This is a genomic window from Bradyrhizobium sp. CAR08, assembly GCF_052871955.1.
Window position 1 is genome coordinate 1 of the sequence record NZ_JBIXJX010000017.1, and the last position, 55,301, is coordinate 55,301.

57 protein-coding genes and 1 pseudogene (1 of these 58 running past the window's edge) are annotated in these 55,301 nt (G+C 62.6%); 38 read left to right on the forward strand and 20 right to left on the reverse strand.

Annotation, left to right across the window (positions count from 1 at the left end):
- A partial coding sequence (locus ACIPUD_RS29900; protein WP_446482166.1) for a hypothetical protein occupies positions 1-372 on the reverse strand: 372 nt, incomplete at its 3' end.
- Positions 373-771: 399 nt separating this feature from the next.
- A complete protein-coding gene (locus ACIPUD_RS29905) occupies positions 772-1,059 on the reverse strand; it encodes a hypothetical protein (protein ID WP_377791814.1) in 288 nt (95 codons plus the stop codon).
- 646 nt (positions 1,060-1,705) lie between these two features.
- Between ACIPUD_RS29905 and ACIPUD_RS29910 the strand changes: the two genes are divergently transcribed.
- The 5 genes from ACIPUD_RS29910 to ACIPUD_RS29930 all read left to right on the forward strand — a co-directional run bounded on the left by ACIPUD_RS29910 (position 1,706) and on the right by ACIPUD_RS29930 (position 6,113).
- Positions 1,706-1,894, forward strand: coding sequence for a hypothetical protein (locus tag ACIPUD_RS29910; protein ID WP_377791815.1), 189 nt, complete (start codon positions 1,706-1,708; stop codon positions 1,892-1,894).
- Positions 1,895-2,144: 250 nt separating this feature from the next.
- Positions 2,145-2,348, forward strand: coding sequence for a hypothetical protein (locus tag ACIPUD_RS29915; protein WP_377791816.1), 204 nt, complete (start codon positions 2,145-2,147; stop codon positions 2,346-2,348).
- A 189-nt stretch (positions 2,349-2,537) separates the two neighbouring features.
- Positions 2,538-2,864, forward strand: a complete 327-nt coding sequence (locus tag ACIPUD_RS29920; RefSeq protein ID WP_377791817.1) for a hypothetical protein — start codon at positions 2,538-2,540, stop codon at positions 2,862-2,864.
- 736 nt (positions 2,865-3,600) lie between these two features.
- The gene (locus ACIPUD_RS29925) at positions 3,601-4,404 is read left to right on the forward strand and encodes an IS110 family transposase (RefSeq protein ID WP_446482064.1); all 804 of its coding nucleotides are present in this window, start codon (positions 3,601-3,603) and stop codon (positions 4,402-4,404) included.
- A gap of 200 nt (positions 4,405-4,604) precedes the next feature.
- Complete coding sequence (locus ACIPUD_RS29930) at positions 4,605-6,113, forward strand: tetratricopeptide repeat protein (protein WP_446482065.1); 1,509 nt, start codon at positions 4,605-4,607, stop codon at positions 6,111-6,113.
- A 173-nt stretch (positions 6,114-6,286) separates the two neighbouring features.
- Here ACIPUD_RS29930 and ACIPUD_RS29935 read toward each other — a convergent pair whose 3' ends face one another.
- Entirely contained in the window at positions 6,287-7,210 is a 924-nt protein-coding gene (locus tag ACIPUD_RS29935; protein WP_446482066.1) for a class I SAM-dependent methyltransferase, read from the reverse strand.
- A gap of 390 nt (positions 7,211-7,600) precedes the next feature.
- On the opposite strand from ACIPUD_RS29935, the gene ACIPUD_RS29940 reads away from it, so the two are divergent.
- The 12 genes from ACIPUD_RS29940 (at position 7,601) to ACIPUD_RS29995 (ending at position 18,724) form a co-directional block, all read left to right on the forward strand.
- On the forward strand, positions 7,601-8,929 hold the full coding sequence (locus ACIPUD_RS29940; RefSeq protein WP_446482067.1) for an MFS transporter: 1,329 nt from the start codon (positions 7,601-7,603) through the stop codon (positions 8,927-8,929).
- 257 nt (positions 8,930-9,186) lie between these two features.
- Positions 9,187-10,101, forward strand: coding sequence for a P-type conjugative transfer ATPase TrbB (trbB, locus tag ACIPUD_RS29945; protein ID WP_317246408.1), 915 nt, complete (start codon positions 9,187-9,189; stop codon positions 10,099-10,101).
- Between the two features lies 1 nt (position 10,102).
- Positions 10,103-10,429: a TrbC/VirB2 family protein gene (locus tag ACIPUD_RS29950; protein ID WP_085394394.1), complete on the forward strand. Its 327-nt coding sequence runs from the start codon at positions 10,103-10,105 to the stop codon at positions 10,427-10,429.
- On the forward strand, positions 10,429-10,692 hold the full coding sequence (locus tag ACIPUD_RS29955) for a VirB3 family type IV secretion system protein (protein WP_085394395.1): 264 nt from the start codon (positions 10,429-10,431) through the stop codon (positions 10,690-10,692). Before ACIPUD_RS29950 ends, ACIPUD_RS29955 begins: the two co-directional genes overlap by 1 nt.
- Before the next feature lie 10 nt (positions 10,693-10,702).
- On the forward strand, positions 10,703-13,144 hold the full coding sequence (trbE, locus tag ACIPUD_RS29960; RefSeq protein WP_446482068.1) for a conjugal transfer protein TrbE: 2,442 nt from the start codon (positions 10,703-10,705) through the stop codon (positions 13,142-13,144).
- Positions 13,141-13,872, forward strand: coding sequence for a P-type conjugative transfer protein TrbJ (gene trbJ, locus ACIPUD_RS29965; protein WP_446482069.1), 732 nt, complete (start codon positions 13,141-13,143; stop codon positions 13,870-13,872). The genes trbE and trbJ overlap by 4 nt, the downstream gene beginning before the upstream one ends.
- Positions 13,872-14,228: a putative entry exclusion protein TrbK-alt gene (trbK-alt, locus tag ACIPUD_RS29970; protein WP_446482070.1), complete on the forward strand. Its 357-nt coding sequence runs from the start codon at positions 13,872-13,874 to the stop codon at positions 14,226-14,228. The genes trbJ and trbK-alt overlap by 1 nt, the downstream gene beginning before the upstream one ends.
- Positions 14,225-15,454 (forward strand): P-type conjugative transfer protein TrbL, encoded by a 1,230-nt coding sequence (gene trbL / locus ACIPUD_RS29975; protein WP_446482071.1) that lies wholly within the window; start codon positions 14,225-14,227, stop codon positions 15,452-15,454. The genes trbK-alt and trbL overlap by 4 nt, the downstream gene beginning before the upstream one ends.
- Positions 15,455-15,552: 98 nt before the next feature.
- On the forward strand, positions 15,553-16,236 hold the full coding sequence (gene trbF, locus ACIPUD_RS29980; RefSeq protein WP_446482072.1) for a conjugal transfer protein TrbF: 684 nt from the start codon (positions 15,553-15,555) through the stop codon (positions 16,234-16,236).
- Positions 16,233-17,267 (forward strand): P-type conjugative transfer protein TrbG, encoded by a 1,035-nt coding sequence (gene trbG / locus ACIPUD_RS29985; protein ID WP_446482073.1) that lies wholly within the window; start codon positions 16,233-16,235, stop codon positions 17,265-17,267. Before trbF ends, trbG begins: the two co-directional genes overlap by 4 nt.
- Positions 17,264-18,475 (forward strand): TrbI/VirB10 family protein, encoded by a 1,212-nt coding sequence (locus ACIPUD_RS29990; RefSeq protein ID WP_446482074.1) that lies wholly within the window; start codon positions 17,264-17,266, stop codon positions 18,473-18,475. The genes trbG and ACIPUD_RS29990 overlap by 4 nt, the downstream gene beginning before the upstream one ends.
- Before the next feature lie 3 nt (positions 18,476-18,478).
- Positions 18,479-18,724: a DUF2274 domain-containing protein gene (locus ACIPUD_RS29995; RefSeq protein ID WP_446482075.1), complete on the forward strand. Its 246-nt coding sequence runs from the start codon at positions 18,479-18,481 to the stop codon at positions 18,722-18,724.
- On the opposite strand, the gene ACIPUD_RS30000 is transcribed toward ACIPUD_RS29995, so the two are convergent.
- From ACIPUD_RS30000 to ACIPUD_RS30045, 10 genes and pseudogenes are all read right to left on the reverse strand, one after another.
- Positions 18,691-19,650 carry a LysR family transcriptional regulator gene (locus ACIPUD_RS30000; RefSeq protein WP_446482076.1) on the reverse strand — a complete coding sequence of 320 codons (960 nt, stop codon included), beginning with the start codon at positions 19,648-19,650 and terminating at the stop codon, positions 18,691-18,693. The two genes, ACIPUD_RS29995 and ACIPUD_RS30000, sit on opposite strands and share 34 nt — an antisense overlap.
- Before the next feature lie 90 nt (positions 19,651-19,740).
- Positions 19,741-20,373, reverse strand: a complete 633-nt coding sequence (locus ACIPUD_RS30005) for an acyl-homoserine-lactone synthase (protein ID WP_446482077.1) — start codon at positions 20,371-20,373, stop codon at positions 19,741-19,743.
- A gap of 79 nt (positions 20,374-20,452) precedes the next feature.
- The gene (locus tag ACIPUD_RS30010) at positions 20,453-21,181 is read right to left on the reverse strand and encodes a LuxR family transcriptional regulator (protein ID WP_446482078.1); all 729 of its coding nucleotides are present in this window, start codon (positions 21,179-21,181) and stop codon (positions 20,453-20,455) included.
- A 97-nt stretch (positions 21,182-21,278) separates the two neighbouring features.
- Positions 21,279-21,416: pseudogene (locus ACIPUD_RS30015) on the reverse strand (epoxide hydrolase); the annotation flags it as partial.
- Between the two features lie 206 nt (positions 21,417-21,622).
- On the reverse strand, positions 21,623-22,267 hold the full coding sequence (locus ACIPUD_RS30020; protein WP_446482079.1) for a flavin reductase family protein: 645 nt from the start codon (positions 22,265-22,267) through the stop codon (positions 21,623-21,625).
- 3 nt (positions 22,268-22,270) lie between these two features.
- Positions 22,271-23,032 carry an enoyl-CoA hydratase/isomerase family protein gene (locus ACIPUD_RS30025; protein ID WP_446482080.1) on the reverse strand — a complete coding sequence of 254 codons (762 nt, stop codon included), beginning with the start codon at positions 23,030-23,032 and terminating at the stop codon, positions 22,271-22,273.
- Positions 23,033-23,045: 13 nt separating this feature from the next.
- Positions 23,046-23,492, reverse strand: coding sequence for an acyl-CoA thioesterase (locus ACIPUD_RS30030; RefSeq protein WP_446482081.1), 447 nt, complete (start codon positions 23,490-23,492; stop codon positions 23,046-23,048).
- 11 nt (positions 23,493-23,503) lie between these two features.
- Entirely contained in the window at positions 23,504-24,283 is a 780-nt protein-coding gene (locus tag ACIPUD_RS30035) for a citryl-CoA lyase (protein ID WP_446482082.1), read from the reverse strand.
- Between the two features lie 10 nt (positions 24,284-24,293).
- Positions 24,294-25,829, reverse strand: coding sequence for an AMP-binding protein (locus ACIPUD_RS30040; protein ID WP_446482083.1), 1,536 nt, complete (start codon positions 25,827-25,829; stop codon positions 24,294-24,296).
- A gap of 14 nt (positions 25,830-25,843) precedes the next feature.
- On the reverse strand, positions 25,844-26,989 hold the full coding sequence (locus ACIPUD_RS30045) for an acyl-CoA dehydrogenase family protein (RefSeq protein ID WP_446482084.1): 1,146 nt from the start codon (positions 26,987-26,989) through the stop codon (positions 25,844-25,846).
- 80 nt (positions 26,990-27,069) lie between these two features.
- Between ACIPUD_RS30045 and ACIPUD_RS30050 the strand changes: the two genes are divergently transcribed.
- The 9 genes from ACIPUD_RS30050 (at position 27,070) to ACIPUD_RS30090 (ending at position 35,697) form a co-directional block, all read left to right on the forward strand.
- The gene (locus ACIPUD_RS30050) at positions 27,070-28,110 is read left to right on the forward strand and encodes a LacI family DNA-binding transcriptional regulator (RefSeq protein WP_446482085.1); all 1,041 of its coding nucleotides are present in this window, start codon (positions 27,070-27,072) and stop codon (positions 28,108-28,110) included.
- Between the two features lie 79 nt (positions 28,111-28,189).
- A complete protein-coding gene (locus ACIPUD_RS30055) occupies positions 28,190-29,317 on the forward strand; it encodes an ABC transporter substrate-binding protein (RefSeq protein ID WP_446482086.1) in 1,128 nt (375 codons plus the stop codon).
- A gap of 23 nt (positions 29,318-29,340) precedes the next feature.
- Entirely contained in the window at positions 29,341-30,213 is an 873-nt protein-coding gene (locus ACIPUD_RS30060; RefSeq protein ID WP_446482087.1) for a branched-chain amino acid ABC transporter permease, read from the forward strand.
- Positions 30,214-30,224: 11 nt separating this feature from the next.
- On the forward strand, positions 30,225-31,103 hold the full coding sequence (locus ACIPUD_RS30065) for a branched-chain amino acid ABC transporter permease (protein ID WP_446482088.1): 879 nt from the start codon (positions 30,225-30,227) through the stop codon (positions 31,101-31,103).
- Position 31,104: 1 nt separating this feature from the next.
- Entirely contained in the window at positions 31,105-31,878 is a 774-nt protein-coding gene (locus ACIPUD_RS30070; protein WP_446482089.1) for an ABC transporter ATP-binding protein, read from the forward strand.
- On the forward strand, positions 31,875-32,588 hold the full coding sequence (locus ACIPUD_RS30075) for an ABC transporter ATP-binding protein (RefSeq protein ID WP_446482090.1): 714 nt from the start codon (positions 31,875-31,877) through the stop codon (positions 32,586-32,588). Before ACIPUD_RS30070 ends, ACIPUD_RS30075 begins: the two co-directional genes overlap by 4 nt.
- A 28-nt stretch (positions 32,589-32,616) precedes the next feature.
- Entirely contained in the window at positions 32,617-33,009 is a 393-nt protein-coding gene (locus tag ACIPUD_RS30080; RefSeq protein ID WP_446482091.1) for a RidA family protein, read from the forward strand.
- 37 nt (positions 33,010-33,046) lie between these two features.
- Positions 33,047-33,511: a (2Fe-2S)-binding protein gene (locus tag ACIPUD_RS30085; RefSeq protein WP_446482092.1), complete on the forward strand. Its 465-nt coding sequence runs from the start codon at positions 33,047-33,049 to the stop codon at positions 33,509-33,511.
- Complete coding sequence (locus ACIPUD_RS30090) at positions 33,508-35,697, forward strand: molybdopterin cofactor-binding domain-containing protein (protein WP_446482093.1); 2,190 nt, start codon at positions 33,508-33,510, stop codon at positions 35,695-35,697. The genes ACIPUD_RS30085 and ACIPUD_RS30090 overlap by 4 nt, the downstream gene beginning before the upstream one ends.
- Before the next feature lie 47 nt (positions 35,698-35,744).
- Here ACIPUD_RS30090 and ACIPUD_RS30095 read toward each other — a convergent pair whose 3' ends face one another.
- Complete coding sequence (locus ACIPUD_RS30095) at positions 35,745-36,524, reverse strand: MarR family winged helix-turn-helix transcriptional regulator (protein ID WP_446482094.1); 780 nt, start codon at positions 36,522-36,524, stop codon at positions 35,745-35,747.
- Between ACIPUD_RS30095 and ACIPUD_RS30100 the strand changes: the two genes are divergently transcribed.
- The 6 genes from ACIPUD_RS30100 to ACIPUD_RS30125 are packed head-to-tail and all read left to right on the forward strand — an operon-like array spanning position 36,502 to position 41,050.
- The gene (locus tag ACIPUD_RS30100; protein WP_446482095.1) at positions 36,502-37,443 is read left to right on the forward strand and encodes an ABC transporter substrate-binding protein; all 942 of its coding nucleotides are present in this window, start codon (positions 36,502-36,504) and stop codon (positions 37,441-37,443) included. The genes ACIPUD_RS30095 and ACIPUD_RS30100 overlap by 23 nt on opposite strands.
- 22 nt (positions 37,444-37,465) lie before the next feature.
- Entirely contained in the window at positions 37,466-38,245 is a 780-nt protein-coding gene (locus ACIPUD_RS30105; RefSeq protein ID WP_446482096.1) for an ABC transporter ATP-binding protein, read from the forward strand.
- Positions 38,238-39,014, forward strand: coding sequence for an ABC transporter permease (locus ACIPUD_RS30110; protein WP_446482097.1), 777 nt, complete (start codon positions 38,238-38,240; stop codon positions 39,012-39,014). Before ACIPUD_RS30105 ends, ACIPUD_RS30110 begins: the two co-directional genes overlap by 8 nt.
- Positions 39,011-39,829, forward strand: a complete 819-nt coding sequence (locus tag ACIPUD_RS30115) for an ABC transporter permease (RefSeq protein WP_446482098.1) — start codon at positions 39,011-39,013, stop codon at positions 39,827-39,829. The genes ACIPUD_RS30110 and ACIPUD_RS30115 overlap by 4 nt, the downstream gene beginning before the upstream one ends.
- 12 nt (positions 39,830-39,841) lie before the next feature.
- Positions 39,842-40,642: an enoyl-CoA hydratase/isomerase family protein gene (locus ACIPUD_RS30120; RefSeq protein ID WP_446482099.1), complete on the forward strand. Its 801-nt coding sequence runs from the start codon at positions 39,842-39,844 to the stop codon at positions 40,640-40,642.
- A gap of 27 nt (positions 40,643-40,669) precedes the next feature.
- Entirely contained in the window at positions 40,670-41,050 is a 381-nt protein-coding gene (locus ACIPUD_RS30125; RefSeq protein WP_446482100.1) for a RidA family protein, read from the forward strand.
- Positions 41,051-41,184: 134 nt separating this feature from the next.
- Here ACIPUD_RS30125 and ACIPUD_RS30130 read toward each other — a convergent pair whose 3' ends face one another.
- Both ACIPUD_RS30130 and ACIPUD_RS30135 read right to left on the reverse strand, forming a co-directional pair.
- Positions 41,185-42,645 (reverse strand): catalase, encoded by a 1,461-nt coding sequence (locus ACIPUD_RS30130; RefSeq protein WP_446482101.1) that lies wholly within the window; start codon positions 42,643-42,645, stop codon positions 41,185-41,187.
- A gap of 66 nt (positions 42,646-42,711) precedes the next feature.
- Positions 42,712-43,353 carry an HD domain-containing protein gene (locus ACIPUD_RS30135; RefSeq protein WP_446482102.1) on the reverse strand — a complete coding sequence of 214 codons (642 nt, stop codon included), beginning with the start codon at positions 43,351-43,353 and terminating at the stop codon, positions 42,712-42,714.
- A 117-nt stretch (positions 43,354-43,470) separates the two neighbouring features.
- On the opposite strand from ACIPUD_RS30135, the gene ACIPUD_RS30140 reads away from it, so the two are divergent.
- The gene (locus ACIPUD_RS30140) at positions 43,471-44,463 is read left to right on the forward strand and encodes a GlxA family transcriptional regulator (protein ID WP_446482103.1); all 993 of its coding nucleotides are present in this window, start codon (positions 43,471-43,473) and stop codon (positions 44,461-44,463) included.
- Positions 44,464-45,068: 605 nt separating this feature from the next.
- Here the strand turns inward: ACIPUD_RS30140 and ACIPUD_RS30145 are convergent.
- Both ACIPUD_RS30145 and ACIPUD_RS30150 read right to left on the reverse strand, forming a co-directional pair.
- On the reverse strand, positions 45,069-45,497 hold the full coding sequence (locus ACIPUD_RS30145) for a GlcG/HbpS family heme-binding protein (protein WP_446482104.1): 429 nt from the start codon (positions 45,495-45,497) through the stop codon (positions 45,069-45,071).
- Positions 45,490-48,501, reverse strand: a complete 3,012-nt coding sequence (locus ACIPUD_RS30150) for an FAD-binding and (Fe-S)-binding domain-containing protein (RefSeq protein ID WP_446482105.1) — start codon at positions 48,499-48,501, stop codon at positions 45,490-45,492. The genes ACIPUD_RS30145 and ACIPUD_RS30150 overlap by 8 nt, the downstream gene beginning before the upstream one ends.
- Before the next feature lie 220 nt (positions 48,502-48,721).
- On the opposite strand from ACIPUD_RS30150, the gene ACIPUD_RS30155 reads away from it, so the two are divergent.
- From ACIPUD_RS30155 to ACIPUD_RS30175, 5 genes are all read left to right on the forward strand, one after another.
- Positions 48,722-49,921, forward strand: coding sequence for a pyridoxal-phosphate-dependent aminotransferase family protein (locus ACIPUD_RS30155; RefSeq protein WP_446482106.1), 1,200 nt, complete (start codon positions 48,722-48,724; stop codon positions 49,919-49,921).
- A gap of 61 nt (positions 49,922-49,982) precedes the next feature.
- Complete coding sequence (locus ACIPUD_RS30160) at positions 49,983-50,780, forward strand: enoyl-CoA hydratase/isomerase family protein (protein WP_204511855.1); 798 nt, start codon at positions 49,983-49,985, stop codon at positions 50,778-50,780.
- A 127-nt stretch (positions 50,781-50,907) separates the two neighbouring features.
- Positions 50,908-51,894 (forward strand): tripartite tricarboxylate transporter substrate binding protein, encoded by a 987-nt coding sequence (locus tag ACIPUD_RS30165; RefSeq protein ID WP_446482107.1) that lies wholly within the window; start codon positions 50,908-50,910, stop codon positions 51,892-51,894.
- Positions 51,895-52,080: 186 nt separating this feature from the next.
- Positions 52,081-52,623: a tripartite tricarboxylate transporter TctB family protein gene (locus ACIPUD_RS30170; protein ID WP_162496499.1), complete on the forward strand. Its 543-nt coding sequence runs from the start codon at positions 52,081-52,083 to the stop codon at positions 52,621-52,623.
- Between the two features lie 12 nt (positions 52,624-52,635).
- A complete protein-coding gene (locus ACIPUD_RS30175) occupies positions 52,636-54,135 on the forward strand; it encodes a tripartite tricarboxylate transporter permease (RefSeq protein ID WP_446482108.1) in 1,500 nt (499 codons plus the stop codon).
- A 51-nt stretch (positions 54,136-54,186) separates the two neighbouring features.
- Here the strand turns inward: ACIPUD_RS30175 and ACIPUD_RS30180 are convergent, their stop codons facing one another.
- Together ACIPUD_RS30180 and ACIPUD_RS30185 are read right to left on the reverse strand one after the other, a co-directional pair.
- The gene (locus tag ACIPUD_RS30180; protein WP_247531687.1) at positions 54,187-54,576 is read right to left on the reverse strand and encodes a hypothetical protein; all 390 of its coding nucleotides are present in this window, start codon (positions 54,574-54,576) and stop codon (positions 54,187-54,189) included.
- A 387-nt stretch (positions 54,577-54,963) separates the two neighbouring features.
- Positions 54,964-55,301, reverse strand: the final stretch of a protein-coding gene (locus tag ACIPUD_RS30185) for a CaiB/BaiF CoA transferase family protein (RefSeq protein WP_446482109.1). 856 nt of this gene lie beyond the right edge of the window; 338 of the gene's 1,194 nt are visible here — the last part of the coding sequence; the start codon falls outside the window, past its right edge; the stop codon is at positions 54,964-54,966.

Genomic DNA, 55,301 nt, shown 5'->3' on the forward strand with positions numbered 1-55,301 from the left:
GGCGCGGTGCACGCGGCTATCACGCAACCATGGTCCAATGGCCAAGTGGAAGCTCAGATCACCAAGCTCAAGCTGGTCAAACGGCAAATGTACGGGCGCGCTAAGCTCGATCTCCTTCAGGCTAGGCGATTGGCGCGCCATAAAAACAATCACGATCATCGAATATGCGTCAGAGCCAATATTGCAGGCCGAATGACAGGCAACACCGGCAGCCGAACGGTCGGCGTTCACGAGGTCGTCCAGAGATTTGCCGGGCCGGACTGCATCGGCGTCTGTATCGAAGAACCTTTCTCCGGACAGTTCTCCAGCGTCAAAGCTCTCTTCCCCATGCTCGGAGCTGCCGTACTCGCCTGCGAGCTGGCGGGCTCCCATGGTCGGCGATCCACCTCAGCAAACTGAAAATCCCCGCCACCGGCAAAGGCAACGCGAAGAAGCGGGACATGCAAGCGGCTGCGAAAACTCGTTGGGGCAAAGACCTTGGCGAAGATGAAGCCGACGCTGCCGGGGCCGGGGCATAAGCGCTGGACTGTGACCTGTTCACAGCAGCCCGTTTGAGACATTGCGATGGGCACTTAAGATGTCCGCTCATCGGGGCCGACGGGAAATCGTCGCGGGAGCACTAACCGACGCCATTGAGCAAGGAGCGGCTCATTGGTTCCCACTTGTGGCCCTAAGCCGAAGATCGTTTCAGCCGCCGTGATGTCCGCTGTAGTCGGTTAGCTCGACGCCGAGCTACGCTTGTCTCGCCAGCCGCTTTCGAGCCGTTGCGCGTTAAGCGCGGTCCAAATCGACAAGATATGCTAGAACCAAGTTTTCGGTCTGGGCTTGGATAGCGGCGTTGCGATAGATGACAATCTCGGCTTCGTCAGCTCTGCGAACTGTCAACTTCGCCGTGGAGGAGCAAAGCGGCACGCCGTTCGATGTCATCGTAATCAGGTCTTCACGAACCCAACCCTCTTTGCATAGCTCGAGTGCCTCTGGGAAGTTCTTCGCCTCGAAGGCGAACGTAGCTTTGCTGTCAACGTCCATTACGAACACCGAGCCTAAGAAAACAGTCATTGGCACTCGCTTTTCATCGGCATCGGGCGGCCGGAGCCATATGGTCACACACATTAGTTTAAGGCGCAATGATACGAACCGGACGATTAAGTCGAGTCAGCGGCGGGTTCGCGGCGGGCCTAAGATTGCTTAGCCGATGGTCGCTCGAACCCGTGTCATGTCGGCTGTCAGAGGCAAACCCGACGACAATCCAGCATCGCGGCTACCGCTGCTGTTGACCCGAAGCGGACTCCAGGACATCGCGCTGCCCCTGAGAGAGCAAAATAGGATCGACGGGCGAGGTCGACAGTTGGCATCCGCGCGCAATTGACACGGAGAGTTCGAGATGCCCCTTACCCCAGACCCATCCGGCGACTTCGAGGAGGCGCCGCCTGAAGCCGTTCTATTCGCGATGTTCAGCGGCGGTGACCGTATCACTTGCCGGGTCGAATGGACCACCTTACGCGAACGTGCCGCCGCCGACGGCGCCGATCCGAATGACATCGCCGGACGTTCAAAAACCATCGGTCTACCATCGAGCAGATCGCCAGCGACCTGTACGACGGCGGCAAGAAATCCCAGTGGTTCGCACTGAGCAGCTTGTGCCGGCCCGCGGACCGGGCGCGCCTTGCGATTTTTGAGGATCAGAGAGAAGCCGGGGGCGGCGATGAAACTGTTGACTGAATACCTAGAGCGCGCCGTGAGCCTGGAAAAATTGGCGGCGGGCGAGCAGGATTCGACCTTCAAAACCCAACTGTTGAACCAGGCGGCGGCCTATCGAAAGCTGGCGGCAAAGCGCGCCATGGAATATGGACTGCCGCCACCCAGTCCGCCAGAAGAGCCGCCGCATCGCTGAGGGAGTAGACCGCAAAGGGCGTTGTGGCTATTTTCGGCTCATGAGCCAAGAGGATGCAAACGGTTCCGCGAGCAGGCGGATGAGTGCCGCCAACAGGCGGCGACAGCGGTCAGCCTAGACGCCGCCGAAGTATGGTTGCGGCTCGCGGGCGACTGGATGAAGCTCGCCGAAGCCGCCGAGAAACGCGGAAGCCAATTTTGACAGAGATCCCGGCGGCACCGGGTTGGACGGAGAGAGCAAGAATTTCACGATGCCATCAGCGAAGGTCGCCAAGTACCTGGAGCGGGCCGACTTCTATCGCCGGCTCAAAGAGCAGATGTCACATCCGCCCACCCGCCACCTCTACGAGCAGATGGAAAGCAGCTACCGTTTGCTCGCCCAGAGCCAAGAACAGCTGGAACGGTCAGAGCAGCCCGTCGAAAATCTGGACCGTCGTAAAACTCCGCGCCCCTGAGGCGAGCGGCCGCTGCCGTGAAGGGGGCGGACGGATGGTCCGCTATTGAACCGAAGCGGAATGCGCATCCAAATGGCTCCCGTGCTTAGGCGAGCTAGGCAAATGCGAAAATTAACGGGCGGCTGTATCAATTGATACGACTAGGGAGATCGACGCCTGTACAACTAGCCTCAAGTCGGAGCGCGGCTTATGGACAGCCGAAGCGATCCCGGCGAATGGCGACTCAACGGTCCATTCGAGGGCTTGGCCATGGGTATCGAACGAATGCACACAGCGAAGTACTGGCGGATGCGCGCCGAGGAATTTCGCACCAAAGCCGACTGCTGCGAATTCCCGCAGACCAGAAATACGCTCCGCCAAGTTGCGAATAACTATGAGCAGCTGGCCCGGAGCGTCGAACAGATAGTCACCGTCACTGAGCTGGATGAGCGCACTTCAGAAGCTCGCCGAGTGGCGCGGGAATACGCTGACGACCCGCGGGCTATCATGCGCCAACAGCGGCATCGGATGACTTAACACCATCCCACCCCGCGGCTCTCCCGTTAAGCCGCAAGCAACGGCCGCTCGTGGCCCTTACCCCTGGCCTAGCCGCGCGGACTCCTGAGGGCAGTAAACCAGCATCCCTGAGGGAGTGCATTGGGCCGGTTCTGCCCTTAGCGGACCTGTGCTGCACGCCGTTGCATGGGCAGCTATTGACCCGTAGCAGACGTTTGTCGGATTCGGCTTCGTGCCGCGTTAACACAACCCGGTTATACGAGCCACCACGCTCCGAACGGATCGCCTTTCTTGCGAGGCATTGACCCAATGAAACGCATTTTTACGTTTCTCATAGTCGGGCCGCTGCTTATGGGCGGCGTGCTCGACTTTCTGTTTGGGTCGACGAGTGCTCTTGGTTGGTTGGTTGGGCTCCCGTTCTTGAGTGTTTTGGTTGCGTTTCCAAGTGCGCTTGTCGATTACTCTCTGGAAGGGCGGCGCTGGCAGCTCGCTCTCGTTACAGCGTCCGGCGTTGTTGGATCGTCTCTCGCGGGCTTCTCTTCCCAAAGCCATCTGCTTTTGATCGCCGCTGCTGGAGGTGTCTCGATGGCGTTCTTGGATGACCAATCAGAGCTGGTCCCCGGAACACAGGGCGTGATCAGGGCCGCCTCCTTTGCATTCACTTCCGCTTGTGATGCTGTGGACGGCTCCTCCACGGGCACGAGAGTGCCAAACAATGGGCGCCGTTTAAGGCTCCCACGATTCGGAGGAGCAGCCTATGCAGTCAATTTCAACGATTGGTCTGGATATCGCGAAGTCGGTCTTTCAAGTGCATGGGGTTGATACAGCCGGCAAGGTGATCATACGCCGTCAGCTCAAGCGCCGTTTCGTGCTGTCCTTCTTTGAGAAGTTGCCGCCGTGCCTAGTCGGGATCGAGGCTTGCGCTTCATCGCACCATTGGTCCCGCGAGCTGCAGGCGTTGGGGCATACGGTGCGACTGATGCCACCGGCCTATGTGAAGCCCTACGTCAAGCGGCAGAAGAACGACAGCACCGACGCAGAGGCTATTTGCGAGGCGGTCACAAGGCCCAACATGCGGTTCGTGCCGACCAAGACGATCGAGCAACAGAGCTGTCTGATGCTTCATCGCGTGCGCCATCTCTTCGTTCGCCAGCAGACTGCCGTCATCAACTCGATCCGCGCATATCTGGCCGAGTTCGGGATTGTTGCCCCCGTCGGGCGCAGGGGTGTGGAACAGCTGTTGGAAGTCGTCGCCGATCCAGCCGACCGCCGGGTCCCGGAGGTGGCCCGCGCGTGTCTTGCGGCTCTCGGCGGTCAGTTGCGGGGACTGAAGGCTCAGATCCTGGAGTTCGATAAGGGCATTATTGCCTGGCATCGATCAAACGCGACGAGCAAGCGACTGGATGCGATCCCTGGCGTCGGTCCAGCACTGCCAACGGCGCTAGTCGCAAGCGTTGCCGATGCCAAGACCTTCCGATCGGGGCGGGACTTCTCGGCTTGGGTCGGGCTCGTGCCGAAGGCTGCGCGCCATTTGCCCTCTGCCCGCACGGCCTCGAGCTGATCAGGGTTGGTTAAAAGACCGTAAAGCACTGTCAGCAGGGCGTCCCGCGGCTCATTGATGCCGCCGCCCCGCGAGCGCTGGAAACTGTCGAGCGGCAACTTAAAAGAACGCGAATGAGTCAGAGGCCATGACCCAACCTGAAGCCGTGCAATTCTGCTAGGTTTCGAAATCCGGGCGTATAGCCCGTGCGGGAGGCGGCGGTGACAAACTGGGAGGTCTCCAACGATCCATCTGGCAAGCCGCCATCCGATAACAGGCAGCCGGACGAAGCAGAATCCGATCAGGAGCGACCGGGGAAGCGGCCATCTGATCGCAGTTTAAGGATCCGCTTGCGGGCACGATTGCAGTTGATCGGCGGCGCGCTCGCCTCAATTGCGGCTGTGGGTGCTATCGCGGGTGGCCTCGTCGGGTACTGGACTGTTTGGAAGACGCTACGCACAGACGTCTTTCCGGAAAGCCAGAAAACGCAGAAAGAGGCTACGGCCCGGCCCGACATTGCTCCCCGTTTGTCTCTCGTTGTCCTGCCATTCGCAAACCTCAACAACGATGCAGAGCAGGACTATTTCGCCGACGGCATTACGACCGATCTGACGACCGACCTCGCGCAAATGCCCGATACATTCGTGATCGGACGCGGGACGGCTTTCACCTATAGGAATAAGCAGGTCGATCTCAAGACGCTCGGCAAGGACCTTGGTATCCGATGGGCGGTGCAGGGCGCCGTGCAACGGGCTGGAGATCGGGTTCGGATGAACGTGTCGCTTGCAGACCTTTCGACCGGTCGTGACGTCTGGTCGGATCGTTTTGACGGCGATCGGATGAATCTTGCCGCCCTGCAGGACCAGGTGACGGCGCGGCTTGCCCGCTCTCTCAACGTTGAACTCATCCAGGCCGAAAGTCGTCGCAGTTTGATGGACCAGCCCGCGAATCCAGATGCCGTGGATTTCACGATGCGCGGGTGGGCAAAAGTCTATGGACCTCAGAGCAACGTAACGATCACCGAGGCAAAGGACTTGTTTGAGGCCGCGCTGCATCTCGATCCGGACCACGTTGATGCGATGCTCGGTAAAGCGTGGTGCATAGCGAGCGGCATACTCAGCGGCTGGTCAACTGCCGTGACGGAAGACAAAAAGATCGCCACCAGCTTAATTGATAAAGTTCTTTCAAAGCGGCCGACGAGCGCGAATGCGCACATAACCAAAGGAAACATTTTACTCTATGGAGATCCCGAGGGAGCGTTATCTGAATTCGACGCCGCTTTGGAAGCCGACCCAAATTCGCCGCTTGCATACGCAACAAAAGGAATTGCACTTGTCACAGCGGGACGCGCGCACGAATCCTTCGACCCAGTTCAGATTGCTTTACGCCTAAGTCCCAAAGATCCGGCGCGTAGCACCTGGCATTTCTTCCTGTGCCATGCTCACGCCCATGTGCAGCAATACAACGAGGCCATTGAGGAATGCAGGCGCTCGATCAATCTGAACAAATTATACTGGATGCCGTATGTGGATCTGATTTCAGCTTATGGAGCCACCGGCCAACTTGAAATGACCTCCCAAGTGACGACCGAATTGGATGCAATCTTGCCGGACTTCACGGTCCAATGGTTCCGTCAAATAGGCTACGCACGTTCGAGCAATGCGCAGTTTCGCCGTGAGTACGACAGCATCCTTGATGGACTTAGAAAGGCTGGCGTCCGCGAGCAATGAGATCACCAGGATCCTTCGTTGCTTGCTTACCAGCAGAGTGTTCTCTGGCCCTGAGCCGAAAAGCACTGGAGCCGCGGTGACGTCCGCTGTCGCTGGTGAGTCAGACGCCGAGCAGCCTTAGCTCAACAAGCGCCCGTCCCCAAAACCGACATCAGTGCCGCGCTCGACGGCATTCACCAATACCTTTTCCCCACTCGCGCCAAGGCTATGTGCAAGCTGGCGGGGGGCTGTCCGAGTGTGGTGCTTGCTCGCCGATAGCGTTCCCACATTGCCTTTCCGTCTAGATCTTCAACCAGCTCAAGTCCAACACAGGCGAGATCGTTGATGATTTCATCCGGATAGAATCCCGAAATCCAAGGTTCGCCGGTCTGCGCTACCAGGTTAGCATTCTCGTTGTGTGGTGATTGCGATGTGTTCTGGGCGAACTCGGCTTGGTCCATATAGGTGAATACAAGTTCGCTTCCCGGAGCACCGCAAGTTGCCACTGCACGCAAGGTTGCCAGATTGGCTTGGCGTGTCAGGTACACCGAAACGCCGAGCCACGAGAAGAATGCTTTCTTGTCTTTCTGGAAGCAAGAGCAAGCCAAAGCAGACACCAAATCGTCGTTCGTGAGGTCGGCAGCGATGAAATGTACAGACGGCGGAAGCGACATGCCGCATTCTTTAATACGCTGGATCTTCATCGTTTGCGTCGCCGGATGGTCTATCTCGAAGATCGTCAGGGCGTAGGAAAAAGCGGGCCGGCGAAGCGCGAAGCTATCCAACCCGGCGCCGATAAGGACATACTGACTGATGCCCCTGATTGTCGCCTCGCGCAGCGCGTCCTCTGCATAGCGAGAGCGGATTACCACTCCAGGCAGTGCGGTATTGGCGAGCAGGAAGTCGTCCAACACTGTATTGGTTCCCTGCAGGGCACGGGCACGCGCGTCTTTATCCATGCGGGCCAATACACGCTCAGTCATCCTTTCGCGTTCAGCTTCGGGAACGAGTCGATCGCCCCAGGGATCGTCGAAAAGGGGAGACGGGTCGAACCGCGAATGCAGCGCTCTCATCAGCGACGTTGCGAGTGCGGTGCGGCTGGGCAATGACTCCATCATCCCGATCCTTCCTGGGACGGCTTGTCTCGCTGAGTACTAGGGCGATCTGGCGCGTACGGACGATAGACTAGAATAGGCGATGGTTAAAGCTGCCCATCGACTGAACAGAGCAGCAACAACTTGCGCACCAGCCGCACTGAAGGCTTCGGAAGGAAACGCGATTGAGAGCGCTGCATAAGTCTGGACATGGCCTGAAGCCGGCAAACATCAATGACCGATTGAGTCGGCTTTAAAGCGGACTTGATGAATCTATCAGTTCGCGCCCAAGTACAAATCAGGTCGGCCTTTCTTTTTCAACGCCAGCCTACGACGGCACCAATTTAGCCAAGCCCACAAAAAGCTGGACGCGCTACCGGCTCGCACGAACCGATAGCAACGGAGTGAGCCAGCATGCAAGCCTTAACAGCATGGCGTCGAATCGCATGCGTTTTTCTACCTTTTGCTGCTGGATATTATCTCTCGTACGTGTTTCGAACGATCAACGCTTTGATTGGCGGTCAGCTGAGCTCGGATATCGGTCTGGAGACTGCCGATCTCGGGTTGCTTACGTCGGTCTATTTCCTTGTCTTTGCGGCGGTCCAGATTCCCATCGGGATATCGTTGGACCGCTTTGGTCCGCGCCGCATTCAGAGTGTTCTGCTCCTGGTCGCAGCGGCGGGGGCCGCACTGTTCGCGGTAGCGACTGGTTTCCTGTCACTTTTGATCGCGCGTGCCATGCTCGGGCTTGGCGTGGCCGCGGCGCTGATGGCAGGACTGAAGTCCATCGTCCTTTGGTTTCCCAAGGAACGAGTTGCCTTGCTCAACGGCTACATGATCATGCTGGGATCGCTGGGAGCTGTGACCGCTACGGCCCCCGCCGAATACCTGCTCCGTTGGATGAACTGGCGGCAGCTCTTTGAGATCCTGGCGTTCGCTACCGGAGCGACGGCAATTCTAATCTACGTCGTGGTGCCTGAGCGCATCATGGGCCGATCTACCATTCGCAATACCCTTAGCTCTGTTTTGGGCGATCCGCGTTTCTGGCGAATTGCCCCATTGTCAGCCGCTTGCATCGGATCGGCCTGGTCTCTGCAAGGGTTGTGGGCATCGCCATGGCTAACCGACGTGGAGAGATTCGACCATCCGAGGCTTGTTGGACAGCTGTTCACGATGTCCATCGTTCTTTGCGGCGGCGCCTGGTCGTTCGGGACATTGGTCCATTGCATCCGACAAAGACGGGCTGGAGTAGAGATCATCGTGGCCGCGATCGCAGGGCTATTCATCGCGGCCCAGCTATCCTTGATCCTTCGCTTGCCCTTGCCATCAATCTTGCCGTGGTCAGTGATCGCAATCGCTGGAACCGCGACTGTGGTCAGCTTCGCGGCAATCGCTGAATACTTTCCGCCGGAACTCACCGGTCGTGCCAACGGCGCCTTGAATGTGCTGCACTTCGGTTGGGCATTTGTTTCCCAATGCGGGACCGGCCTCATCTTGCAGCAGTGGCCAGTGGTGGATGGCCACAGGACCGTCTTTGCCTATCAAGCCGCGTTCGGTCTCAATCTGGTGGTGCAGATCGCCGCGTTTGTCTGGTTCGCTCTACCATGGCTTGGATCCTTCGGGCGGCGGATGGGTTCAAACCCGCTCCGTTTGCCCGCTAGCGTTTCCGACGCAGTCGAAACGTTCATGCCGTGCGAACAATTGCTCGTGGTCATGCCGGCGAATACCGATTCGGAGTGGTGAGGCACGTCCGCAGTAAGCTTGCCGACGAATAGCATCAATATTCAGCAGCGCTCCGGTTAGCTCCGCGGTGCGAATATGAGTTTTTGATCTTTCTTTTCCTACGCCAATCTACGCTTACCGTAAGCGCTTGTTGCGCCAAATCCATTGGTGCGTTTTCTAATCAACCGATCCGAGAACGCTCCAGACGTTCTCATTCGGTGGGGACGGCAGTGGCAATCAAATCTATTCAATCGGAAGCGAATTCGCGCGGTGCGCGAATGCTCCGCAGCGCACTTGGCGCGGCAATCGCAGGCTACCTGGAAGACGATACGATCGTCGAAGTCATGCTCAATCCCGATGGGCGGCTTTGGATTGACCGATTGTCGAGTGGGTTGGTTGACACTGGCGAAACCTTGTCGACGGCGGACGGCGAGCGCATCGTTCGTCTGGTGGCCCACCATGTAGGCGCGGAGGTGCACGCAAGCTCACCACGCGTCTCGGCTGAACTTCCCGGAACCGGCGAGCGTTTTGAGGGCCTGTTGCCTCCGGTCGTTGCTGCCCCCGCTTTCTCCATCCGCAAGCCCGCGGTCGCCGTCTTCACGCTCGACGACTACGTCGCCGCCGGGATCATGAGCTCCGGGCAAGCCGACGCCCTGAGGAGTGCGGTCGCCACTCGCAAGAATATCCTGGTGGCCGGTGGCACATCGACCGGCAAGACCACCTTGACCAACGCGCTTCTGGCCGAGGTAGCGAAGACCGCTGACCGCGTCGTCCTGATCGAAGATACGCGCGAACTTCAATGCAAGGCGCCCAATCTCGTAGCGCTACGGACCAAGGACGGCGTAGCCACTTTATCCGACCTTGTCCGCTCCTCGCTTCGACTGCGTCCTGACCGCATCCCGATCGGCGAGGTCCGCGGCGCCGAAGCTCTCGACCTCCTGAAGGCGTGGGGCACCGGTCACCCCGGCGGAATCGGCACCATTCATTCGGGTAGTGCGCTCGGCGCTCTGCGGAGGCTCGAGCAGCTCATCCAGGAAGCGGTCATCACGGTTCCGCGCGCCCTGATCGCCGAAACCATCAACCTCGTCGCCGTGCTCGGGGGGCGCGGTGCTGACCGTCGCCTCGCTGAACTCGCCCTTGTTACAGGGCTTGGCGCCGCCGGCGACTACAGCCTTTCACCAGCAGGAGACTGACATGCGTCCACGATTCCGTATTCCCCGAGAAGCTGCTTTGCTGGCGATTGCCAGCCAGGTTGTACTGACGACAGCGCCCGCATGGGCGGCCGGCTCGAACATGCCATGGGAGCAGCCGCTCAACCAGATCCTGCAATCGGTCGAAGGCCCCGTCGCCAAGATCATCGCCGTTATCATCATCGTCGTAACCGGCCTTACCCTCGCTTTCGGCGATTCATCCGGCGGATTTCGCAGGCTGATCCAGATCGTGTTCGGTCTGTCGATCGCATTCGCCGCCTCGAGCTTCTTCCTGTCGTTCTTCTCGTTCGGCGGCGGCGTGGTGATCTGATGGACGAGGCGGTCGCAGGTTTTGTCGTGCCGGTTCACCGTGCGCTTACCGAGCCGATCCTGATGGGCGGTGCGCCGCGGGCGGTCGCCATCGTCAACGGCACGTTGGCGGCCGCCCTTGGACTCGGACTGCGGCTCTGGATCGCAGGTCTTGTCCTCTGGTTCATCGGCCACATGGCCGCCGTCTGGGCTGCCAGGCGCGATCCCGCCTTTGTGGATGTCGTGCGGCGCCATCTGCGCATTCCCGGTCATCTCAACCTCTGAGTTCTCGGTCATGATGAACCTTGCCGAATATCGCCATTCCAATGCGCGTCTTGCCGATTTCCTGCCTTGGGCCGCCCTCGTCGACAAGGGCATCATCCTGAACAAGGATGGCTCGTTCCAGCGGACAGCGAAGTTCCGTGGACCCGACCTCGATAGCGCGGTGCCAGCTGAACTTGTCGCGGTCGCCGGTCGTCTGAACAACGCACTTCGCCGCCTGGGATCCGGCTGGGCCGTGTTCGTTGAGGCGCAGCGCCATTTTGCCGGCAGCTATCCTCCGAGCACATTTCCGGATGTCGCATCCGCGCTGGTCGACGCCGAGCGCAGGGCCCAGTTCGAGGAGGCCGGCGCCCACTACGAGTCCAGCTACTTCCTGACTTTCCTCTATCTGCCTCCGGAGGAGGGCGCAGCCAAGGCAGAGCGACTGCTCTATGAAGGGCGCGATCGGACCGTTGGAGCCGATGCTCGCGAGGTACTTCGCGGCTTTATCGATCAAACCAGCCGCGTACTCGGGCTTCTGGAAGGATTCATGCCCGAATGCGCATGGCTCGATGATCAGGCCACGCTGACCTACCTGCACTCGACGATCTCGACCAAGCGTCATCGGGTTCGCGTGCCCGAAATTCCCATGTACATCGATGCGTTGTTGGCGGACCAGCCGCTGACCGGCGGTCTCGAGCCGATGTTGGGCTCGGCGAATTTGCGAGTCCTCACGATCGTCGGCTTCCCGGGGGCAACGACGCCGGGAATTTTGGATGACCTCAATCGCCTGCCATTCTCGTACCGCTGGTCGACCCGGGCGATCATGCTCGACAAGACCGATGCCACCAAGCTTTTGACCAAGATCCGCCGCCAGTGGTTCGCCAAGCGAAAGTCGATTGGCGCCATCCTCAAGGAGGTCATGACCAATGAGGCGTCGACGCTGCTCGATACCGACGCCCACAACAAGGCACTCGATGCCGACGCGGCGCTGCAGGAACTGGGATCGGACCAGATCGGACAGGCCTTTGTCACGGCAACGATCACCGTCTGGGACGGTGCTGCCAATGTTGCGGATGAAAAGCTCCGCCTGGTCGAGAAGGTCGTTCAGGGCCGCGATTTCACCTGCATGATCGAGACAGTGAACGCCGTGGAAGCCTGGCTCGGCAGTCTCCCCGGGCATGTCTATGCCAATGTGCGGCAGCCGCCGGTGTCGACCCTCAACCTCGCCCATATGATTCCGATGTCGGCTGTATGGGCGGGCGAGGCGCGGGATCTGCATTTTGGCGCTCCGCCGCTGCTGTTCGGCAAGACCGAGGGATCCACCCCGTTCCGGTTTTCGCTCCACGTTGGTGACGTCGGCCATACCCTGGTGGTGGGGCCGACAGGTGCTGGCAAGTCGGTCCTGCTCGCCCTCATGGCAATGCAGTTCCGTCGTTACCCGAACTCCCAGGTGTTTGCGTTCGACTTCGGTGGTTCGATCCGGGCGGCCGCACTTGCCATGGGTGGCGATTGGCATGATCTCGGTGGTGCCTTGTCTGACGGAGGCGATCAACCCGTCGCGTTGCAGCCGCTGGCCTGGATCGACGATCCTTCGGAGCGCGGATGGGCCACCGAATGGATTGGTGCGATCCTGGCACGCGAAAAGGTCGAGATCACCCCAGAGGTCAAGGACCATCTGTGGTCGGCGCTGACGTCTCTCGCGTCAGCGCCGAGGGAGGAACGCACCCTGACGGGCCTGTCGGTCCTCCTGCAATCGAACTCCCTGAAACGCGCCCTGCAACCCTATTGCCTCGGTGGCTCGTCCGGGCGCCTGCTTGATGCTGAGTTCGAGCGCCTTGGCGAGTCCTCGGTCCAGGCGTTCGAGACGGAAGGGTTGATCGGAACGAGCGCGGCCCCGGCCGTGCTGGCCTATCTCTTTCATCGTATCGGGGACCGCCTCGACGGCCGGCCAACACTCCTCATTGTCGATGAAGGTTGGCTTGCCCTCGACGATGAGGATTTTGCCGGCCAACTTCGCGAATGGCTGAAGACGCTTCGCAAGAAGAACGCCTCCGTGATCTTCGCCACCCAATCGCTGTCGGACATCGATGGTTCGGCGATCGCCCCCGCGATCATCGAAAGCTGCCCAACACGCTTGTTGCTGCCGAACGAACGGGCCATCGAACCGCAGATCACTGCGATCTACCGCCGCTTCGGACTCAACAACCGCCAGATCGAGCTTCTGGCACGGGCAACGCCCAAGCGTGACTACTACTGCCAATCTCGCCGCGGCAACCGGATGTTCGAACTTGGACTTGGCGAAGTTGCGCTCGCATTCACAGCGGCCTCATCCAAGACAGACCAGGCGTCCATTGCACAGCTCCTCGCCGAGCATGGACCTGACGGGTTCGTACCGGTCTGGCTTCAGCACCGCGGCGCCGCCTGGGCCACGGACCTAATTCCCGGTCTCATCAATCTGGAGAAGTCGCAATGAGACGCCTTGGTCTATTTGCCGCGGCCAGCACCATCGCCCTGACGCTTTGCGTCACGGCATCCGCACGAGCGCAGTGGATCGTCTTCGATCCCAACAACTACGTGCAAAACGTGCTGACCGCCGCGCGCGAGCTGCAGCAGATCAGCAACCAGATCACCTCATTGCAGAACGAAGCGCAGATGCTGATCAACCAGGCCAGGAATCTCGCAAGCTTGCCGTACTCCTCGCTCCAGCAACTGCAATCATCGATCCAGCGAACCCAGCAATTGCTGGCCCAGGCCCAGCGCATCGCCTACGACGTTCAACAGATCGACCACGCGTTTTCGACCAGCTATGCGCCGGCGAGCGGCAGCCAGTCCAGCCAGCTGCTGATCGACAACGCTCAATCGCGCTGGCAAAACTCAGTCGCCGCGTTGCAGGACGCGCTCCGGGTCCAGGCCGGCGTTGTTGGCAACCTCGACACCAATCGCATTCAGACATCGGCGCTCGTGACGTCGAGCCAGGGTGCCAGCGGCGCCCTGCAGGCGACCCAGGCCGGCAATCAGATCCTCGCGCTTCAGGCGCAGCAGCTAGCCGATCTCACCGCCACTGTCGCGGCACAAGGTCGGGCCCAGAGCCTTGAAGCGGCGCAGCGCGCTGCAGCCCAGCACCAGGGGCGAGAACAGCTCCGTCGATTTCTGACGCCGGGGCAGGGCTATCAATCCCAGGACGTGCGGATGTTCCACTGATGACAGATACAGGCCCATTCAAAGCGCTATCGCTACTCATGTCGGTCGGGGTGCTGGTCGTCGCAGGCTGCGCGATCAAGCTTCGTGGCGGAGAAAATACCTCTGCGATGCAAACGGCAGAGCAGGCCAAAGACGTTGACCGTTCCGAGCTTGAGCGCTGCCGCACCGTCTCTTCGGAAGATGCCGCCGGCTATCAGCATTGCCAGAAGGTCTGGGCCGAAAACCGCCGTCGCTTCTTTGTCAGACGGGACGGTGCTGCCTCTGCGGTAACCGGCCCGACAGCCGTGCCAAAAGATCAGAGCCGGATGCCGCAAGGATATCCGGCCGCCAGGGCGCCCGAGGAAGCTAAGCCATGACCGGCACCGGCATCATCGACCAGTTCCTTGAGACGTTCACCCGCTACATCGACAACGGCTTCGGGCTGCTGGGTGGCGAGGTCGGGTATCTCGCGACAACGCTTGCCGCCATCGACATCACGCTTGCCGCGTTATTCTGGAGTTGGGGCACTGACGAGGACATCATCGCGCGTCTCGTAAGGAAAACGCTGTTCGTTGGGATCTTCGCCTATCTCATCGGCAATTGGAACAATCTCGCACGGATCGTCTTCGAGAGCTTTGCCGGCCTCGGGCTGAAGGCATCTGGATCAAGTATTTCAGCGTCAGACTTCCTGCGGCCGGGAAAGATCGCCCAAGTCGGACTCGATGCCGGAAGGCCGATGCTCGATTCGATTTCGAACCTGATGGGCTACATCAGTTTCTTCGAGAATTTCGTCCAGATCGTCGTTCTCCTGTTCGCATGGATCGTGGTTCTGCTGGCCTTCTTCATTCTGGCCATTCAGCTCTTCGTCACGCTGATCGAGTTCAAGCTGACGACGCTGGCCGGCTTCGTGCTCATTCCCTTTGGCTTGTTTGGCAAGACGGCCTTCGCGGCGGAGCGGGTCTTGGGCAACGTCATATCCTCCGGGATCAAGGTTTTGGTCTTGGCCGTCATCGTCGGCATTGGCTCAACCCTGTTCGCGCAGTTCACCGCGGGTTTTGGTGGCGCGCAGCCCACAATCGAAGATGCGATGACGCTGGTGCTCGCGGCCCTGTCCTTGCTGGGCCTCGGTATCTTCGGTCCTGGAATCGCAAACGGCCTGGTCTCCGGCGGGCCGCAGCTCGGCGCCGGCGCCGCGATCGGAACAGGCCTTGCTGCCGGCGGCGTCGTTGCGGCAGGTGCCGGCCTTGCTGCCGGTGGCGCTGGTCTCGCTGGCGGTGCGCTGGCAGGTGCGGGACGCGGCGGAGCTGCCATCGTGAGCGGCGCATCCGCGGCGTATCGAACCGGCGGCCTTGCCGCTGTCGCCGAGGCGGGTGGCTCGGCTGCAATGAGCCCGTTACGTCGAGCCGCGGCCGCATTCGCCGGCGGCGGGCAAGCGGGTGAGCCGGCCGCGAGCACGGGCACAGAGGGGCAACCCGATTGGGCGCGGCGCATCAAGCGCGCCCAGACCATTCGGCACGGCGCGTCGGCGGCCGGCCACGCGGTGCGCTCCGGCGATCATGGCGGCAGCGGTTCTTCTGTCGATCTCTCCGAAGGAGAGCGCTGACAGCCAGGCGAACGCCAATCTGCCGCTCGGTCAGCAGCGGCCATCAAACGGCGCACCGCGTCACTCGAAGCCAATCACGCATCTCAGGGGCAACATCTATGTTCAGACGACCTTCCGTTCACTACGGGCGCATGCCCGAACCGGTCACACCCTACCAAAAAGCAGCACAGGTCTGGGACGAACGCATTGGATCGGCGCGCGTGCAGGCCAAGAACTGGCGCTTGATGGCGTTCGGTTGCCTCATGCTCTCGGGCGGCCTGGCCGGTGGACTTGTTTGGCAGGCAGCACAAGGATCGATCACGCCATGGGTCGTCGAGGTTGATCGCCTGGGCCAGGCCCAACGTGTCGCTCCAGCCAACATCGACTATCAGCCCACCGACGCCCAGATCGCCTACCATTTGGCGCGGTTTATCGAGGATGTCAGAGGTTTGCCGGCTGACGGCATCGTTCTGCGCCAGAACCGGCTACGAGCCTATGACTTTACGACCGATCGCGGTGCCGCTGCGCTCAACGATTTTGCGCGTAACAATGACCCGTTTGCCAAGCTGGGCAAGGCGCAGATCTCCGTCGATGTGTCGAGCGTCATCCGTGCGTCTTCAGAGAGCTTCCGGGTCGCCTGGATCCAACGCATCTACGAGAATGGCTCGCTGAGTGCGACCGAGCGCTGGACCGCGATTCTCACGGTGGCAATCGAGACGCCGCGAGACGCCGAGCGCCTGCGCAAGAATCCCCTTGGCGTCTACGTCCACGCCATCAACTGGTCAAAGGAGCTGGGTCAGTGATCAAGACGACGCGTGACATGTGTTCAAAAGGGCCGATCCAATACCGCAGGTCCAACTCGAGCAGGTGCAAGCTCGCCGCTTTGAGGCGAGCCCTTTTACCAGCTTTGCTGCTTGGCACATCGGCCCTCGCCGGGTGCGCGACCTACATTCCGCCGGAAATCAGCTATGACGCCGAGGTCCCGCCGTTGCCAGCGCCTCCAGCGGCACTCGATGACCGACCTCAGCCGCTTCACGTTCCGCCGCTCTGGAAACCCGTTCTCGGCGGCAAGTCGGGCGCCAAAGAAGAGGCTGAACCCGTGAGCCGGGTTGAGACCGCAAACAGCGCGGCGCGAGTCGAGCCGCGCAAACGGGGATATTTCAACGCAGCGCAAATCTACGCCTACAGTCCCGGGGCGCTCTATCAGGTTTATGCCGCGCCTGGGCAGATCACGGATATCGCGCTCGAGGAGGGGGAACAGTTGACGGGATCAGGGCCGATCGCGGCTGGAGATACCGTACGCTGGGTCGTGGGCGATACCGAAAGCGGGAACGGCGACACACGACGCGTCCATATCCTGGTCAAGCCAACCCGCGCATCGATCGAGACCAATCTTGTCGTCAATACTGACCGGCGCACGTACCTGATTGAGCTCCGCTCCCGCGAGCGGCCATACATGCCATCCGTTGCCTGGTACTATCCGGAAGCAGTACGTGACCGTTCCCATGCAGTCGCTCTGAAACCCGTTCTTCCCGATCCGGCCCAGCGCATCTCCCGCTATGCCATCGAAGGGGACAGTCCTCCCTGGCGGCCGCTCGCCGCATATGACGATGGCCGCAAGGTCTATGTCGAATTCCCGCAAGGCATCGTGCAGGGCGAGATGCCTCCGCTCTTCGTCATCGGTCCGGACGGCAAGACCGAACTCGTCAATTATCGCGCTTACGGCAGCGTATTGATCGTCGATCGGCTGTTTGCAGCCGCTGAACTCCGACTTGGCGGTGAGCACCAGCGGAAGGTCAGAATTGTCAGGACTGACGGGAGGCCGTCGTCATGAACACCCGGAATGGAAACGATCAGAAGCAAGCGGCTCCGCCTGAGACACAAGAGGATCAGTCCAGGAGCTTCCGCTTGAGAGCGGAGCACCCGCGCGTGACACGGTTGTCACGGAAAGTACTGGCGGGAGGGGGCGCGGTCGCCCTGCTTGTCATCGGCGGAGCCGTGCTGTGGTCGCTGCAGAAGAATCGTCCTCGAGACCAGGCGGCCGATGAGCTTTACAGTACCGACCATCACAATGTCGCCGACGGCATTACGACGCTGCCGAAGGACTATGCTGGCATTCCACGCCAGCCAATCCCGCAGCTTGGTCCGCCGCTCCCCGGGGACCTCGGTCGACCGATCCTTGCTGCCCAAGGCCAGTCGCCGCAGCTCGGCGGTGATCCGGAACAGCAGCGCCGGGATCAAGAGACCGAAGCGGCCCGCGTCAGCCATTTGTTCGCTTCGACCAATGGGAGAGAAGTGCGTGAGCCCACGGCTGCAGGTGTAGGGGGCGATCGCATCGCATCACAAAGCCGGACGAGTGCCAATGACGACGGATTTGCGCAGAACGGTCAGGACCGCAAGCTTGCCTTCGTGAACGCCTCTGTGGACCGCCGCACAGTCAGCCCTGATCGCGTCACCAAGCCAGCTTCACCATATATCGTGCAGGCTGGGACGGTTATTCCGGGAGCCCTGATCACCGGAATCCGATCGGACCTGCCAGGCCAAATTACGGCGCAGGTCACCGAGAATGTCTATGACACGCCGACTGGCCGCTTTCTGCTTGTGCCTCAGGGAGCGCGTCTGATCGGGATCTACGATAGTCAGGTCACTTTCGGCCAGTCACGTGTCCTGCTCGTCTGGACCCGGCTGATCATGCCAAATGGACGTTCTATCGTTCTCGAGCGGCAGCCTGGCGCTGACACCGCAGGATATGCGGGCCTTGAAGACCAGGTCGACAACCACTGGGGTGAGCTCTTCAAGGCTGCGGCGCTTTCGACGTTCCTGGCGGTCGGGACCGAACTGGGTGCCGGCTCAGATACCAACAACAACGACAGCGCCATCATCCAGGCATTGCGACACGGCGCCTCGGACTCATTGAACCAGACCGGGCAGCAGGTGGTTCGGCGCAGTCTCAATATACAGCCCACCCTAACAGTGCGACCTGGTTTCCCGGTTCGCGTTGTCGTCAATCGCGACCTCATACTTGCACCTTACGGAGGATAGGGGATGCCCAAGCTAAAAATAGGAGCGCTGCCAGATGATAAGCCGGTCAAGGTCACCACTGAGCTTCCAGCGTCAGTTCATCGGGATCTCGTCGTCTATGCAGAGGTCCTCGCACGCGAAAATGGGCAGCGCATCGATCCGGCAAAGCTGATCGCGCCCATGCTCGCGCGCTTTATGGCTACGGACCGCGGATTTGCAAAAGCGAGACGAGCCGGTCATTCCCCAAGGGCTGGCGGAGGTGAGGGATAGCGTTCTGCTAACAGATTGAGGAAACGCTCCAGAGCCGGATTCTCATTGTCGTCGCGCCAATGCGCATAGAAGTCCACCCGGCTTGGTCCCGTTCCGTCCTGCAACTCCCGGTACACAAGGCCAGCGAAACTTGCACCAATATCCGATTCCATCACCAGACTGAGCCCCATGCCCATACTCGTCAGACTCTTGATGATGCCACGGCTTACGTCATGGCGCTCTACCTTGGGGCGATCGTCAGGTAGCACGAGCTTCGAGATCAAGAGATCCTCAAACTCCCGACCAGGATCATACTGACTTAGAAGGATCTTTTCGTTACGCAAATCGGTCCAATAGATGATTTCGCGTGCTGCCAGGCAGTGATCCCGAGGCAGCGAGATCAGGATACGTTCGCTCCAGAGCAGTAGTGATCTGGTGTCTTTCGAATGCAGACGTCGAGGGCTAACGACAACGTCGACAGTTCCGTTACGGAGGGCAGTCATCAGACGGAAGCGAGAGCGTTCCATCGTTGCCAATTCGAGCCGTGGTAGCAGCTTCTTGAACTCCCCTATCGTCGCGCGCAAATTGCCCGCCGACATCGATGTGAAGAAGCCGATGACAAGATGGCCCGTGTCGCCGCGACCACTTGATCGCCCGGTGTCAACGAGCATGTCTACCTGCTCAAGGATCAGCCGCGCAATTCGTAGAACTGCTCGACCCGCGAGAGTAGGTTTGATTCCCCCGCTTGAGCGGTCAAATAGTGAAGCCCCGACCAGGTACTCGAGCTGTGCGATAGAACGGCTCAGAACGTTGTGCTTGACCGAAAGCGCTTCGGCGGCCCGCCGAAAGCTCCCGTACTCACAAGCGGCAACGGCCAAACGAAGCTGTTGTAGGTCGATGGCTTTTCGGGCCGCCCGGCGATCGTTCGTTCTTCCGATTTCGGTCATGTTAATAGCTCGGCGGGAAGCCGCAAGACGTGACGTCCCCGCTCCATGCGGGGACGTATGTCTGGGTTGTTAGCTGGATGATGGACGGCTCTAGGCTGCCGCGAAGACTAGCGGAGTCCAAAGAGCCGGGGTGGAAAGGCCGCCGGCTTTGCGAAGGCTGGCCAGAGCCTCGCGCGAAATGTCGAGATAACCCGCTACGGCCAGGGTGTTGCCGATTGCGGCAGGATTACCAATGCGTCGCAGCGGCCAACCGGCTCGTCGAAGGATTCTCTCCATTCGGACATCTGTGACGGTAACGATATCAGTGAGTTGTCGTGAGAGCCCGAACTCGACCATTCCTGCAAACAGCTCGTAAGCGGCGCGAGTTATACCGTGATCTCCTTTCGGTGCGTCGGCAGCAATGTCTATCGCGAACCTGCTGCTTTCCCATACGAAGGAAGTTGAGGGCGCCGGTTGGCCTTCAAGAAGCGCTGAGAATGTGTCTCGAAGCATGGTTGGGCCAAGCGTGGGCAGGAGGCGAACGGAACCTTGTACCTGGCCGCTGTCAGATACCTGTATCAGGTAGGTGGGATGGAGTGCGTCGAAGTCGTCAATTTCCATGCCGCCGCTCGTCTGGACGTCCCAATCCATTCGCGACTTGAACACGCGGTATCGCAACTGATGCATCGCGACCAGGGTGCTGGAAAATTCCCCATAACAAGGCTCGGTGATGAGTTGGATCATGGCTTCCTCCCAGTGTTGTCGGAAACTATGGTGGAAGCGTTGGCAAGTTCATCACCTGTAGTTGTGGGAGGCCATTGTCTTAATTTTGCTCTTCTCTTTTTACAGCCGCTAGTCGGAGTGCTGCCTGGACGACGGTCTTTACGCCAAGCTTTTCTTTTGCGCTATCCAGGTAGGACGCCGCCGTATGCCGGGAAATGCCGAGGATCCGCCCGATTTCCCAAGCGCTCTTTCCCTGGGAGGCCCATTCCAGGCATTCCAACTCCCGCGGCGATAAAGGTACTCCGGCGATGTAGCGCTCCTTCGCGAGCCTGCGGCGAACGTGAGCGTGGAAGAACATTGCCATGAGCTGAAGAACTCGCGCGTCGGACTTGACGCGCCCATCGAAGACCGGATTGCGCTTTTCGGCGGCGAAAGTCAGCGCTGCTACGGGGCCACGACCGTCGTGAATGGGTACGGTAAAGCCGACCCGGAGTCCAAATTGAGCAGCTTCGTCGAGAAGCTTCTTTTGAACGCGTGTCTGCCTAACCGATTGCAATCCAACACCCCACTGGAAAGGCTCAGGGGTCCGAAGCGCTTGTTCGATGACAGGATCAATGCGCTCATATCGGCTCTGCAGGTAGTGAGAGGTCCATCTCTCTGGATAGGATGAGATCAGACGTGGGGCGCCTTCGATCCGGCTCGGAAGCGAAAGATAGGCAAAGCAGGTTAGTTCAAGAGCTGTCGCTGTCTTGGACAGGGCTTCCGAAAAATCGGCAGCGTCTTTTGCTGTCGCCAGTAGGTCGATGAAGTTTTGAAAGATGCGATGCATCGTTGCGCTGAGTATCCAGGGTCAAGGTTGCGCAAATATCGATCTGGTAGCCATGGCGTAAGTAATGGCCGAGCACCGAGCCCCAGTCGCCTCCCTACGCGACCCAGTGCTCATATCCGAGCCGCTGATGCATCAGGACCGCCCAGGCGCGCGCGATGCGCCCCGGGTTCCAGCCCGGCCCGGCAGGTTTGTCGGAGAAACCGTAGCCAAGGATGGAAGGCACAACCAGGTGGAATGGCACCTTGCGGCACATGGACTTCGAAGGGCGCGAGGCTGTCGGGCGCGGGCGCCAGCACAAGCGCAGAACGCGCATCGGCACCGTCGGCAACAAGCGACCGAGCGTCGGACAAGAGAGCAGAGGCAGGCATGTTGAACTCCGGATGGTCCCCGCCAGGTTTGGTATCTGACACGCCCATTGCGATAGAAATTCTGGGGCGTCCGCTAGTCGGGCCGGACCATCTCGAACATGGTGTCGACGGTCATCTCGAAATAGTCGCCGCGTCGGCCGGCGCGTGCGATCGGGCGCGCGAGCTCGGTGAGATAGACACCGTCCCTGATGAAAGCCTTGTCGATATGGACAGCGACGACTTCGCCAAGCGTCAGCCAAGCCGCCGCGGGTTCACCCGTCGTCCCCTTGAGTTGGATGATGTCCGCGACCTTGCACTCGAACGACACCGGGCTTTCCGCCACGCGCGGCACGCTCACGAACCGGCTCGGCGCTTGCGTCAGTCCGGCAATCGCGAACTCGTCGACCTCACGGCCGACATGGAGGGCGGTCGTGTTCATCTGCCGCGCCAGATCCATGGTTGCGAGATTCCAGCAGAATTCGCCGGTGTCCCGGACGTTCGCAACCGTGTCCTTCCAGCCGGTCGAGGAGAAGCCGACGAGCGCCGGCGTGTAGCAAAAGGCGTTGAAGAAGCTGTACGGCGCGAGATTGGCGTTGCCATTCGCATCGCGCGACGAAATCCAGCCGATCGGCCGGGGCGCGACGATGGCGTTGAAGGGATCGTGCTTCAGCCCGTGCCCCTTCGACGGCTCGTAGAAATGGATATCCTGCGACGTCGCACTGGTTGCCTTCGGCTCCATGATTCACTTGTCCTGCCAGAATTGATCGTAGCTGGGCTTGCGCCGTTCATCGAAGGATCGCAGTCCCTCACGCCATTCGGCCGGCGGGACATCCTCGGGCGACGACAGCACGCGCGCCCAATCCGTCTCGCCGTGATGGGCGAGGTTGCGTTTCGCGGCAGCGATGGCGCCCGGTGGCGCCGACTGCACGATGCCGAGCGCGAGATCGATCGCGCTGGAAAGGACGTCAGCCGTGGGGACCACGAGATTGGCCAATCCCCACTCGACGGCCTGGGCTGCACTCAGCCGGCGGCGCGTCAATATCAGTTCGGCCGCGCGCCGCGTACCCACCGCCCGGTGGAGGCGCGCCAGCGCGGTGTTCGGAATGACACCGTGCCCCAATTCCGGAAGAGCGACGTAGCTCTCCGTTCCCATCACGGCAAGATCGCAGGACAGCGTCAGCTCAAATCCGCCGCCCAGAGCGCCGCCCTGGACCGCCGCGACGGTGGGACGCCTCTCCTCGGCCAAGGCGCGAAACAGCAGGGCGGGATCGGTCGGATCGTGAGCTCCGCTCATCCATCCGGCCTTCAAATCGTCGATGTTGGCGCCCGCGCAGAACACCGGACCGTTCGCGGCGATCACGATGGCTCGCGCCTTCTCGTCGCGAGACCGCTCGATCAGTTCATTCAGCATCGCGACCGAAGCCCGGGACAGGGCATTGCGCCGCTGCACGTCGTTCAAGGTGAAAACGGCGATGTCGCCGTGGCGGCTGTAAAGCACCGGCATGGTCAGGCTCTTGCTAAACTGGAGGATCGCCGAGCAGGTGCCGCCGGATCTCGTCCGAAACCGTGTATGGCTTACCCGCCTGGAGTAGCACGCAGGATGCCGTCGCGGACGCCACGCATGTCCCGGCGCGGAAGACGCCTTGCAGGACTTCGAAAGACGAGCGGCCGATATACGTGACGGTTGAGCCGATATTGATCTCGCCCGGATAGAAGATCTCGGCATGGAATTCGGTGGTCAGCCGACCGACCACGACGTTGAGTCCATCCATCAGACGACTGATTGCGGGATCCGCAAACAGGTCCATGCGACCGCCTTCCAGGAAGCTGGCGATCGCAGCGTTGTTAACGTGACGGAATTGATCGGTGTCTGCGTTGCGCAGTTTTTCCAGACTCCAGAACCGGAAGTGCTCCGGCGTCAGCCTTGGCATTGAAGGGGCGCGCGAAACCGGATCCTCGCTCATCCGACGCTCCCTCACTCGCGCGGGCGGGAGTGCTCGGTGGCCTCGTGCTCGATCCGGTAATAGATCTCCTCGGCCATCGGCTGACGCATTTCCTCGATGATGTGCCCGACGAGACCGACCGCGCGAGCCGCCACGGCGAGGCCGCGGCACATCTTCCAGGGCAGCTTGAATTCCGAGGCGATGGCTGCCATCGCGCCGGTGACGTTGAGCGGGAGCGGCCGGCCATATTGCTGGCTTGCCTCCGCGCCGATGTTCTCCATCAGCTCCACGTAGCGACCGGCAAAACCGGTTTCGCGGGCGACCTTGAACAGGGCCGGTGTGCGCGGATCGATCGGCTTGTGGAAGGGATGGCCGACACCCGGAATGATCTCCCGCCGGCTCCGGTGGGCGCTGACGATGTCGGTCGCCAGCCGCTTCAGATCGACGGACGCCTGCGGGTCGGGCAAGGCCTCCTGGAGCATCTTCGCCGCGTTGTCCAGCGAGCCGACGAACACCGAGCCGAGTCCCAGCAATCCCGCGGCGACCGAAGCCTGCACGGCTTCCGGCGCGCCGCAATGGGTCATCCGCGTGGCGAGGGACGAGGGCGTAATGCCATGCTCCACCAAGATCACCATCATGGCATTGAACATGCGCGCTTCGTGCGCATTCGGAAGGCGTGCGAAAATCTCGAGGAACGCCATCTGTCCGAAGTCGACGGTGCCGACGATCTCGGTGCAGAGGTCGAGCCCGTGGACCTTGATTTGCGTAGGAGTCGCCCAGGCGATGTCGGATTTGATCTCGTGCCGTTTCATGTCAACCTCGTCAGGTGATGGGAGCGGAGCTGAGGAGTTGGGTGGCGTGCTCCCTCAGGGCCGCCTTGCGAATCTTGGTGCCGTTCGGGCCGTCGATGACCGGAAACGCGTCCAGCTGGACGATGCGACGTGGGACCTTGTAGTTGGCGATGCCTTCGCGGCAGTAGGCGAGCAGCTCGGTCTCGCCGAGCTGGCGGTCGGCGCGAACAAAGGCCACCGCAACGTCGCCTTCGCCCTCGACGCGCACGCCAACGACCTGAGCAGCCGACACGTCCGGATGCCGGCAGAGGAACGTCTCGATCTCGCTTGGATCGACCAGATAGCCGCGCAGGCGCAGGCCGTCGCCGATGCGCGACAGGTAAACGAAGGCGTCCTGGTCCGCGTATGCGAAATCGCCGGTTCGATACCAGCCGTCGGAGGTGAACGAGCGCGCGGTTGCGGCCTCGTTGTTCAGATAGAAGGGCATCACATTGTAGCCCCGGATCTGCAACTCACCGATCGCGCCGGGCGAGACCGGCGTTGCGCTGTCGAGCTCGACGATACGAAACGCCATCTCGCCAGAGAGCAAACGACCACCAGGCAGCGACCTGGCTTCGATCGGTTCGGAGGGCGAGCGCGCGGCCATCAGGGCAAAACCTTCGGACGAGCCGTACACGCTCACGAGACGCAAGCCCCATCGATCTTCGGCCGTCCTCATCACCCGATCGGTCAGGCCTGCAAAATCAGCAAAACCTCCGGCGCGCAGCGTCGAGAGTTTCGCCGCAGGCACGTTGAAGACGGCATCGAGCAGCCCGTCGGAGCCGAACACATGGGTCGCCCCGTGCCGCTCGATCGCCGCTGCGGCTTCGCCGGCCTTGAAGACCGGCAGGAGAATGCAGGCTCCGCCGCGCGCAAGCGTCGCGATGGCCTGGACAAATCCGAGGACGCCGTAGAGGGGCAATGCACATAGCGTCTTGTCGCCGGGATGGATGTCGAACGCTGAAGCGACGATGTGGCCGTGGGTGCGGCAGCTGTGCTGGTCGTGAACTGCAAGCTTCGGCGCGCCGGTCGTTCCGGACGTGCTGAACGTGCACAGCAGATCCTGCGGTCGGCCAACAGCTTCGATATGACCATCGGAGCCCGCATGGAAACGGCTCGGGTCGGCGATCTCGATGACGTGCGCGAGCGTGGGCACCTCGAGCTGGATGTCGCGCACGATCTGCGCGAAGGCCACATCGAGGAAGTTGGCCGCCGCCACGACGGCTTTCGCGCGGGACAACGCGATGACATGAAGCGCTTCGGCGCGCCGGTATCGCGTGCTGATCGGAACGACCAAAATCCCCTGATGCGCGGCGGCAAACAGGAATTGCAGCCAGGTCGGGCCATCCGGGATCCAGAGCGCGATCACGTCGCCGCGCGTCAAGCCGAGGCTGCTCAGAAAGGCCGCCGCGCGGTTCGAGGCTTCGGCCAGTTCCCTGCGCGTGGCGACATAGTCGCCGAGATAGATCGCCGGCGCATCGGCATGGTCATCGAGCAGCCCGAAAAAAGGGCTTGGTGCTCCACTCATTGTGATCCCCTCCGTCAGTTGGAAAGAGCCTGGCGAGCGATTTGAATTCGCTGCATCTCGGATGTGCCTTCACCCAGCCGGAACGCGCGGGCGTCCCGATAGAAACGCTCGATAGGGAGCTCGCACATGTAGCCCATCCCGCCGAAGATCTGGAGGCAGCGATCGACGACCCGGCATCCCATCTCGCTGGCGTAAAGCTTGGCCCTGGACACCGCGATCCGTGCGGTCGGATCCTCCTGGTCGCACAGCGTGGCGGCGCGATAGATCAGCGCACGCGTCGCTTCGATCTCGACATCGTTGTCCGCGATCATGAACTGAATGGCCTGATGGCCAGCGAGCTGCGCGCCGAAGGCGCGGCGCTCCTTCGCGTAGGCGACGGACATGTCATGCGCGCGCTGTGCCAATCCCAGCGACCGGCAGGCCGAAAGGATTCTGTCGTGGTTGATCGAGGCCATCATGACCAGGAAGCCGTCGCCGGGACGTCCGAGGACGTCGGCATCCGAAACGAAGCAGTCCTCAAGCGAGAAGCCGTTCAGATGATAGCCGTGCCACCCCATCTTCTTGTAGCGCGTCATGCCGACCAGCCCCGGATTGCTGCGCTTTACGATGAACGTGGTCAGCCGCCCCTTGAGCGAGGCGGCGGCATCGGTCACGGCCAGCACGATCACGTAGTCGCAGGTCTCGACGTTGGAGATAAATTGCTTCGCGCCTTCGAGGCGCCAGCCGCCATCGACCTTCACCGCCTTGGTGCGGATCGCGCCCAGATCCGAGCCGGCATCCGGTTCGGTGAGGGCATATGTCATTGTCACGCGGCCGGACACGAGATCGGGAAGAACGCGGTCGCGCTGCTCCTCGTTGAGGTGGACCAGCGAGAGCGGCAGGAAGCCGACGACCTCGGACAGCGGAACGGAGGTGTGGGTGACCTCTTCCAGGATGGCGACCTGCGCCGCGACCGGAAGGCCGTAGCCGCCAAGCTCGGGCGGAAGATTGAAGCCGTAGATCCCGAGCTCCGAGGCTTCGCTGCGCAGCTTGGCGAGGAGATCGGGTGACACGTTGTCGTCGGTCTCGATCTGCTGCTCGAGCGACTCCAGACGGTTGCGGACAAATCCCCGCACTGTCTGGCGGAGCATTGTCATTTCATGCGAGGCAAGGTCGATCATCGGCATCTCCGAAAACGATTTCGTAAATAACCTAGACGCCAGCGAACTCCTGTGTCAAGTGTTGGCGGCAAGAGGCGTGAATGAAGCAGCGGATCAACATCGTAGAACTCGCCCGACATTTGGGGTTGGCCGTGTCGACGGTTTCGAAGGCCATCAATGACCGCGGCGACGTGAGTGATGCGACCAAGCGCCGAGTGCTGGAAGCGGCGGAAAAGTTTGGCTTTTCGCCCGATCCGGCGGGACGGCGGCTGCGCACGCAAACGTCGGAGACCATCGGCTTCGTGCTGTCGCCGCCGCAGACCCATTTCGCGCATCCATTCTTCCTCGATTTGCTGATGGGGATCGATCAGAATCTCAGTCAGACCCCGTTTCAGCTCATTATCGTCGCGGGGCGGACGCTGGAGACAGAGCTCGAGAGCTTCCGCCGCCTGGTCGAGCGGCAGCGCGTCGATGGAGTGATGTTCGGCCGCACGCGCCGCGACGATCCCCGGATCCGCTATCTCCAGGAGCGCAATGTGCCGTTTGTCGCGCTTGGTCGGAGCGAGACCAGCAAGCCGTTTCCCTTCGTGGACATCGACCGGACAGTCGCCGGACGCAATGGAACCGCGCGTTTCGTAGGGTTTGGGCATCGCCGGATCGGGCTCCTGAGCACGCCGGGATACCTCATGATCAGCCATCTCTTGCAGGAAGGCTATCGCGCGGCATTGAAAGCAGCGAAATTGCCGTTCGATCCCGATCTCGTGGTCGAAACCAGCACCAGTGAAGAGGGCGGGCTTGCCGGCGCCCGCCAACTCCTCGCCATGAGCGATCCGCCGACGGCGATCATGTGCGGTCATGACCTGATTGCCACCGGCGCGATGCAGGCGATCGCGGAGACGGGCAGACGCCCGGGCGTCGATATTCCGGTGATCGGGTGCGACAATCACCCGCTCGGACCCTATCTCAATCCGCCCCTGACCACGTTCTCCGCGCCGACGTTCGAGGCGGGGCGTCGCATGGTCGACCTGCTTCTTGCCGCCATGGACGGACGTTCGCCCAAGGAATTGCAGGAAATCTGGTCCCCCGAGCTGATTCTGCGGTCGTCCCACGGCGGCCAATTGGTCGCAGCCAGCGAAGTCTGAAAGCCCGCATCTGTCGCTTGACAAGCCGGGCCGGCGCGACCTAGATTACGAAATCGTTTTCGTAAATCGGGAGTTTGCGATGTGGCCTCTGCGGAAAGTCGCGGTACTTGCGTTTTCGATGCTTCTCGCGCCCGCCGGGCAGGCGTCCGCTGAGGATCTTCGCATCGGAGCACTCTTCCCCCTGAGCGGCGCGAATGCCGATTACGGTGATCTCTACATGGGGGCGACCGAGCTCGCGGTCTCCCACCTCAACGACTCGAAGGTGCTCGGCGGAAAGCTTTCGATCGCCTACGAGGACAGTCAGGCGCTCCCGCAGCAGGGCGTGATCGCTATGAACAAGCTCGTGAACGTCGAAAAGGTTAGCTACGTGCTCTCCGCGTTCACCGGCGTGTCCAAGGCGATCTCCACGACGGCGACACGCAGCCATACGGTTGCCGTCAATGGCGGCGGGGTCGGGCCCGACCTTGCCGAGCTTGGCGAGTATTTTTGGAACGTCATCCCGCTGGCTAATTTCGAGGTGCGGGCGATGGCGCCCTACCTCGTTCAGAAGCGGGGGTTGAAGCGGTTTGTCCTCGTCTATGTCGACGATCCGCTCGGTCAGTCGATCAAGCGCGAGCTCGAATCCAGCCTGCCTTCGCTCGGCGCGACGCTTGCCGAGGCGCTGTCCGTGCCGTCGAACGCGCAGCAGTTCAGCGGGGTCGCGGCGCGGGTGCGCGATGCCAAGCCGGATGTCGTCTACATCGCCTCCTTCGGTGCGCAGCAGTCGCAGATCATCAAGCAGCTGCGCGACAACGGTGTTACGCAGCAGATCGCCAGCTATTCCGGGTTCGCGATTCCCGCCATCGCCAGCCTTCCCGAGGCCAAGGGAGCGCTGTTCACCACGCAGCGCATCGACTGGAATTCCGACGATCCGGTGACCAAGCGCTTCACGCGGGAATATCAGACCAAGACCAACAGGGCGCCGACCGCCTATGCCGCGAACTACTACAACGCGGTGATCCTGTACGGCGCCCTGGCGTCTGCCTTGCAGAAGGCGGGCTTGCCGATCACGGGCGAGAACCTCTTGGCGAAGCGACGTGAGATCGGATCGTTCGATCTGGTCGGCGGGCGTGTCACCTTCGAGAAGGACGGCACGATCCGGTCGGCGATGCAAATCAACGAAGTGGATGGCGAGCCGGCCATCGTCGAGACCGTTGCGGCTCACTAGCTCCGGCGCCTGTGCGAGGACCCATGCTGTTACTCCAGCTCATCATCAACGGGATCCAAGTCGGGGCGCTCTACGGCCTGACCGCGGTCGGCTTCTCGCTGATCTTCGGCGCCACGAAGATCTTCCATTTCGCTCACGGTGCGAGCTTCGCGATCAGCGCGTACGTGTTTTACTACCTCTATGCGGTTCTCCTGATCTGGTGGCCGATCGCGATCCTCGCCGCCTGCATCGTGGTCGTGGTGTTCGGAGTTGCTCTGGATCGTTATGTCTACGGCCCGATCCAGAGTTCCGACGGATCGTTCTTTACGATCTTCGTCGGCTCCTTCGGTGTCGCGGTCGTCATTCAGAACCTGATCGGGACCGTCTTCGGGCGCGGCTTCATTTCCGTGCCTTCGGCCCTGAGCAAGAGCGTCGAGCTCCTGTCCGGACTCTATGTGGCTCCCACGGCGGGGATTGCCGTGGTCATCGCGGTGGCGTGCTTCGTTGCGCTCCAGCTGTTTCTTGGCAGGACCAATATCGGGATCGCGCTCCGCGCGCTTTCCGAGAGCCCCGCGCTGGTGCGGACCTTTGGCCTGAACCCGAAGGCCGTCTCGACATGCGCGTTCGCGCTCGGGTCCCTGCTCGTCGTCCCCGCCGCTGTGCTCACCAGCATGACGTCAGGGCTCAATGCGGCGATCGGCGGCCGCGTCATGCTGATCAGCGTCGCCGCGACCATCGTCGGCGGTGTCGGGAGCCTGCGCGGCGCCGCCTGCGCGGGGCTGCTGCTGGGCATTGCGGAAAATCTGGCGTTGTGGCGGTTCGATCCGCAGTGGAGCGAGGCGGTCACCTTCCTCATTCTGTTCGCGTTCATCGTGTTGCGTCCGTCGGGCTTCTTCGGCCGCGCCGTGACTAGCTGAGGGTCTGCATCGTGATCGCTTATCTCGTAAACCTTGCAACGCTGGTCTGTATCAACGCCATTCTGGCGATCACCCTGAATTTCATCATGGGATATGCGGGCATCTTCTCGCTTGCCCATGCGGTGTTCTTCGGTGTCGGCGCGTATGTCGCGGCATTCATTGCCTTGCAATGGACGGATTCGCTGCTGCTTCAGCTGCCGGCCGCGATGCTCATCGCCGGGGTGATCTCCGCGGCGCTGGCCCTGCCAGCCCTGAGGGTACGTGGCGACTATTTCGTGGCGGCTTCGCTCGGCTTCCAGGTCCTCGCCGCAACCGTGTTCTCGGAGTGGAAGTCGGTCACGGGCGGCATCGGCGGGCTTGTCGGCATCCCGCCGGCGAGCATTGCGGGATACTCCTTCGGCGATCCCGTCCAGTTCCTCGCCCTTGCCGGCGTGACACTGGCCCTGGTGGTCGTCCTCACCACAGCGATCGTTCGTTCGAGTTTCGGCCGCAGCCTCAAGGCCATCAGGGACAGCGAGTCGGCCGCGCTGGCGTTCGGGAAGAACGTCGCGCTGATCAAGACAATCTCGGTGTTCTACTCGACCGCGATCTGCGCCGTGGCGGGCGTTCTGTATGCCGACTATCTCAGCTTCATCAACGTCGAGAGTTTTACCATCGATGCCTCGACGCTCTTCATGGCCATGGTGATCGTCGGCGGCATTGGAACGGTGTGGGGGCCGATCGTCGGCGCGGTTCTTCTCACACTGCTGCCGGCCGCGTTGACCTATTTGCCATTCCTGCCGCGGACCGAGATCGGATCCGTGCAGCAGATGATCTATGGCCTGGCGATGGTCTTGTTGATGATCTTCAAGCCGGACGGCCTGATGGGCGCAAAGCAAGGGGAGGCGTGACGTGCTGCAAGTGTCGAAATCGCCAGTCCCCCCGGCGACGCTTCTGGAGATCGCCAATCTCACCAAGAGCTTTGACGGTGTGAAAGCGGTCGAGGATGTCTCGCTGAATCTGCGCGAAGGGATCATCACTACGCTGGTCGGCCCGAATGGCGCCGGCAAGACCACGCTGTTCAACCTGATCACCGGACATCTGCGGCCGACCTCGGGCGACATCCGCTGGCAGGGCCAATCGATCGTCGGTACCGCGCCGTGGAAGATCGCGCGTCTCGGCGTCGCCCGGACCTTCCAGGATCTGCGCCTTTTCTCCCACACGACGGTGTTCGAGAACGTCCTCACGGTGATGGAGAAGAGCGCCTGGTTCTGGCAGTCCGAGGCAGGAAGCAGCGCGGAGCGGCACGTGCGCGTGCACGAAATCCTCAATGCGACTGGGTTGCTGCACAAGGCCGGCGTGCGCGCGAACGATCTGGCCTATGCGGAGCGCAAGTTCCTGAGCATGGCGCGGATCATGGCCACCAAGGCCAAGATGTGGCTTCTCGACGAGCCGGCGTCGGGGCTCGATCCCAGGTCCTACGAACGCTTCGTGGCGCTGCTGCGCAGCGAGGTTCGTCGCGGCATCACGATCTGCATCATCGAGCACAACCTCGAGATCGTCGTGAGCATCTCCGACCGGATCAGCTTCCTCGATCAGGGGCGGCTCCTCGCCGACGGCGAGCCCGAAGAAATCCTTGGAAATCCAGAGTTGTCATCCATCTATTTCGGCGAACGCAACTCATGACCGATGCTCTCATCAGCGTTGATAATCTCCGCGTCGGCTACGGCGGCCGCGTCGTGCTCGACAATCTCAGCCTCGAGATCCGTAAGAACGAGGTGCTTTGCCTCGTCGGCCACAACGGTGCCGGCAAGTCGACCTTGCTGAACGCGCTGTTCGGCGTGGTCTCCCGCCAGGGCGGCGAGATATCGGTCGACGGCCAGCGCCTCAATCAACCGGAACCGAAGAAGATGGCGGCCCTGGGGATCGGTCTCGTGCCCGAAGGCCGCGGCATTTTCCCGGGTCTGACGGTCGACGAGATCTTTCGCCTGGCGATGTGGGCAACCGACGTGCCGCAGCGGGAGCAGCCCGAGCGCATCGAGTGGGTGATGTCGATCCTGCCGCGCATCAAGACGTTCTACGCGCGCCGCGCGGGCACGCTGTCGGGTGGACAGCAGCAGATGGTCAGCATCGCACGCGCGCTGCTGAGCCGTCCGCGTTGTCTGCTGATGGATGAGCCGTCGATCGGACTGGCGCCGAAGCTGTTCCAGGACCTGCTCCAGCCGATCCGGCAGCTCCAGCAGCAGCTTGGGCTGTCGATCCTGCTGGTGGAGCAGAACGTGAAGGAAGCGTTCAAGATATCCGACCGCGTCCTGGTGATGCGCTCGGGCGCGATCATCCACGAGACCTGTCCCGACGCGTTGGCGGACAACAAAGTCCTCATGCAGTTCTACTGAACTGAGTGCAGACATCGAAGGCAGTACCATGCAGCAGAGTATCGTATTCGCAAACAGTGACCGGATGCGTCCGCCCGCCGGCCATTATTCCCACACCTGCACTGCCGCGGGCCTCGTGTTCGTGTCCGGGCAGCTTCCGGTCGACGTGAACGGCAAGCCCCTGAGCGATCAGCCGTTCGCGCGGCAGGCCGAACAAGTGCTCGCCAACCTCGATGCCTGCCTGGAAGCCGCGGGGACCGACCGAAGCCGGCTGCTTCAGGTGCGCATCTTCGTGACCGACATGAATTTCTGGCCCGCCTTCAACCAGATTTACGCCGATTGGATCGGCGACGTCCGGCCGGCGAGGCTGGTCGCCGGCGTGGCGTCCCTGCATTTCGGATTGCTGCTGGAGATCGAAGCCGTCGCGCTCGCGCCGGCCTGAACGGCAGCCCTTTCACGACAAACCGACCGGCGAAAGAATGACATACGCTCTCAAGATCAACGGCACACCGCACACCGTGGATGTCGACGGCGACACCCCCTTGCTTTGGGTGCTTCGCGATGTCCTCAAGCTGACCGGCACGAAGTTCGGATGCGGGATGGCGCTGTGCGGCGCATGCACGGTTCACATCGACGGTGTCGCGACCCGCTCGTGCATCACCACCGTCGACAGCATCGGCGACTCCGCGGTGACGACCATCGAAGCCGTGAGCCTTACCGCGCTTGGCCGCAAGGTCCAGCAGGCCTGGCTCGACCTCGACGTGGTCCAGTGCGGCTACTGCCAGTCGGGGCAGATCATGTCCGCCGCGGCGCTGCTGGCCAGCACGCCGCATCCGACCGATGCAGAGATCAACGACGCCATGTCCGGCAATGTCTGCCGATGCGGCACCTACAATCGTATTCGCGATGCCATCAAGCAGGCGGCGGAAAGGAAGCAGCCATGATGGAACTCGAAATCGAGGCGCTCCCGGAGTCTGTCGTGAGCCGCGATCCGGCGCAACTCTCGCGCCGAAGCCTGCTCAAGGTCGGAGCGACTGCGCTGGGTGGCATGGCCCTGACGGTCGCGCTGCCGTCTTTATCGAAGGCCACAGGCGAGGAGAGCGCCCTGGCTCTCAACGCGTTCGTCCGCATCGAGCCGGATGGTCGGATACACCTGACCATCCCCAGCGTCGAGATGGGGCAGGGGATCTATACCGCCATGTCGCAGCTGCTGGCGGAGGAGCTCGAGGTCGGCCTTGATGCCGTCATGGTCGAACATGCGGCGCCGAACGATGTCCTCTATGCCAATCCGATTCCGATTCTGCGCCAGCAAACCACCGGTGCGTCGGCCTCGATGCGCGGCTTCTGGCGGCCGTTGAGGCTAGCAGGTGCTGCGGCGCGCTTGATGCTGGTCGCAGCAGCGGCGAAACAGTGGAACGTGGCCGCGTCCGCCTGCAGCGTGAAGAACGGCGTCGTCTTCGATCCCTCGGGTACGAAGTCGCTGCCCTATCGTGATCTGCTGCGGTCTGCGGCCTCCGAGAGGCCGCCGGCGCCGGATCAGATCAAGCTCAAGTCGTCCGAACAGTTCAAGTTGATCGGAAAGTCGGCGAAGCGGATCGAGGCTTCGGACAAGGTCTCCGGTCGAACCCGGTTCGGCATGGACGTCAACCTGCCCGGCATGAGGGTTGCCGCGCTCGCGATTTCGCCCGTCACGGGCGGTCGGCCCAAAGACGTGAACAATGCTGCCGCGCTCGCGACGAAGGGCGTGCGCCAGGTCGTCACGATCGACCGGGCGGTTGCCATCGTTGCCGACCACATGGGGGCGGCGAAGAAGGGCCTGGTGGCCGCCACCATCGCGTGGGACGACGGCCCCAATGCGTCCGTCGACAGCAAGATGCTGGTCGAGCAGCTCAAGCGGGCATCCGAAAGTCCCGGCGCCGTGGCGCGGCAAGAAGGACATTTCGAAACGGCGTTCGCGGGTGCCGCGCGGCGCATCGAGGCGACCTACGAGCTGCCGTTCCTGGCACATGCGGCCATGGAGCCCGTGAACTGCACCGTGCATGTCCGCAAGGATTCTTGCGAGATCTGGGTCGGAACGCAGATCCCGACCGTCACGCAAGCCGCGGTCGCGGCTCTGCTCGGCATTTCCAAGGACGCTGTGGTCATCCACAACCAGTATATCGGCGGCGGCTTTGGCCGCCGGCTCGAGCCGGATGGAACGCTGCTCGCCGTCGAGATCGGCAAGCAGGTCGACGGTCCCGTCAAAGTGATCTGGAGCCGCGAAGAGGATATCCAGCACGACATCTATCGTCCCTATTACTATGACCGAATCTCGGCCGGCCTCGATGCCGCGGGACAGCCGGTTGCCTGGCATCATCGGGTGTGCGGCTCTTCGATCATCGCGCGCGCCGTGCCCGCGCTGTTCAAGGACGGTCTCGATTTCGATGCCGTCGAGGGCGCCGCCGAGCCGCCTTATGCCCTGTCCAACATTCTGGTCGACTATGTCCGGGCCGAGCCGCCCGGCGTCACGACCGGATTCTGGCGCGGCGTGGGACCGGCGCACAATGTCTTCGTCGTCGAGAGTTTTGTGGATGAGCTCGCCGCCGCGGCAGGCAAGGATCCCGTCGACTACCGCAGGACTCTTCTCGGGCACGATCCTCGCGCTCTCGCCGTTCTGAATCTCGCGGCGGAGAAGGCCGGTTGGGGCAAGCCGATGCCCGCCGGAAAAGGCCGCGGCGTGGCCGTCCAGTTCGCGTTCGGGAGCTATATGTCGCTCGTGGCTGACGTCGCCGTCGACGACAAGGGCACGGTCAAGGTCGAACGCATCGTCTGCGCGGTGGACTGCGGCCTGCCGGTCAATCCGCTCATGATCGACGCGCAGGTGCAGAGCGGGGCGATATTCGGCCTGACCGCGGCGCTGCGCGGAGCGATCACGTTCAAGAACGGGCGCGTCGAGCAATCCAATTTCGACAGCTATTTGCCGATGCGCATCGGGGAAACCCCACGCATCGAGACCTACATCATGCCGAGCACCGCCGAACCCGGCGGGCTCGGCGAGGCGGCGACCGCCATTGTGGCGCCGGCCCTGACGAATGCGATCTTCGCGGCAAGGGGGCGGCGCGTCAGACGTCTGCCGATCGAAGCCGCATGAGGCGGGCGCGACCAGCGCCAGCGATCTCCTGCCGCGCTGCGTGCGTGTCAGGTGGGGCGGCGCGCGCGCTTTCCCTTGGTGTCGGGCTTCGACGCCGTCCGGCCTTTTCCCGGTCCCGCAGGTGTCGCGGTCAACGCCTTGGTCAATCCCTTGGTCGTGCCATCGTCGTCGGCTGCTTCATCATCGACTGGCTCGAGCGTCGTCAGGACGTCGCGCAGGAGATGGGCGAGTTTGTGCTGCTGCCGGTCGTCGAGACATTCAAGCAGCTGCCGGGCTGCGGCGAAGTGCGGCTGGATCACCTCGTCGGCCAAGGCGAACCCCTTGGGCGTGAGCTCGACCAGAACCGAGCGGCGGTCGTCTGGCGCCGGAAGCCGGACGATCAGTCCGGCGCGCTCGACGCGGTCGAGCCGGTTGGTCATGGCGCCGGAGGTCAAAAGACAGGCCTCGCTGAGCTCCGTCGGCCGCATGCGATAGGGCGCGCCACCCCGGCGCAGGGACACGATCACGTCGAAAGTCTCCCAATTCAATCCGTGGGGCTGGAGCCACAGCTCGAACCGGCGGCGCAGATGCTCGCTGATGCGCCAGATCCGGCCGACCGTCTCAAGGTGCGACACGTCGAGGTTCGGCCACTCCCGCGACCATTCGCCGGCAAATTTGTCGATTGCGTCCCGCTTCACGTCCGAGATTCCTTTATATAAAGTATCTTGATATGAAGTATCTTTATGTGATACTTCTTCCCCCAAGTCATAAAGCAACTGGCCGATGCGCTCAACAGGGGCGCTGCACAACAAGGAGGAAAGCGTGATGCTGACGAGGCGCTTCACCATTCTCGGCCTGCTCGGCACGGCCGCAATCCGCCCAACGCGCGTCATCGCGCAAGGCGCCGCGGCACCCATCAAGATCCGCGTCGCTTCGGTGATCTCGTCGGCCTGGCTTCCGCTCTGGGTGGCGAAAGACAAGGCTCTGTTTCTGGAGAAGGGTCTCGACGTCGAGATCATGACGGTCCAGAACCTCTCCACGACGATCGGTGCGCTGGGCCGCCAGCTCGACATTTCGGGTGCCACCGCGATCGACATCGTGAAGGCTGCAGCCGGCGGCCTCGATGTCGTGGGCGTGTGCGGCAACACGCTCGAGACTGCCGCCAACCGGCAGATGCGCCTCATCGCAGGCAGTCAATCCAGCGTCACCTCGATCGGCCAGTTGGCCGGCAAGACGATCGGCACGCCGTCGATCAACGGCGTCGTCCACATCGCGACGCTGCTTGCGCTCAAGCGCGGCGGGGTTGATCCGAAAAGCGTTCGCTTCATCGAGATGATGTTCACCAACATGGGGGACCAGCTCAAGGCGCAACGCGTCGACGCGGTCGAGGAGGTCGAGCCGTTCGTCAGCGCGCTTAACAAGGCGGGCCACGTTGACCTCGGCGACCCGATGCTCCAGGTCGGCGACCCCATTACGTTGACGTGCTGGATGGCGAACGGTACCTGGGCGCGCGCCAATCCCGACGCCATCGCGCGCTATGTCGCCGCCCTCGAGGAGGCGAGAGCCTATATCGCGGGTTACGAGGTCGAAGCGCGCGAGATCCTCGCTAAATGGACCCGTCTGCCGAAGGACGTGATCGAGAGCATCGTGCTGCCGACGTACAGCACCGCTTTGACGGCAAAGCACATTTCGGCGTGGATCGAGGCGATGCGGGAGACCGGGCAACTCTCCGCCGAGTTGAATCCATCCAACCTCGTTCTGAAGTGACCCGGGACGATTGGCGGCGATCATGACAACCCAATCCGCTTTTCAGTGCGAGCGCCTCTGCATCGATCTGCCCGGTGCGCCGGGCGTTCGGCGCATCATCGAGGATCTCGATCTCGAGGTCGGACGAGGCGAGTTCGTCTCGATCCTTGGTGGTTCCGGCACCGGAAAGACCACGCTGCTGCGGACGCTGGCCGGGTTGACGCCGTATAGCTCCGGCCGCGCCGTCTACGAGGGGCGCGAGGTTCGGTCCCCGGCGCCCGGCATGGCCATGGTGTTCCAGGATTACGGGCACGCTCTCTTGATGTGGCGAACCGTGTGGAGAAACGTCGCGCTCGGCGTGGAAGGGCGCTTGCGCGCCCTCGAGCTCGATAACAAGGTTCAGAATGCCATCCGCATGGTTGGCCTTGAGGGATTCAGGGATGAATATCCGTGGCGGCTGTCGGGCGGCATGCAGCAGCGGGTGCAGATCGCCCGGGCGCTTGCCATGGAGCCGAGTGCCCTGTTGATGGACGAGCCGTTCGGCGCACTCGACGCCATGACCAAGGCTTCGCTCCAGGACCAGCTTCTGGCCGTCCAGGCCGAAACCGGCGCGACCGTGCTGTTCGTCACCCACGATATCGATGAGGCGATCTATCTCAGCGATACGATCATCCTCCTGAAGGGCAGTCCGGCCCACATCGCGCGGCGCATCAGCGTCGACCTGCCGCGGCCGCGCGACCAGATCGCGACCAAGGAGCTTCCCGAATATCTGCGGCTGCGTCATCAACTCTACGAGGCGTTTCGCCATGAGATCCATGCTTAGACGCTTGAACGTCTCGCTCAACGCGCCGGCGCTTGCGACCGCCCTGGTCCTTCTCCTCGCGTGGGAGGTCGGCGTCAGGGCCGCCGCGACCCGGTTCGAATTTCTTCCGGCCCCGACGGAGATATGGCAGGCACTCTACGGCGCGATCCGGTCCGGCCAGATCATCGCCGATTCCGCGCACACGGTCGCCTGCGCCCTGGCCGGATGGGCCATTGCGAGCGTGCTTGGTGCGGGCATCGGGCTCGCGCTCGCGTTCTCGCCGATCATGCATCGCTTCTTCAGCACGTCGCTCGAGCTGCTCCGGCCCTTGCCCGCCGTTGCGTTCGTTCCGGTTGCGGTCCTGCTGTTCGGCTTCACCGTCACCACGGAAACCACCGTGATCGTCTTCGCCAGCGTGTGGCCGGTCATCATCAACACCGTCGCAGGGGCGAAGGCCATCCACCCGAGGCTGCTCGATACGGCCGCGACGCTGCATCTGTCGCGAACAGAGCGGCTCGGCAAGCTGATCCTTCCCGCGGTGTTGCCATCGACCATGGTCGGCGCTCGTGTTGCTCTCGGTCTCGCACTCGTCGTCGCTGTCATCGCGGAGATGGTCGGCAATCCGGCCGGGCTCGGCTGGGGGCTGGTGACGGCGCAGGAAGCTCTCCAGCCCGGCCTGATGTTCGGCTATCTCGTCACGACCGGTGCGCTCGGCGTTCTCCTCAACGCGTGCCTGCGAGTGACATTCGCACGGCTGTTCCCCGGCATTCGGGAGCTTCAGCAATCATGACCGCAACGAACGCGCCCACACAGACCGTCGGCGGCTGCAGGGGACGCCACTGGGCCTTCCATGCGGCCGGCAACGTCTGGTCGGCGCTACAAGGACTGCTGCCGGTGATCGCCTTGCTGCTGCTCTGGCAGGTGCTGGGCGATCCACGCTCGCCATATTTTCCGCCGCCGTCGACATGGGCGGCCGCCCTGATCGACCGGACGCGCGCGGGAGATCTTCTCCCCGCGGTGCTGGTGACGTTCCAGTCGGTCGCTGCGGCCCTTGTGCTTGCCACGGCGCTGGGCGTCGGCATCGGTGGGTTGATCGGCGCATCTCCGGGGCTGGCGCGCTGTCTCGGGCCGACGCTGGAATTTTTGCGCACCTTGCCGCCCCCAACCATCGTTCCGGTGGCGGCCTTGATCATCGGCGTCGATGAAAAGATGAAGCTGTTCGTGATCGTGTTCGCGGCGCTCTGGCCCGTTCTGCTCAACACCACCTCGGGCGTGCGGTCGCTGCATCCCACGCTGCTCGAGGCCGCGCGATCCCTGCAGCTCGGCGCGATCGCGCGGGTGACCAAGATTTTCCTCCCCGCCCTGTTGCCGTCGATCCTAACGGGCATGCGCGTCGCCGCGCCGCTGGCGATCATCGTATCGCTGCTTACGGAGATGCTGACGCTGATGCCGGGGCTCGGCGCGCTGCTCCTGATGGCGCAGCGCAATTTCAACGCGGCCGAGGTCTTCGGCCTGCTGGCCGTCGTCGGCTCGTTCGGCTTCGTCATCAACGCGGCGCTTGCCGCTTTCGAATCCTGGGCCTTGATGCCTCAGGGCCGGTCTTAAAGGAAACAGATCATGTCCATCGACCTCGAACGGAAGGGGGCGGTCGCTCTCGTCACGATCAACCGGCCCGACGCCATGAACGCGCTCGATGTCGAGCACGATCGCGCGCTCGCCGAGGTCTGGAAAGAGTACAAGGCGGACCCGGATTTGCTGGTCGCTGTCCTGACCGGTGCGGGCGGTCGTGCGTTCTGTTCCGGCGGCGATCTGAAGACGTATATGCCCTGGCGCCGCGAGCACGCTCTGACTGGCTCGGAAAGCGCCATCAGCTTTGGCGGCATGACACTAGTCGGCGAGATCACCAAGCCGGTCATCGCTGCGATCCAAGGCCATTGCATCGCCGGCGGCCTTGAACTGGCGATGGCGTGCGACATTCGCGTCTGTACGCCAGACTCGCGGTTTGGCCTGGCTGAGGTGCGGTGGGGTGTGCTGCCGGGCGGCGGTGGCACCCAGCGGCTTCCGCGGCTCGTTCCGATGGGCTGCGCCCTGGAGATGATCCTGACCGGCGAGCCGATCGATGCGCCGCGCGCCGAGCGGATTGGCCTCGTGAACCGCGTGGTCGCGGCCGACGCGCTGCTCGATACCGCCTTCGCGATGGCCAAGCGCATCGCGGCGAACGGGCCGCTCGCAGTCAAGGCCGCGAAACGCGCCGTCCAGTACGGATTGGACGGCTCGCTGAAAGAGGGGCTGGCTCTGGAAGGCGCGTTGCAAAAGCAATTGCTTCAATCGGCCGATGCGGAGGAGGGGCTTCGCGCCTTCGCCGAACGGCGGCCTCCGGCCTTTGCGACCGCCGCTGCCACACCGGCCGAAAAGTAAACGACCACAGAGGAAAGGTTCAGTCTCATGTCGACGTCACAAGAAAACAGACCGCGATTTTCGCCGGCCCGCCGCGTCCCGCTCGGGTCGAATGGCGAACTGCTGTTCCTGTCGGGAAGCCTTTGCGTCGACGAGGACGCACGCGACAACATCGAGCTCCAGACCCGCCGCATCTTCGAGCGCATCGCGCGCGTGCTAGGCAAACACGGCGCCTCGCTGTCGGATATCGTGAAGACCACGGCATTTCTAACGGATTTGGCCGATTACGACGGTTTCAACCGGGTTCGCGTCCAAATGTTCGAGGACTGCAAGGACCCCCCGGCCAGCACTGCTGTTGGAGCCGGGTCACTCCTTGGCATCGGGACGCGGGTGGAGATCGAGGCCGTGGCTTTCGTGCCTTCGCGCTAAGGTATCGATGCGGCCTCAGCGTATCCACTGAGGCCGTTTTCTTGTTTTGCGTCGAAGCGAATCAGTCGATCATCGGCTGAGTGCTTCCGATAGAATGAACTGCGGTGCAACTCCGGACCCCCGGGCGGGACGTTCTACTTGGAGCGAACTGTAGCAAGCCTTGCCAGCGCCTCACGGACGCCGGCCCCGTAGTCAGGATCCGCCTTGGCGCAATTGACGATATGGCGTTCCTGGATATGGACCGCCGCCCCGCCGACGGCTCGTGCCGTGTTGTCGAACAGGATCTGCCGCTGCGCCGGGTTCATCTTGCGGAACAGGTCGCCCGGTTGCTGGTAATGGTCGTCGTCGACGCGGTGATCCCAATGGGCCGCCGCCCCGTCGATCTCGAGCGGTGGTTCGTTGAGATCGGGCTGGTCTGTCCACTCGCCGTGGCTGTTCGGAAAGTAGGTCGGCGTCCCGCCCAGATTGCCGTCGGTCCGCATCGCGCCATCGCGGTGGTAGCTGTGATACGGACATTTCGGCGCATTGACCGGGATCAGATGATGGTTGACGCCGAGGCGGTATCGCGCCGCGTCGCCGTAGGAGAATAGCCGCGCCTGCAGCATCTTGTCCGGCGAGAAGCCGATCCCCGGCACCACATGAGCCGGTGAGAAGGAGGCCTGCTCGACCTCGGCGAAGACGTTTTCCGGATTGCGGTTCAACTCGAAATAGCCGACCTCGATCAGTGGAAAGTCCGCCTTCGGCCAGACCTTGGTCAGGTCGAACGGATTGAAGGCAAAAGCCTTCGCCGCTTCGTCGGTCATCACCTGCACGAACAGCGTCCAGCGCGGGAAATCGCCGGCCTCGATGCTCTCGAACAGGTCGCGCTGGTGAGTTTCGCGGTCCTTGCCGATCAGTGCTTCCGCCTCGGCGTCGCTTAGGTTCTCGATGCCCTGCTGCGTGCGGAAGTGAAACTTCACCCAGGTCCGTTCATTTGCGGCATTGATGAAGCTGTAGGTATGGCTTCCGAAGCCGTGCATGTGACGGAAGCTTCTGGGAATGCCGCGCTCGCTCATCACGATGGTGATCTGATGCAGCGCTTCGGGCAGCAGCGTCCAGAAGTCCCAATTGTTGTCGGCGCTTCGCATTCCGGTGCGCGGGTCGCGCTTGATCGCATGATTGAGGTCGGGGAAGCGCAGCGGATCGCGGAAAAAGAACACGGGGGTATTGTTGCCCACCATGTCCCAATTGCCTTCCTCGGTGTAGAACTTCAGCGCAAAGCCGCGGATGTCGCGTTCGGCGTCGGCTGCGCCGCGCTCGCCGGCGACCGTCGAAAAGCGCGCGAACATCGGCGTCTGCTTGCCGACCTCTGAAAAGATTTTCGCCTTGGTATAGCCGGTGATGTCGTGGGTCACCGTCAACGTGCCGAAGGCGCCTGATCCCTTCGCGTGCATGCGCCGCTCCGGGATCACTTCGCGATCGAAATGCGCCAACTTTTCAATCAGCCAGACGTCCTGCAGCAGTGCGGGGCCGCGCCGGCCCGCGGTCATGATGTTGAGGTTGTCGCGGACGGGCGCGCCGGTCGCGTGCGTAAGATGGGATGGCTTGTTACTCATGTGATGTCCTGATCGGAGAGTTGAGAAGAGAGGAGGTTAGGCCGCGCTGCAGCGTCGAAAGGCCGCTCAGCCGTGCCAATGCGAGCCGCGGATGACGCTGCAAAAATTGCCGCGATGGAAATGCGGTTCCTTTTCGGCGATGACGTCGGCCTTGACGTTGCCGAAGGTCGTGTCCGGCCGATGCTTGATGCCGTCGTAGAACGCGTGGATGATATCTTCCTTGAAGTGCGGCGTGCGCGGAAACGCCTTCACCACGGCTTCGCGCTCCTCGTCGGAATAGTCGTTGTACGTGAGCCCGAGGACATCCATCTCGACGCCGGCGGTCACCAGGGCGACGACGGGATGCATATGCTGCGGCACGCCGGGCGTGGTGTGCAGCGCGATCGCGGTCCAGACCGTGTAGGCGTCGGCTTCCGAGATGCCATGGCTGCGCAAGAAATCGCGCGCGGCGTGCGCGCCGTCGACCTCGAACCGTTCGTGCGTGCTGCCATGGCCCGGCATCAGGCCGATGTCGTGAAACATGGCCCCGGCGTAGAGTAACTCGCGGTCGAACTTCAGCCCGCGGTGGACGCCGGCCAGTGCGCCGAAATGATAGACGCGGCTGGAATGGTTGAAGAGCAGGTCCGTCTCGGTATCGCGGATATAGTCGGTGATGGCGCGCGCCAGCTTGCTGTCGGGAATGGCGGCGGCCTCGACGGTCTCTTGCATGATGGTCTCCTGAAAATCTCGGGTCGCCGGCAAGGTAGATCCGGGCTATCATGTCCTCAATTGACGTAATACGGCTAAAACAGACAAATACCGTCTGAGGCGGACATGGAGGCTGACATGGGCGCGAAACTGAAACCGAGGACTGTTGTGATCGTGGCGGTGCCCGGGGTGCAGCTCCTCGACGTCGCGGGCCCTCTCGACGTTTTCGCCGAGGCGAATTCGCAGGCCGGCCGCGAATCCTATTCGCTGCTGGTCGCGGCAGCGGCGCCGGGCCCGATCCGCAGCTCCTCAGGCGTGCGGCTGATGCCGGACCGGATAATCGATCGCGGCTTCCAAGAGAGCATCGACACCTTGCTGATCGCGGGATGCCCGAACACCGCCGACGTGCCGGCGGACCGTACGGTGATCGATTGGCTTCGCCAGCGAGCATCCAGGACCCGGCGCTTCGGGTCGGTATGTTCAGGCGCCTTCTTCCTTGCAGCGGCGGGCCTTCTCGACGGCAAACGAGTGACGACCCATTGGGCGGTTGCGGACCGGCTTGCCGAAAAATTCCCGTTGCTCAGTGTGGACAAGGACGCAATCTACGTCGCCGATGGCAAGCTCCGCACCGCCGCCGGCGTGACCGCGGGGCTCGATCTCGCGCTAGCTCTGGTCGAGGAAGACCTCGGACGCGAGACGGCGATGAAGGTCGCGAGCCAGCTCGTGATGTTCTTCAAGCGCCCGGGCGGGCAGATGCAGTTCACCCGCAAGGGCAAGACCGTCCTAGCCGGCCGCGCCGCACTGCAGGAGCTGCAGCGCTGGGTCGCCGCCAATCCCGGGCAAGATCACAGCGTTGCCAGCCTTGCGGCACGGATGGAACTGAGCCCGCGTCACTTCGCGCGACTGTTCCGTGCCGAAGTCGGCATCACGCCTGCGACTTGGGTCGAGGAAGCCCGCGTCAATGCCGCAAGGCGCCTGCTGGAACTCGGCAACGAGGCGCCCAAGCAAGTGGCCCTGCATTGCGGCTTTGCTGATGCCGACACGTTGCGTCGCGCCTTCGTCCGCCATGTCGGCGTGACGCCGGCGGAGTACCGCAAAAGATATGCAGGGATCGCCAGCGATCCGCCGTAAAGGGGTTCCGAGTGAGCCACCATGCTTCACGTTGTTGATCGCTGCGCGCGGTAGCGGCAGCTCTGTGACACGGTGGTGGCTAGGATTATGCCTGGCGCGAGGGTCTTAATTTCGACGGGGCTAGTGCCTGCGGCGACCGCTTCTGGCGCGCTGGGCCTACGCGCGCCGCCTTTCCCTCGCCCCTTTAAAGCAATGCGAGCAGCCCGTCTCTTAATCAGCTGCTCTGGCCGAACCGCTCACTGGCGGGGCGACGGCGCGACGCTGGTGGCGCAGCGCATCATTCAATAGCCCTCACGACAGGCTCGCCATGCAGAACCGTTAAGGCGGAGATAGGCCAGAGAGACGGACTGTTGGGCTCCGAAAAAAATCGCGGCTATAGTCACCGTTCTCGCTGCAACCGCCGCTCACGGCGAGAAAAATCAAAAGCTTAAAAGATGCTCACTGCGTTGGGGACGCAGGGAGCGGCCTCGGTCAGATCACCACCTGAACGGAATGGTCGCTTTGGTGGAAACGGTCTGGGGACTCGAACCCTCGACAGGCGATCCCACGCGGCGCACTCCATAACGTCTTGTCAAGCGCAGGGGCTCCGGGTGCGTGGACGATTGCTATCCCGCGTTGGGCTTCAACCCTGCCGCCTGGATGCCGGCCACCGCGCACGTCTCGTCATTGTCCGACGTGTCGCCGGAGACGCCGACGGCGCCGAGCAGCGTCGTGCCGTCCATGATCAGCACGCCGCCGGGGACCGGCACCAGCGCGCCCTTCGCCATGGTGTTCACGGCGTCGATGAAATAGGCCTGCTCCTGCGCGCGCTGGAACAGGGCGCGCGAGCCCATGCCCAATGCGAGTGCGCCATAGGCCTTGCCGTGCGCGATCTCGGCGCGCATCAGGCTGGTGCCGTCCTGCGCCGCGGCGATCTTGAGCACGCCGCGGGCGTCCAGGATCGTGACGACGAGCGCCTTCAGCTTCAGCTCGGTGGATTTCGCGAAGGTGGCGTCGAGAATCTTGCGGGCGGTGTCGAGGGTGAGGTCAGCCATGGCTGGTTTCCTTTGCAACGGGAGTGGTTGTGGATTGGGTTTCGGCGCGATCGAGGCTCATCGCCAGCACGCGCGCGACGTGAAGCGCCTCGCGCTGGGCACCATCGCGGATCTGGTGCCGGCAGGAGGTGCCGTCGGCAACGATCAGCGTCGCCTGATCGGCACGGCGCACGGCGGGTAGCAGCGAGAGCTCGGCCATCTCGATCGAGGCATCGTAGGTGTCCGCGCCATAACCGAACGCGCCGGCCATGCCGCAGCAGCTCGACTCGATGGTCTCCACCTTCAGGCGAGGGATGAGGCGCAGCACCTGCTCGACCGGCTTGAACGCACCGAAGGATTTTTGATGGCAATGGCCGTGCACCAGGGCTTTGTCGGCGACGGTGCCGAGCGGCAGTTGCAGCCGGCCGGCCTCGGCCTCGCGCACCAGGAATTCCTCGAAGGTCAGCGCGTGGGCGCCAACGGCCTTGGCGTCGGCGTCCTTGCGCAGCGAGGCGAGCTCGTCGCGCAGCGTCAGCAGGCAGCTCGGCTCAAGCCCGATGATCGGGACGCCGCGCGCGGCAAAGGGGGCGAACGCAGCGACCAGACGATCGAGCTCGGACCTGGCTTCGTCGACAAGGCCCGCGGACAGGAAGGTGCGGCCGCAGCACAGCGGACGGCTGCCGCTTGCGGGTTTCGGCAGATGCACGCGGTAGCCGCCGGCCGCAAGCACGCGCAATGCGGCGTCGAGGTTCTCGCGCTCATAGATGCGATTGAAGGTGTCCGCGAACAGCACCACCTCGCGGCCGGTTTCCGGCCCGACCGCTTCGGCCGGCGGCACGAATACGTCGCTGCGGAAGGCGGGGAGCGCGCGGCGGGCGCTGATGCCGGCAAAGCGCTCGAACAGCTTTCGCAGCAGCGGGCTGCGGTTGCGCAAATTCGTCAGCGGCGCGAAGCGCGACGCGAGGCCGGCATAGCGCGGGAGGTAGCCGACCAGGCGGTCACGCAAGGTCAGGCCATGCGAGGCCGCGCGCGCGGCAAGCACCTCGATCTTCATCTTGGCCATGTCGACGCCGGTTGGGCATTCGTGGCGGCAGGCCTTGCAGGACACGCAGAGCTTTAGCGTCTCCATCATCTCGTCGGAGGAGAGCGCGCCCGCGCCAAGCTGGCCGGAGATCGCGAGCCGCAAGGTGTTCGCGCGGCCTCGCGTCACGTCCTTCTCGTTGCGTGTTGCGCGGTAGGACGGACACATCACGCCGCCCTCGAGCTTGCGGCATGCGCCGTTGTTGTTGCACATCTCGACCGCGCCCTGAAAGCCGCCGCCGGCCCCGGGATAAGCCGACCAGTCGAGTTTTGTCTTGAGCTCAGCGACGCGATACTCAGGCTTGAAGCGAAACAGCGAGCGATCGTCCATCCTGGGAGCGTCGACGATCTTGCCGGGATTGAGCACGCCATCGGGATCGAAGCGTTGCTTCACCTCGCGGAAGTCGGCGACGAGACGCTCGCCGAACATCGTTGCGTGGAATTCGGAGCGCACCAGGCCATCGCCGTGCTCGCCGGAATGCGAGCCCTTGTATTCGCGCACCAGTTCGAAGGCTTCCTCGGCGATGGCCCGCATCGCCTTGACGTCCTTCTCCAGCTTCAAATTCAGCACGGGCCGCACATGCAGGCAGCCTTCGGAGGCGTGGGCATACATCGTGCCGCTGGTGCCGTGCTTGGCAAACACCTCGCTCAGCCGCGCGGTGTAGTCGGCGAGATGTGGTAACGGCACGGCGCAGTCCTCGACGAAGGAGACCGGCTTACCCTCCTGCTTCATCGACATCATGACGTTGAGGCCGGCGGCGCGGAAATCGGCGATCCCGCTCTGCAGCGCGGGCTCGGTGATTTCCACCACGCCGCCCCATTTGCGCTTGTCGTTATTCCAGCCGAAGCCGAGATCGCCCATCAACTCGCCGAGTTGCTTCAGGCGCACGAGGTTGTCCGCCTGATCCTCCTCGGCGAACTCGACCACGAGCACCGCATCCGGATCCCCCTTGATCGCGGTGGAGATGATGGGCCGGAACATCGCGATGTCGCGGCCGAGCGCCAGCATGGTGCGGTCGACCAGCTCGACCGCAATCGGCTTCAGCTTGACCAGATGCTGGGCCGCGTCCATCGCCTCGTAAAAACTGCCGAAATGGCAGATGCCGAGCGCCTTGTTGCGGATGACGGGCCAGAGCTTCAGCTCGACCTTGGTGGTGAAGGCAAGGGTACCCTCGGAGCCGACGAGAAGGTGCGCCATGTTGTTGCGCGCATTGCGCGGCACCAGCGCATCGAGATTGTAGCCGCCGACACGGCGCTGCACTTTTGGGAAACGCGCGGCGATCTCCGCGGCCTCGCGGGCGCCAAGATCGAGCATATCGCGGAACAGGGCGCGGGCGCTGTCGTTCGCATCGAGATCGGAGAGATCGCGCGAGACCTCGCCGAAGCGGCTCAGCGTGCCGTCGGCGAGCGCGGCCTCCATCGACAGCGTGTTGTCGCGCATGGTGCCGTAGCGCAGGCTGCGGCCGCCGCAGGAATTGTTGCCGGCCATGCCGCCGATGGTGGCGCGCGAGGCCGTGGAGACGTCGACTGGAAACCAGAGGCCGTGCTTTTTCAGCTGGCGGTTGAGGTCGTCGAGCACGATGCCGGGCTCGACCACGCAGGTGCGCCCTTCGACGTCGAGCGACAGGATTCGGTTCAGGTGCTTCGAGAGATCGACAACGAGGCCGTCATTGACGGTCTGGCCGCATTGCGAGGTGCCGCCGCCGCGCGGGGTCACCTTCAGTCCCTCGTCGCGCGCGATCGCCAGTGCCTTGAGCGCCTCGTCCATGGTGCGCGGCACCACCACGCCAGTGGGCATGATCTGGTAGAAGGACGCGTCCGTGGCGTAGCGGCCCCGGCTGAAAGCGTCGAACAGGACGTCGCCGGTGACTTCCCGGGCCAGACGTGCCGCAAGGCGGTCCTTTTTGGCCGATTCCTGTGATTTCCCGGGCACTTCCGCCGCCATGGTCCGCTCTTGCCTGTTCGCCGCCCCCGTCTTGCCTCCGGCCACGGCCCTTGGCAAGGCGAGCCCTGCTTCTTGTGCATTGACGGACCCCGCCGGGCGAGGGACAAGCCCGGCGAATAGTGATATTCGAGCGGCTCGCGCAGCCCCCTTGAGGCCGTAGGCCTCGAAGTCAAGCTGGGCTCAAAGCCAAGACAGACTCAAGAGACCGGGAAGGACGCCGATGACCGTGCATACTGGAAGGCATTTTCTCCAGATTCCAGGACCGACCAACGTGCCCGACCGGGTGCTGCGGGCGATGGACATGCCGACGCTGGATCACCGCGGTCCGGAGTTCGCCGAGCTCGGGTTCGCCGTCCTCGCCGGCATGCAGCGGGTGTTCCGCACCAAGCAGCCCGTGATCATCTTCCCCTCGTCCGGCACCGGCGCCTGGGAAGCTGCGATGGTCAACGTGCTCGCGCCCGGCGACAAGGTGCTGATGTGCGAGACCGGCCAGTTCGCCGTGCTGTGGCGCGGCATCGCCGACAAGTTCAAGCTCGACGTCGACTTCATCCCGAGCGACTGGCGCCATGGTGCCGATCTCGCCGAGATCGAGAAGCGCCTTGCCGCCGACAAGCAGCACGCGATCAAGGCGGTCTGCGTCGTCCACAACGAGACCTCGACCGGCTGCGTGACGCCGCCGCTGGAGGTGCGCAAGCTGCTCGACCGGGTCAAGCATCCCGCGCTGCTGATGGTCGACACCATCTCCGGCCTCGGCTCGATGGAGTACGAGCACGATGCCTGGGGCATCGACGTATCGGTCGCGGGTTCACAAAAGGGCCTGATGCTGCCGCCGGGCCTCGGCTTCAACGCCGTCTCGGAGAAGGCGCTCGCGGTGGCCAAAGCCAACCCCGGCATGCGCTCGTATTGGGACTGGCAGGAGGTCATCGGCTTCAACAAGCTCGGCACCTTCCCCTATACGCCGGCCACCAATTTGCTCTACGGCCTGCGCGAGGCGATCAAGATGCTGGAAGAGGAGGGGCTCGAGAACGTCTGGACACGCCACAAGCGCCACAGCGCGGCGACGCGTGCCGCGATCAAGGTCTGGGGCCTGGAGACGCAGTGCGCCGATCCTGCCGCGCATTCGCCGGCGCTGACCGGCGTGCGCGTGCCTGATGGCCACGATGCCGACGCCTTCCGCAAGGTGGTGCTGGAAAACTTCGACATGTCGCTCGGCACCGGCCTGAACAAGGTCAAGGGCAAGGTGTTCCGCATCGGCCATATCGGCCATTTCAACGACCTGATGCTGATGGGGACGCTCGCCGGCGTCGAGATGGGCCTCGATCTTGCAAAGATCCCGCACCGGAGCGGCGGCGTGTTGGCGGCCATGGACGTCCTGAAGGGACGCGACGCGGTGCCGATGACCAAGGCTCAGGTGGCTTAAAGGCTCGGGTGGCCCGAAGGCTCAGCTTGCCTGAGCCAACTTAGAGAAAAGAGAGCGCGCGATGAACGCACCGACGACCGCAAACGAAGACCTGCTCTACTCCGTCACGGACGGCATCGCGCGGATCACCTTCAACCGCCCGCAGGCGCGCAACGCACTGACCTTCGCCATGTACGAGCGCATGGCGGAGATCTGCCAGGAGATCAATGCCGACCGCTCGATCAAGGCGCTGATCCTGACCGGCACCGGCGACAAGGCGTTTGCCTCCGGCACCGACATTTCTCAGTTCCGTGCGTTCAAAACCGCGCAGGATGCGCTCGACTATGAGGCCCGCATCGACCGCGTGCTCGGCACGCTCGAGCAGTGCCGGGTGCCCGTGATTGCGGCGATCGCGGGGGCCTGCACCGGCGGCGGCGCGGGAATTGCGGCGTGCTGCGACCTGCGCATCGGGACTGAAACGACGCGCATCGGGTTTCCGATCGCGCGCACGCTCGGCAACTGCCTGTCGATGTCGAACATCAGCCGCGTCGTCTCGCTGGTCGGCCCCGCCCGCACCAAGGATCTGATCTTCAAGGCGCGCCTCGTCGAGGCACCGGAAGCACTGGCCCTCGGCCTCCTCAACGAAATCGTTCCGGACGTCGAGACGCTGCAGCGCCGCGCCGACGAGACCGCCAGGCTGGTGGCGAGCCATGCCCCGCTGACACTTGAAGCGACCAAGGAGGCAGTGCGCCGCATCCGCCGCACGCTGTCGCGCGAAGAGGGCGAGGATCTGATCCTCAAGGCCTATATGAGCGAGGATTTCCGCGAGGGAATGGACGCCTTCCTCAACAAGCGCACGCCGAACTGGAAGGGCAAGTAGCACATCTGCGGCTTGGCTTCGTCAGCCGAAAGTCATAGGCAGCGGGATACCCGCGTGCTTGAACTCGCTCGCATTAGTCCGCACAATGCGTCGAGAAGCAAAGCTAATAATCCAGGGGACGAAACTCGTGCGAATTCTAGTGAAAGCTGTTGGCGTTGCAGCCGCGCTATCGTTGAGCGCGCCGGCCCTTGCCGGCTGGGAGCCGACCAAGCCGGTCGAGATCGTGGTCGCGGCGGGCGCGGGCGGTGCCTCCGACCAGATGGCGCGGATGATGCAGGCCGCCATCCAGAAGAACAGTCTGATGAAGCAGCCGATCGTGGTCTCGCTCAAGGGCGGGGCTTCCGGCGCGGAAGCACTGATGTACATGAAATCCAGCGAGGGCGATCCCAACAAGGTGCTGATCGCCTATTCGCTGATCTACATGCTGCCACTGTCGGCGAAGATCCCGTTCAACTGGCGTGAGCTGACCCCGGTTTCGGTGATCGCGCTCGACCAGTTCGTGCTGTGGGACAACAGCGCGGGTCCCAAGACGGTGAAGGAGTTCGTCGCAGCCGCAAAGGCGGCGAGCGCGCCGTTCAAGATGGGCGGCACCGGCTCGAAGCGCGAGGATCACGTGCTGACCGTGTTCCTCGAGCAGAAGACCGGCGCGAAATTCTCCTACCTGCCCTACAAGTCCGGCGGCGAGGCCGCGACCCAGCTCGTCGGCAACCACACCGAATCCAACGTCAACAATCCATCCGAAAATCTCGAAGTCTGGCGCGCGGGCCAGGTGCGTCCGCTCTGCGTGTTCGACAAGGAGCGAATCTCCTACACCACCAAGGTGACGGAGACGCAGTCCTGGGCCGACATCCCGACCTGCAAGGAAGAGGGCGTCGATGTGCAGTATCTGATGCTGCGCGCGATGTTCCTGCCCGGCAAGGTCACGGCGGAACAGCAGGCGTTCTACGTCGAGCTGTTCCACAAGGTGACGCAGACCGCGGAATACAAGGACTACATGGAAAAGCAGGCGCTGAAGCCGATCTTCCTCACCGGCAAGGACATGGTGCAATTCCTCGAGGAGGACGATGCAGTCAACAAGTCGCTGATGACGGAAGCCGGATTCGTCGCGAAGTAGCCGCCTCTTCTCCCCCGCCCCGTTCTTGCGGGGCCGCGACGAGCTTCGCTCGCGCTGAGAGGGTTGGGTGAGGGCTCTCTCCGCGAGTCCAATCCTCACCGTCATCGCGGACACTCCCGCTCACCCCAACCTCTCCCCGCAAGCGGGGAGCGGGGGGAATTGAACTTACTCCGTCCCCAACGGCTCATGCCCCAAACCGATCTTGAAATCGTCGTTGACGATCCGACCGCGCCCGAAGACGACTCGCCTTCCGTCGTCTCCTCCGGCACGATCGAGATATTCGTCTGTCTGCTGCTGCTCGCGCTGGCCGCCACGCTCGGCTACGACAATTGGCGCACCGGCGCCTCCTGGGATTCGACCGGGCCGGAGCCCGGCTATTTCCCGTTCTACCTCTCCGTCATTCTCGGCGGTGCCAGCCTCTACGGTCTGATCGTGGCGCTGGTCGCGCACCGCGCGGCACCCGACACCTTCGTCACGCGCGCGCAGGCCCGCCGCGTCATGGCGGTGTTCGTGCCGACGCTGCTGTTCTGCCTGGCGACGCAGTTTCTCGGCCTCTATGTCGCGAGCTTCCTCCTGATCGCCAGCTTCATGCGCCTCGTCGGCAAGATCGCGCTGTGGAAGTCGCTGCTCACCGCTGTCGTATTCACGGCGATCATGTTCGTTACCTTCGACGTCGCCTTCGACGTCATCATGCCGAAAGGGCCGCTCGAAGCGGCCTTCGGCCACTAAGGCGAGCCCGCGATGGAAGCTTTCGGTCTCTTGCTTCACGGCTTTGCGGTCCTGCTGACGTGGAAAACGCTCGTGCTGATGATGGTCGGGCTGGTGCTCGGCATCTTCGTCGGCGTTTTGCCCGGGCTCGGCGGACCCAACGGCGTCGCGATCCTGTTGCCGCTCACCTTCACGATGGATCCGACCTCGGCGATTGTGATGCTGTCCTGCATCTATTGGGGCGCGCTGTTCGGCGGCGCGATCACCTCGATCCTGTTCAACATCCCGGGCGAGGCCTGGTCGGTCGCGACCACCTTCGACGGCTATCCGATGGCGCAGCAGGGCAGGGCGGCGGAGGCGCTGACGGCTGCGTTCACGTCCTCTTTCATCGGCTCACTGGTCGCGGTGCTCCTGATCACCTTCCTCGCCCCGATGATCTCGTCCTTTGCCTTGAAGTTCGGCCCGCCCGAGTTCTTCGCGGTGTATCTGCTGACCTTTTGCTCTTTCGTCGGGCTAGGGCGCGAGGCCAAGCACAAGACCGTCATCTCGATGTCGCTGGGGCTGTTGCTCGCCGGCATCGGCATGGACACGGTGTCAGGCAATCTGCGCATGACCTTCGGCTCCTCCGAGCTTTTGCGCGGCATCAACTTCCTCGTCGCCGTCATCGGCCTGTTCGGCATTAGCGAGATCCTGCTGACGATGGAGGAGCGCCTGGCGCTGCGCGGACACGCGGCGAGCATTTCGCTGCGCGTCGTGCTTGCCGTGTGGAAGGACCTGCCGAAATACTGGGTGACGCTGCTGCGCTCCTCCTTCATCGGCTGCTGGCTTGGCATTACCCCGGGCGGCGCGATCGCGGCCTCTTTCATGGGCTACAATCTCGCCAAGCGTTTCTCCAAGGACCCCGAGAGCTTCGGCAAGGGCCGCATCGAGGGCGTGTTCGCGCCAGAGACGGCGGCGCATGCCTCCGGCACCGCGGCGCTGCTGCCGATGCTGGCGCTCGGCATTCCCGGCTCCGGCACCGCCGCGATCCTGCTCGGCGGGTTGATGGTGTGGGGGCTCAATCCGGGACCGCTGCTGTTCGTCGAGCACAAGGATTTCGTCTGGGGCCTGATCGCCTCGATGTATCTCGGCAATGTCGTCGGCCTTGTGCTGGTGCTGACGACGGTTCCGATCTTCGCTTCGATCCTGCGCGTGCCGTTCGCCGCGGTGGCGCCGATGATCGTGGTGTCATGCGCGATCGGCGCCTATGCGATCCAGAACGCGATGTTCGACATCTGGCTGATGCTCGGCTTCGGCGTCGTCGGCTACGTCTTCAAGAAGATCGGCATTCCGCTGGCTCCGTTCACGCTGGCGCTCGTGCTCGGCAACCGGGCGGAGGATGCCTTCCGTCTGTCGATGATCGGCGCCGGCGGCGACCTCAAGGTGTTCTGGTCGAACGGCCTGGTCGGCTCGATCACGACCTTGGCGATCGTGCTGCTGTTTTGGCCTGTGATCGATCGTCTCCTCGGACATCTGAAATCGAGTAGGCGCTAGAAAACCGCATAAAAGTTCCGAAGAAGTTCCCACTGCTGGTCTTCTACTCGCTTATGGCTTTGCGACTAGCGCGGTTGCCGCGACGAGTGCGGCGAAGGCGGCCTGGGACACGACACCAATCTGCCAGTTCATCTTACGTTTGGTGTGTATCCAGACATGGAAGCGTTGAAGCGTCACGAGCGGTTCTCGCCTGTAGAGGCTATGCACGAACTGGAGCGGGTCGGGCAGCATGCCGGCGGCCGCCCCCAGCGCGATCACCCAAATCGGCGCGCTTTGGTAAAATAGAAGGATCGCCAGGGCGAATCCGGTCGATGCATCGGTCGCAATCGTGAGCAGGTCCATCCACAATCGACGATCCGCCTTCAACAGTCGGTTATCGGCATTCTTGCGAACTGAGATTGCTTGAAGGGGATAGTCCCAGTGTGGAATTGCATCGATCACAAAATGGCTCGCAAATCCCGTGACAGCGACCACGATTGGATGTGAGGGCAACATATAAGCGATGGCGCCGCCAACAATCGCGTGTGTACTTAGAATCATACCGGACCGTACCGCTCGAGCATCCGCCCCACAAAAGCACGGCCTCACCCATAAGCACAAGGCCGTCCCCAGGTGCGTCCCCCAAACACAATTGTGAACTCGCGACCTTTAACGAGGAGCCGGTCAGTAAACGCAGGCTGAACGAGCGTCTTCCGTTTGCTGACCACCTTGTTCCAAAGCGACACGCGCCGGGTACCGGACTGTGCGCGAGCGCGTTCACTAGGCGACCTGAGACGAGCGTGCTTTCGCGTGCTTTTTCATGTCGCTTTTTGCGCGCTCACTTTGAATCTACACGACCCTCGCCGCCCTGAGAGCTACAATTTCTTCTTGATCAAAACCGAATTCTGCGAGTACTTGGTCGGTCTGCTCGCCGAATTCCGGCGGCCGCGCCACCATCCTGCTCGGCGTGCGCGACAGCGTCACGGGCTGGCCGACCAGGCGGATGTCGCGACCCTCGTCATTCGGCACCCCTTGCGCGATGCCGAGATGCTTGACCTGCTCGTCCTCGAACATCTGGTCGATGGCGTAGATCGGCCCGCAGGGCACGCCGGCCTCGTTGAGTTCACGGACCCAAGTCTCGGTGGTCTTCGTCAGGGTACGCTTCTCGATCTCGGCATTGAGCGCGT

Coding starts and splice junctions, on each gene's coding strand:
- ACIPUD_RS30090 (WP_446482093.1), top strand. CDS start 33,508: ATGATGGAACTCGAAATCGAGGCGCTCCCGGAGTCTGTCGTGAGCCGC.
- ACIPUD_RS30055 (WP_446482086.1), top strand. CDS start 28,190: ATGTGGCCTCTGCGGAAAGTCGCGGTACTTGCGTTTTCGATGCTTCTC.
- ACIPUD_RS30030 (WP_446482081.1), bottom strand. CDS start 23,492: ATGAGCGAGGATCCGGTTTCGCGCGCCCCTTCAATGCCAAGGCTGACG.
- ACIPUD_RS30035 (WP_446482082.1), bottom strand. CDS start 24,283: ATGAAACGGCACGAGATCAAATCCGACATCGCCTGGGCGACTCCTACG.
- ACIPUD_RS30040 (WP_446482083.1), bottom strand. CDS start 25,829: ATGAGTGGAGCACCAAGCCCTTTTTTCGGGCTGCTCGATGACCATGCC.
- ACIPUD_RS30005 (WP_446482077.1), bottom strand. CDS start 20,373: ATGATCCAACTCATCACCGAGCCTTGTTATGGGGAATTTTCCAGCACC.
- ACIPUD_RS29940 (WP_446482067.1), top strand. CDS start 7,601: ATGCAAGCCTTAACAGCATGGCGTCGAATCGCATGCGTTTTTCTACCT.
- ACIPUD_RS30075 (WP_446482090.1), top strand. CDS start 31,875: ATGACCGATGCTCTCATCAGCGTTGATAATCTCCGCGTCGGCTACGGC.
- ACIPUD_RS30010 (WP_446482078.1), bottom strand. CDS start 21,181: ATGCATCGCATCTTTCAAAACTTCATCGACCTACTGGCGACAGCAAAA.
- trbB (WP_317246408.1), top strand. CDS start 9,187: ATGCTCCGCAGCGCACTTGGCGCGGCAATCGCAGGCTACCTGGAAGAC.
- ACIPUD_RS30145 (WP_446482104.1), bottom strand. CDS start 45,497: ATGGCTGACCTCACCCTCGACACCGCCCGCAAGATTCTCGACGCCACC.
- ACIPUD_RS29910 (WP_377791815.1), top strand. CDS start 1,706: ATGAAACTGTTGACTGAATACCTAGAGCGCGCCGTGAGCCTGGAAAAA.
- ACIPUD_RS30000 (WP_446482076.1), bottom strand. CDS start 19,650: ATGACCGAAATCGGAAGAACGAACGATCGCCGGGCGGCCCGAAAAGCC.
- ACIPUD_RS30130 (WP_446482101.1), bottom strand. CDS start 42,645: ATGAGTAACAAGCCATCCCATCTTACGCACGCGACCGGCGCGCCCGTC.
- ACIPUD_RS30060 (WP_446482087.1), top strand. CDS start 29,341: ATGCTGTTACTCCAGCTCATCATCAACGGGATCCAAGTCGGGGCGCTC.
- ACIPUD_RS29995 (WP_446482075.1), top strand. CDS start 18,479: ATGCCCAAGCTAAAAATAGGAGCGCTGCCAGATGATAAGCCGGTCAAG.
- ACIPUD_RS30170 (WP_162496499.1), top strand. CDS start 52,081: ATGCCCCAAACCGATCTTGAAATCGTCGTTGACGATCCGACCGCGCCC.
- trbF (WP_446482072.1), top strand. CDS start 15,553: ATGTTCAGACGACCTTCCGTTCACTACGGGCGCATGCCCGAACCGGTC.
- trbE (WP_446482068.1), top strand. CDS start 10,703: ATGATGAACCTTGCCGAATATCGCCATTCCAATGCGCGTCTTGCCGAT.
- ACIPUD_RS30150 (WP_446482105.1), bottom strand. CDS start 48,501: ATGGCGGCGGAAGTGCCCGGGAAATCACAGGAATCGGCCAAAAAGGAC.
- ACIPUD_RS30085 (WP_446482092.1), top strand. CDS start 33,047: ATGACATACGCTCTCAAGATCAACGGCACACCGCACACCGTGGATGTC.
- ACIPUD_RS30020 (WP_446482079.1), bottom strand. CDS start 22,267: ATGGAGCCGAAGGCAACCAGTGCGACGTCGCAGGATATCCATTTCTAC.
- ACIPUD_RS30080 (WP_446482091.1), top strand. CDS start 32,617: ATGCAGCAGAGTATCGTATTCGCAAACAGTGACCGGATGCGTCCGCCC.
- ACIPUD_RS30045 (WP_446482084.1), bottom strand. CDS start 26,989: ATGATCGACCTTGCCTCGCATGAAATGACAATGCTCCGCCAGACAGTG.
- ACIPUD_RS30175 (WP_446482108.1), top strand. CDS start 52,636: ATGGAAGCTTTCGGTCTCTTGCTTCACGGCTTTGCGGTCCTGCTGACG.
- ACIPUD_RS29920 (WP_377791817.1), top strand. CDS start 2,538: ATGGACAGCCGAAGCGATCCCGGCGAATGGCGACTCAACGGTCCATTC.
- ACIPUD_RS30160 (WP_204511855.1), top strand. CDS start 49,983: ATGAACGCACCGACGACCGCAAACGAAGACCTGCTCTACTCCGTCACG.
- ACIPUD_RS29915 (WP_377791816.1), top strand. CDS start 2,145: ATGCCATCAGCGAAGGTCGCCAAGTACCTGGAGCGGGCCGACTTCTAT.
- ACIPUD_RS30120 (WP_446482099.1), top strand. CDS start 39,842: ATGTCCATCGACCTCGAACGGAAGGGGGCGGTCGCTCTCGTCACGATC.
- ACIPUD_RS30100 (WP_446482095.1), top strand. CDS start 36,502: ATGCTGACGAGGCGCTTCACCATTCTCGGCCTGCTCGGCACGGCCGCA.
- ACIPUD_RS29955 (WP_085394395.1), top strand. CDS start 10,429: ATGGACGAGGCGGTCGCAGGTTTTGTCGTGCCGGTTCACCGTGCGCTT.
- ACIPUD_RS29925 (WP_446482064.1), top strand. CDS start 3,601: ATGCAGTCAATTTCAACGATTGGTCTGGATATCGCGAAGTCGGTCTTT.
- trbK-alt (WP_446482070.1), top strand. CDS start 13,872: ATGACAGATACAGGCCCATTCAAAGCGCTATCGCTACTCATGTCGGTC.
- ACIPUD_RS30095 (WP_446482094.1), bottom strand. CDS start 36,524: ATGGTGAAGCGCCTCGTCAGCATCACGCTTTCCTCCTTGTTGTGCAGC.
- ACIPUD_RS29935 (WP_446482066.1), bottom strand. CDS start 7,210: ATGATGGAGTCATTGCCCAGCCGCACCGCACTCGCAACGTCGCTGATG.
- ACIPUD_RS30025 (WP_446482080.1), bottom strand. CDS start 23,032: ATGCCGGTGCTTTACAGCCGCCACGGCGACATCGCCGTTTTCACCTTG.
- ACIPUD_RS29990 (WP_446482074.1), top strand. CDS start 17,264: ATGAACACCCGGAATGGAAACGATCAGAAGCAAGCGGCTCCGCCTGAG.
- ACIPUD_RS30135 (WP_446482102.1), bottom strand. CDS start 43,353: ATGCAAGAGACCGTCGAGGCCGCCGCCATTCCCGACAGCAAGCTGGCG.
- ACIPUD_RS30155 (WP_446482106.1), top strand. CDS start 48,722: ATGACCGTGCATACTGGAAGGCATTTTCTCCAGATTCCAGGACCGACC.
- ACIPUD_RS29905 (WP_377791814.1), bottom strand. CDS start 1,059: ATGACTGTTTTCTTAGGCTCGGTGTTCGTAATGGACGTTGACAGCAAA.
- trbL (WP_446482071.1), top strand. CDS start 14,225: ATGACCGGCACCGGCATCATCGACCAGTTCCTTGAGACGTTCACCCGC.
- ACIPUD_RS30105 (WP_446482096.1), top strand. CDS start 37,466: ATGACAACCCAATCCGCTTTTCAGTGCGAGCGCCTCTGCATCGATCTG.
- ACIPUD_RS30125 (WP_446482100.1), top strand. CDS start 40,670: ATGTCGACGTCACAAGAAAACAGACCGCGATTTTCGCCGGCCCGCCGC.
- ACIPUD_RS29950 (WP_085394394.1), top strand. CDS start 10,103: ATGCGTCCACGATTCCGTATTCCCCGAGAAGCTGCTTTGCTGGCGATT.
- ACIPUD_RS30050 (WP_446482085.1), top strand. CDS start 27,070: ATGAAGCAGCGGATCAACATCGTAGAACTCGCCCGACATTTGGGGTTG.
- ACIPUD_RS30115 (WP_446482098.1), top strand. CDS start 39,011: ATGACCGCAACGAACGCGCCCACACAGACCGTCGGCGGCTGCAGGGGA.
- ACIPUD_RS30110 (WP_446482097.1), top strand. CDS start 38,238: ATGCTTAGACGCTTGAACGTCTCGCTCAACGCGCCGGCGCTTGCGACC.
- ACIPUD_RS30140 (WP_446482103.1), top strand. CDS start 43,471: ATGGGCGCGAAACTGAAACCGAGGACTGTTGTGATCGTGGCGGTGCCC.
- trbJ (WP_446482069.1), top strand. CDS start 13,141: ATGAGACGCCTTGGTCTATTTGCCGCGGCCAGCACCATCGCCCTGACG.